The 57,671-nt window shown below is 38.5% G+C and carries 47 protein-coding genes and 4 pseudogenes (2 of these 51 cut by a window edge); 10 read left to right on the forward strand and 41 right to left on the reverse strand.

Annotated features, from left to right (window positions below; genetic code table 11):
* From xseA to gyrA, 9 genes are all read right to left on the reverse strand, one after another.
* Positions 1-92, reverse strand: the start of a protein-coding gene (gene xseA, locus HT720_RS01950) for an exodeoxyribonuclease VII large subunit (RefSeq protein ID WP_173274548.1). Its footprint begins 1,249 nt before the window's first position; 92 of the gene's 1,341 nt are visible here — the first part of the coding sequence; the start codon lies at positions 90-92; its stop codon lies off the left edge, out of view.
* A 240-nt stretch (positions 93-332) separates the two neighbouring features.
* Complete coding sequence (locus HT720_RS01955) at positions 333-2,753, reverse strand: GbpC/Spa domain-containing protein (RefSeq protein ID WP_173274549.1); 2,421 nt, start codon at positions 2,751-2,753, stop codon at positions 333-335.
* A 110-nt stretch (positions 2,754-2,863) separates the two neighbouring features.
* Positions 2,864-3,502, reverse strand: coding sequence for a uridine kinase (gene udk, locus HT720_RS01960; RefSeq protein WP_045591120.1), 639 nt, complete (start codon positions 3,500-3,502; stop codon positions 2,864-2,866).
* 111 nt (positions 3,503-3,613) lie between these two features.
* Positions 3,614-4,492 carry a tRNA pseudouridine(55) synthase TruB gene (truB, locus tag HT720_RS01965; RefSeq protein ID WP_173274550.1) on the reverse strand — a complete coding sequence of 293 codons (879 nt, stop codon included), beginning with the start codon at positions 4,490-4,492 and terminating at the stop codon, positions 3,614-3,616.
* A gap of 11 nt (positions 4,493-4,503) precedes the next feature.
* Positions 4,504-5,778, reverse strand: coding sequence for a DUF2130 domain-containing protein (locus tag HT720_RS01970; RefSeq protein WP_173274551.1), 1,275 nt, complete (start codon positions 5,776-5,778; stop codon positions 4,504-4,506).
* A 95-nt stretch (positions 5,779-5,873) separates the two neighbouring features.
* Positions 5,874-7,154, reverse strand: coding sequence for an O-acetylhomoserine aminocarboxypropyltransferase/cysteine synthase family protein (locus HT720_RS01975; RefSeq protein ID WP_173274578.1), 1,281 nt, complete (start codon positions 7,152-7,154; stop codon positions 5,874-5,876).
* 147 nt (positions 7,155-7,301) lie between these two features.
* Entirely contained in the window at positions 7,302-8,099 is a 798-nt protein-coding gene (locus tag HT720_RS01980; protein WP_173274552.1) for a formate/nitrite transporter family protein, read from the reverse strand.
* 137 nt (positions 8,100-8,236) lie between these two features.
* The gene (gene srtA, locus HT720_RS01985; protein ID WP_173274553.1) at positions 8,237-8,980 is read right to left on the reverse strand and encodes a sortase SrtA; all 744 of its coding nucleotides are present in this window, start codon (positions 8,978-8,980) and stop codon (positions 8,237-8,239) included.
* Positions 8,980-11,448, reverse strand: a complete 2,469-nt coding sequence (gyrA, locus tag HT720_RS01990) for a DNA gyrase subunit A (RefSeq protein ID WP_173274554.1) — start codon at positions 11,446-11,448, stop codon at positions 8,980-8,982. The genes srtA and gyrA overlap by 1 nt, the downstream gene beginning before the upstream one ends.
* A gap of 193 nt (positions 11,449-11,641) precedes the next feature.
* Here gyrA and HT720_RS01995 point away from each other — a divergent pair, with 193 nt between their 5' ends.
* Complete coding sequence (locus HT720_RS01995) at positions 11,642-12,628, forward strand: L-lactate dehydrogenase (RefSeq protein ID WP_084383403.1); 987 nt, start codon at positions 11,642-11,644, stop codon at positions 12,626-12,628.
* A 252-nt stretch (positions 12,629-12,880) separates the two neighbouring features.
* On the opposite strand, the gene HT720_RS02000 is transcribed toward HT720_RS01995, so the two are convergent.
* The 10 genes and pseudogenes from HT720_RS02000 to HT720_RS02045 all read right to left on the reverse strand — a co-directional run bounded on the left by HT720_RS02000 (position 12,881) and on the right by HT720_RS02045 (position 25,780).
* Entirely contained in the window at positions 12,881-16,135 is a 3,255-nt protein-coding gene (locus tag HT720_RS02000; RefSeq protein WP_173274555.1) for a DEAD/DEAH box helicase family protein, read from the reverse strand.
* 22 nt (positions 16,136-16,157) lie between these two features.
* A pseudogene (locus tag HT720_RS02005) lies at positions 16,158-17,107 on the reverse strand (Abi family protein).
* A gap of 109 nt (positions 17,108-17,216) precedes the next feature.
* Positions 17,217-19,088: an Eco57I restriction-modification methylase domain-containing protein gene (locus HT720_RS02010; RefSeq protein WP_173274556.1), complete on the reverse strand. Its 1,872-nt coding sequence runs from the start codon at positions 19,086-19,088 to the stop codon at positions 17,217-17,219.
* A 73-nt stretch (positions 19,089-19,161) separates the two neighbouring features.
* Positions 19,162-19,416, reverse strand: coding sequence for a type II toxin-antitoxin system RelE/ParE family toxin (locus HT720_RS02015; RefSeq protein WP_007284771.1), 255 nt, complete (start codon positions 19,414-19,416; stop codon positions 19,162-19,164).
* A 1-nt stretch (position 19,417) separates the two neighbouring features.
* Positions 19,418-19,660 carry a DUF6290 family protein gene (locus tag HT720_RS02020; RefSeq protein WP_050223090.1) on the reverse strand — a complete coding sequence of 81 codons (243 nt, stop codon included), beginning with the start codon at positions 19,658-19,660 and terminating at the stop codon, positions 19,418-19,420.
* A 90-nt stretch (positions 19,661-19,750) separates the two neighbouring features.
* A complete protein-coding gene (locus HT720_RS02025) occupies positions 19,751-20,560 on the reverse strand; it encodes an MBL fold metallo-hydrolase (RefSeq protein ID WP_054384038.1) in 810 nt (269 codons plus the stop codon).
* Position 20,561: 1 nt separating this feature from the next.
* A complete protein-coding gene (vicK, locus tag HT720_RS02030; protein ID WP_050090938.1) occupies positions 20,562-21,911 on the reverse strand; it encodes a cell wall metabolism sensor histidine kinase VicK in 1,350 nt (449 codons plus the stop codon).
* Positions 21,904-22,608, reverse strand: a complete 705-nt coding sequence (yycF, locus tag HT720_RS02035; protein WP_050223087.1) for a response regulator YycF — start codon at positions 22,606-22,608, stop codon at positions 21,904-21,906. Before yycF ends, vicK begins: the two co-directional genes overlap by 8 nt.
* A gap of 55 nt (positions 22,609-22,663) precedes the next feature.
* A complete protein-coding gene (gene mutY / locus HT720_RS02040) occupies positions 22,664-23,839 on the reverse strand; it encodes an A/G-specific adenine glycosylase (protein ID WP_173274557.1) in 1,176 nt (391 codons plus the stop codon).
* 270 nt (positions 23,840-24,109) lie between these two features.
* Entirely contained in the window at positions 24,110-25,780 is a 1,671-nt protein-coding gene (locus HT720_RS02045; RefSeq protein WP_050242748.1) for a formate--tetrahydrofolate ligase, read from the reverse strand.
* A gap of 232 nt (positions 25,781-26,012) precedes the next feature.
* Between HT720_RS02045 and coaB the strand changes: the two genes are divergently transcribed.
* The 5 genes from coaB to HT720_RS02070 all read left to right on the forward strand — a co-directional run bounded on the left by coaB (position 26,013) and on the right by HT720_RS02070 (position 29,262).
* A complete protein-coding gene (coaB, locus tag HT720_RS02050; RefSeq protein WP_173274558.1) occupies positions 26,013-26,702 on the forward strand; it encodes a phosphopantothenate--cysteine ligase in 690 nt (229 codons plus the stop codon).
* 11 nt (positions 26,703-26,713) lie between these two features.
* A complete protein-coding gene (gene coaC / locus HT720_RS02055) occupies positions 26,714-27,265 on the forward strand; it encodes a phosphopantothenoylcysteine decarboxylase (protein ID WP_173274559.1) in 552 nt (183 codons plus the stop codon).
* Positions 27,249-27,812 carry an ECF transporter S component gene (locus HT720_RS02060; RefSeq protein ID WP_050103755.1) on the forward strand — a complete coding sequence of 188 codons (564 nt, stop codon included), beginning with the start codon at positions 27,249-27,251 and terminating at the stop codon, positions 27,810-27,812. The genes coaC and HT720_RS02060 overlap by 17 nt, the downstream gene beginning before the upstream one ends.
* Before the next feature lie 395 nt (positions 27,813-28,207).
* Positions 28,208-28,735: an ECF transporter S component gene (locus HT720_RS02065; RefSeq protein ID WP_001097393.1), complete on the forward strand. Its 528-nt coding sequence runs from the start codon at positions 28,208-28,210 to the stop codon at positions 28,733-28,735.
* An 11-nt stretch (positions 28,736-28,746) separates the two neighbouring features.
* Complete coding sequence (locus tag HT720_RS02070) at positions 28,747-29,262, forward strand: transcription repressor NadR (RefSeq protein ID WP_000159189.1); 516 nt, start codon at positions 28,747-28,749, stop codon at positions 29,260-29,262.
* Here HT720_RS02070 and HT720_RS02075 read toward each other — a convergent pair.
* The 7 genes and pseudogenes from HT720_RS02075 to HT720_RS02105 all read right to left on the reverse strand — a co-directional run.
* Positions 29,259-29,399, reverse strand: a pseudogene (locus tag HT720_RS02075) (NUDIX hydrolase); the annotation flags it as partial. The gene HT720_RS02070 and the pseudogene HT720_RS02075 overlap by 4 nt on opposite strands.
* A 77-nt stretch (positions 29,400-29,476) precedes the next feature.
* Positions 29,477-30,442, reverse strand: coding sequence for a substrate-binding domain-containing protein (locus HT720_RS02080; protein ID WP_054392844.1), 966 nt, complete (start codon positions 30,440-30,442; stop codon positions 29,477-29,479).
* A 103-nt stretch (positions 30,443-30,545) separates the two neighbouring features.
* Positions 30,546-31,490 (reverse strand): ribose ABC transporter permease, encoded by a 945-nt coding sequence (gene rbsC, locus HT720_RS02085; RefSeq protein WP_119943467.1) that lies wholly within the window; start codon positions 31,488-31,490, stop codon positions 30,546-30,548.
* A gap of 1 nt (position 31,491) precedes the next feature.
* Positions 31,492-32,970 (reverse strand): sugar ABC transporter ATP-binding protein, encoded by a 1,479-nt coding sequence (locus HT720_RS02090; RefSeq protein ID WP_050971366.1) that lies wholly within the window; start codon positions 32,968-32,970, stop codon positions 31,492-31,494.
* A 13-nt stretch (positions 32,971-32,983) separates the two neighbouring features.
* Positions 32,984-33,382 carry a D-ribose pyranase gene (gene rbsD / locus HT720_RS02095; protein WP_050971367.1) on the reverse strand — a complete coding sequence of 133 codons (399 nt, stop codon included), beginning with the start codon at positions 33,380-33,382 and terminating at the stop codon, positions 32,984-32,986.
* Complete coding sequence (rbsK, locus tag HT720_RS02100; protein ID WP_050971368.1) at positions 33,357-34,268, reverse strand: ribokinase; 912 nt, start codon at positions 34,266-34,268, stop codon at positions 33,357-33,359. The genes rbsD and rbsK overlap by 26 nt, the downstream gene beginning before the upstream one ends.
* The gene (locus HT720_RS02105; RefSeq protein ID WP_000207600.1) at positions 34,268-35,242 is read right to left on the reverse strand and encodes a LacI family DNA-binding transcriptional regulator; all 975 of its coding nucleotides are present in this window, start codon (positions 35,240-35,242) and stop codon (positions 34,268-34,270) included. Before HT720_RS02105 ends, rbsK begins: the two co-directional genes overlap by 1 nt.
* Before the next feature lie 144 nt (positions 35,243-35,386).
* On the opposite strand from HT720_RS02105, the pseudogene HT720_RS02110 reads away from it, so the two are divergent.
* Positions 35,387-35,455: pseudogene (locus tag HT720_RS02110) on the forward strand (DNA-binding transcriptional regulator); the annotation flags it as partial.
* Here HT720_RS02110 and HT720_RS02115 read toward each other — a convergent pair.
* The 6 genes and pseudogenes from HT720_RS02115 to HT720_RS02140 form a co-directional block, all read right to left on the reverse strand.
* A pseudogene (locus tag HT720_RS02115) lies at positions 35,452-35,604 on the reverse strand (NUDIX hydrolase); the annotation flags it as partial. The pseudogenes HT720_RS02110 and HT720_RS02115 sit on opposite strands and share 4 nt — an antisense overlap.
* Before the next feature lie 117 nt (positions 35,605-35,721).
* On the reverse strand, positions 35,722-36,489 hold the full coding sequence (locus HT720_RS02120) for a class I SAM-dependent methyltransferase (RefSeq protein ID WP_050971369.1): 768 nt from the start codon (positions 36,487-36,489) through the stop codon (positions 35,722-35,724).
* Between the two features lie 206 nt (positions 36,490-36,695).
* Positions 36,696-37,163 (reverse strand): 8-oxo-dGTP diphosphatase, encoded by a 468-nt coding sequence (locus tag HT720_RS02125; RefSeq protein WP_173217830.1) that lies wholly within the window; start codon positions 37,161-37,163, stop codon positions 36,696-36,698.
* 145 nt (positions 37,164-37,308) lie between these two features.
* A complete protein-coding gene (locus HT720_RS02130; RefSeq protein WP_173229445.1) occupies positions 37,309-39,330 on the reverse strand; it encodes a hypothetical protein in 2,022 nt (673 codons plus the stop codon).
* Positions 39,331-39,363: 33 nt separating this feature from the next.
* Complete coding sequence (gene uvrB, locus HT720_RS02135) at positions 39,364-41,352, reverse strand: excinuclease ABC subunit UvrB (RefSeq protein WP_173212535.1); 1,989 nt, start codon at positions 41,350-41,352, stop codon at positions 39,364-39,366.
* Between the two features lie 76 nt (positions 41,353-41,428).
* Positions 41,429-42,382, reverse strand: a complete 954-nt coding sequence (locus HT720_RS02140) for a CPBP family intramembrane glutamic endopeptidase (RefSeq protein ID WP_173274560.1) — start codon at positions 42,380-42,382, stop codon at positions 41,429-41,431.
* A 172-nt stretch (positions 42,383-42,554) separates the two neighbouring features.
* On the opposite strand from HT720_RS02140, the gene HT720_RS02145 reads away from it, so the two are divergent.
* The 3 genes from HT720_RS02145 (at position 42,555) to zwf (ending at position 47,098) form a co-directional block, all read left to right on the forward strand.
* A complete protein-coding gene (locus tag HT720_RS02145; protein WP_173274561.1) occupies positions 42,555-44,720 on the forward strand; it encodes an ABC transporter substrate-binding protein/permease in 2,166 nt (721 codons plus the stop codon).
* Positions 44,720-45,460: an amino acid ABC transporter ATP-binding protein gene (locus HT720_RS02150; RefSeq protein ID WP_001096327.1), complete on the forward strand. Its 741-nt coding sequence runs from the start codon at positions 44,720-44,722 to the stop codon at positions 45,458-45,460. Before HT720_RS02145 ends, HT720_RS02150 begins: the two co-directional genes overlap by 1 nt.
* A gap of 150 nt (positions 45,461-45,610) precedes the next feature.
* Positions 45,611-47,098 carry a glucose-6-phosphate dehydrogenase gene (gene zwf, locus HT720_RS02155; protein WP_173274562.1) on the forward strand — a complete coding sequence of 496 codons (1,488 nt, stop codon included), beginning with the start codon at positions 45,611-45,613 and terminating at the stop codon, positions 47,096-47,098.
* A gap of 43 nt (positions 47,099-47,141) precedes the next feature.
* Here zwf and ftsY read toward each other — a convergent pair whose 3' ends face one another.
* The 9 genes from ftsY to HT720_RS02200 all read right to left on the reverse strand — a co-directional run.
* The gene (ftsY, locus tag HT720_RS02160; protein WP_173274563.1) at positions 47,142-48,431 is read right to left on the reverse strand and encodes a signal recognition particle-docking protein FtsY; all 1,290 of its coding nucleotides are present in this window, start codon (positions 48,429-48,431) and stop codon (positions 47,142-47,144) included.
* 3 nt (positions 48,432-48,434) lie between these two features.
* Positions 48,435-49,253 carry a Cof-type HAD-IIB family hydrolase gene (locus tag HT720_RS02165; RefSeq protein ID WP_173274564.1) on the reverse strand — a complete coding sequence of 273 codons (819 nt, stop codon included), beginning with the start codon at positions 49,251-49,253 and terminating at the stop codon, positions 48,435-48,437.
* On the reverse strand, positions 49,253-50,047 hold the full coding sequence (locus tag HT720_RS02170) for an HAD family hydrolase (RefSeq protein ID WP_173274565.1): 795 nt from the start codon (positions 50,045-50,047) through the stop codon (positions 49,253-49,255). Before HT720_RS02170 ends, HT720_RS02165 begins: the two co-directional genes overlap by 1 nt.
* On the reverse strand, positions 50,044-53,583 hold the full coding sequence (gene smc, locus HT720_RS02175) for a chromosome segregation protein SMC (protein WP_173274566.1): 3,540 nt from the start codon (positions 53,581-53,583) through the stop codon (positions 50,044-50,046). Before smc ends, HT720_RS02170 begins: the two co-directional genes overlap by 4 nt.
* Positions 53,574-54,272, reverse strand: a complete 699-nt coding sequence (rnc, locus tag HT720_RS02180; RefSeq protein WP_125452135.1) for a ribonuclease III — start codon at positions 54,270-54,272, stop codon at positions 53,574-53,576. Before rnc ends, smc begins: the two co-directional genes overlap by 10 nt.
* Positions 54,273-54,432: 160 nt before the next feature.
* Positions 54,433-55,311, reverse strand: a complete 879-nt coding sequence (locus tag HT720_RS02185; protein ID WP_112443762.1) for a glycosyltransferase family 52 — start codon at positions 55,309-55,311, stop codon at positions 54,433-54,435.
* Positions 55,308-56,012 carry an acylneuraminate cytidylyltransferase family protein gene (locus HT720_RS02190; RefSeq protein WP_173235086.1) on the reverse strand — a complete coding sequence of 235 codons (705 nt, stop codon included), beginning with the start codon at positions 56,010-56,012 and terminating at the stop codon, positions 55,308-55,310. The genes HT720_RS02185 and HT720_RS02190 overlap by 4 nt, the downstream gene beginning before the upstream one ends.
* Positions 55,996-57,351, reverse strand: coding sequence for a sodium:solute symporter (locus HT720_RS02195; protein ID WP_173235084.1), 1,356 nt, complete (start codon positions 57,349-57,351; stop codon positions 55,996-55,998). The genes HT720_RS02190 and HT720_RS02195 overlap by 17 nt, the downstream gene beginning before the upstream one ends.
* A 1-nt stretch (position 57,352) precedes the next feature.
* Positions 57,353-57,671, reverse strand: the end of a protein-coding gene (locus HT720_RS02200) for a glycosyltransferase (RefSeq protein WP_112443765.1). The gene runs 1,013 nt beyond the window's last position; only the last 319 of its 1,332 coding nucleotides appear in the window; its start codon lies beyond the right edge, outside the window; it ends in the stop codon at positions 57,353-57,355.

A 57,671-nucleotide genomic window follows, 5' to 3' on the forward strand; every position in this document is an offset into this window, starting at 1 on the left:
CCAGTTAAATAGACCCGTTCCAAATAAGGGTCTTTATCGAATTTCATTTTCAGATACTTGGTCAAAGTTGTTACCGATAAATACTTTTCCATCTCCACCTACTATTCATTTACTTGCTCTTTCATGGGTATTATTATACCAAAAATATGCCTAAAAATCTCCATTTATGTACCATTATGAGGGAAAAATAAATAATAGGTTTTCAACAAATATCTGACAGCTTATGGCATAAGAAAACGAGTATATCCAATTACGGATATACTCGTTTTTTTGATATTTTAAAAGTGAACTTTTTGCCTTCTGCTTAAATCTTTTCGACAAAACCTTGATAACTATTTGTTACTTTCATCTTTACGTTTAGTAAACACAAAGAATGATGCTAAAGTTGTTAATAACCCAACCACAGTCATACTCATGTCCGACGCACTCCCCGTACGTGGCAATGTTGGTTTTTCCTCTTTTGGTGGCTCAACTAGTTTCGTTGGTATCACCTCTTTTGGTGGCTCAACCGGTTCTGTTGGTTTCTCCACTTTTGGCGGTTCCACTGGTTTTACTGGTTTCTCCACTTTTGGTGGTTCAACTGGTTTTACTGGTTTCTCCACTTTTGGTGGCTCCACTGGTCTCGTTGGTGGCGTTGGTGGCGTTGGTTCTTTCAAGTCAGGCTTAACCGGTGGGGTTGGAGCTTTTGGTTCTTTCAAGTCAGGTTTCACTGGTTTTTCTTTATCGAACTTGTTTGGTTCTTTTGGAGCAACTCCTAATGGTGTTGGTTCTTTAAGTTCTGGTTGTTTTGGTTCAACTGGTTTCGTTGGTGGCGTTGGTTTTGGTGTTTCAACCAATTCTAGTTTCGGTTTCACATCAATATATTCGTCAACGATAGCCGTGTTGATTCCGAATAATTGAGTGAATGGGACGGTTGCACCAAATTCCAAATAGAAGCCATCTTCTGTCACTTTTATAACACCTGCACCTTTGTATTTGTAAGGTGATTCTTGGTTATCCCATACCGGGTTTCCACTGTTAATTTCATCTAATGTTTTATCGGCATAAAATCCATCATCATGTTTATAGACAAAAGATTCATTCAATTTGATAAATGAAGCATTATGAATAGCATACACAATTTCACGATAGGTACTAGGCCATGTATTCACATTGGATCCATATTTGTTAGTCATATAATCTTTGACTTTTTTGAAACCATCTTTTTTGTACTCTTCTTCATCTTTTACGTATGCTGTTTTCAATTCTGCTTTTTTTGTATTCCACTCTTGACGTTTGGAAGGGTCACTCAATAATCCGCCGGGTTTTGATGCTGTTTCGAGGTCTACGTTATACAGTTTCTTAAATTCGTCATTTAAGTATTCGTCATAAACTCCTGATTTCCCATAGAATTCCTTAAACATATCCTTATTGTCTGCGAAATAATACGAATTGTCACTATAACCATGCCATCCTGTATTCATAGAACTCACTGCAAACATAACTGGTTTTTCTTTTGTTGGAATCACTTTCGTTCCATCTTCAAGATATAGAGTTGGTTTCATACGAACTCTTGTACTATATCCATGTTTTCTGAAATCACCATAGATTGATACTGAAATAGTTGGATCGTAGGCAGGAGAAATTTGCATTGTATCAACAGAACTACCAGTCTCTAAGACAGTGTATTCATAATCAATACGTGTGACTTTTTTCTTATCGTATGTGGTGTTCTCTAAGTTTGTGTAAGTCACGGTAAACGGTCTATCTTTTTTGGCAATGACAGGATATGTGGTGATATGTGGGTCTTTGCCGTATTCTCGATAACCTGTTACTGTTTCATCCCATCGTTTGATGATCTTATCTGTCAAATTATTTTTTGCTAATGCTTCATCTGATAATTGGTCGCTACTCAACTTTTTATGATTTAGTTTCCAAAAACTTCCGTCTTTCTGAGTATATTTCAACATTGCTAAAGCACCAGTATCACCAGTATCTTTAACTTCTATGCTGATTTTAGCATTTGGTTCTTTAACGAAAATCAAATAGTTTTTTTCTTCGCTTGCAAAACGACCTGGTTTCTTCGATTCTTCTTCGAATTTTTTCAATTTTTCGTTATATTCTGCTCTACGTTTATCGTTTTCAATTTTATCAGCAGCTTCATTAGATTTAACTTGTTTATTGTATTCTGCAAGTTTTGTATTGTATGTTGCGAGTTTAACGTCATAATCAGCTTTGGCCATATTATAGTCAGTTTGAGCTTTATCATAGGCCGCTTTATCTTTTTCATATTGTGCTTTTTTAGCATCCCACTCAGCTTTAAGTTTTTCGTATTCAGCTTTTACCTTGTCCGCCTCAGCTTTTTGTTTATTGTATTCTGCAAGGTCACTTTCGTATTTTGTCACTGTTTCTTTGTTTGCAGCTAACGCTTTGTCATATTCAGCTTTTGCTTTTTCATAGGCTGCTTTATCAGCTTCATATTTGGTAGTAAGTTCTTTATTTGCTAAAACAGCTCTATCGTATTCAGCCTTATCTGCTTCATATTTAGCCACACTTTCATTGTAGGCTTTAAGTTCTGCTTCATATGCTTTCTTATCTAATTCATATTTTGTTGTTTCTGCCTTATACGTAGTTAAATCCTTGCCATAACTATCAGACTCGTTTTGTTGAATGTTTGAAGATTGGTCAGAGGCTTCAACTGTATGTACCCCAAATAAGATAGCAGAAGTTAAGCATGCGCTTGCTAATCCAAATTTTACTGAGTTTTTGTTCATATTACTCACTCTTTCTTAGAACGATTTAGAGAAAACTTAGTTTCTTTTGATTATTTATTTTCCAAACTTAATACATATACAATAAATTTACTTAAATCTAATTCATCTGTTTATTTGCTGTTTCGAGCTTCTTCCAAAATCTTGGAAATTTTGGTTGTCAAAAGATCGATAGCCACTGTATTGCTGACCCCTTCAGGAATGACAATATCAGCATAACGCTTGGTTGGCTCGATAAACTGGTGGTACATTGGTTTAACCACACCTAGATACTGGTCAATAACGCTATCAAGACTACGGCCACGTTCTTCCATATCGCGCTTGATACGACGAATAATGCGCACATCATCATCCGTATCCACAAAAATCTTTATATCCATCAAATCGCGTAGGCGCTTGTCTTCCAAGACCAAAATCCCCTCAACGATAAAGACATCTTGAGGCTCCTGACGATAGGTCTTGCTGCTTCGTGTATGCTCTGTATAGTCATAAGTCGGAATGTCCACCGGACGCCCTGCCAACAATTCCTTAATCTGCTCAATCATCAAGTCTGTATCAAAGGCAAAAGGATGGTCGTAGTTGGTTTTGACACGCTCTTCAAAGGTCAAATGAGACTGATCCTTATAGTATGAATCATGCTCAATCATGGAAATCTTTTCATCAGGAAAATGCGATAAAATGGCTCTTGAAACACTGGTCTTACCACCACCAGAACCACCTGTCACTCCGATAATGATTGGTCTATTTTGCATGCTATCCTCCGTTTTTTTATCCGTCGTCTATTCTATCACATTTTTTGCAAAATTTATAGTCTGATTTGGATAGATTATAGGTAACAATCCTAATACTTACACCAAACTAGACTAGCTAAAAACCTTCCTTGGCTTATAGAGATTGTCCCTTTTTTCTAAAATAGCTAGCAATTGATTGCCTTCAAAGGCAGCCAGTTCTTGTTTTGTTTGTTCGAGTTCGATAAAACGACCAAAGCGCACTTCTGTAGCCTCTTCTGGACTTAGGAAAACTTTGACGAGGTCCCCTGTCCCAATCTCTATAGGATGGAGAAAGTCCAATTGGTCAGCCTCCACTTTTGTAGCAATTTCTTCCAAGGTAAGAGCATCTTCTAGTTGCAAACCAGCTGCACTAGTACGTGTTAGGTGTGACATATGAGCCGCATAACCAAGATTTTCACCCAAATCAACTGACAAGGTACGGATGTAAGTCCCTTTACTGCATTTCACACGAAAAGTGAATCGTGCGAGGTGATCCTCATAAGAAATCGGACTTGTTCGCTCAAATTGATAAATGGTCACCTGACGTTCTGGACGCTCTACTTCCTGACCAGCACGCGCATACTCATAGAGCTTGCGACCATTGACCTTAACCGCAGAGTACATAGGCGGAATCTGTTTAATAGGCCCAAGCAAGCTAGCAATTACTTCATCAACAAGCTTTTCATCCAATTGCGATAAAACAGGTGTCTCTGCGACCACTTCCCCACTGGCATCCTCAGTCGTCGTTGAATAACCAAGAGTGATTTCACCCTCATAGACCTTGCCCTCATCCTGCATAAACTCGACCATGCGTGTCGCCTTGCCAACCGCAATGGGCAAAACACCCACCACATCCGGATCCAAGGTCCCACCATGACCAATTTTCTTGGTTCCCAAAATCTTGCGCAGTTTAAAAACCGCATCATGCGAGGTCATCCCCGCTTCTTTTTTTAAGTTGATAATACCGTTCATATATTTCTTTCTCACTCCCCTTTCAGAGATTCAAACTTAGCTTTCATAGTTGGATTTTTACGGGTCAATTTTTTGACGGAAACATCTTCCAATTTGTTGTTTGCAAGGCGAAGTTGGTTTTCAGATGTGGTTAGGAATTTCTTGACCTCTTCCATGCGTTTGATGGCCTTGTCAATTTCATCGATAGCTTTGCCAAAGTTAGTCGAAGCTGAGTTATAGTTCTTAGCAAAGGCTAGTTTAAAGGCATCTAAGTCTTCTTCAAAATGCGTAATGTCAATATTTTGCTCACGCACCAAGGCCAGCTCCTGCTTGTATTTTAGGGAATTTAGCGCCGCATTACGTAAGAGCCCAATCAACTGGATAAAGAATTGAGGACGAACCACATACATCTTTTCATACTCGTGGCTGACGTCAACAATCCCTGTGTTAAAGTAATCATTATCGGCTTCAAGCATGGTTACCAAAACCGCATATTCACAGTTCTTCTCCCGACGGTCCTTGTCCAATTCCTTGTAAAAATCTGCATTCTTGTGCTTCTTCTCTGTTCCGTCAGCTTCATTTTTCATTTCAAACATGATGGAAATGATTTCAACACCATTTTCATCACTCTCGCGGAAGATAAAGTCCCCCTTAGACCCACGCGCTGAAACCTTGTTATCCTTCTCAAAGTAGGCATTTGGAAAGGCAAAACTGCGGACCTTATTAAACTCACTTTCCGCATACTGTTCCAGACTTTCCCCAATCGCTTTTGTGGATTGTTGAGCCTTGAAATTCTTGTAAAATTCGACTTGTTCACTAGCTGCCTTGAGCTGGGCTTCGTAGTTTTGCTTAACAGAAGCAAGAGAAAGCTCGTTTTCCTTTTCTTGCAGTAGGAGCTGATTTTTAACCTGGTCTCGTTCTTTTTCTAGGTCAGAGAGGGTCTTCTGTAGTTGATTTTCATGTTCCAAACGCAAGGTGGCCAATTGGTTTTCCAAGGCCTGTACTTCCTTGTCCTTAGCCAAGAGAGCCTGATTGCTTGTCTGTTCAACCTCTTTCTTGGCCAATTCTTTTTCTGTATCAAAGTTTTGGATTTGATTCTGCAATTGAGCAATTTCTTTGTCTTTTTGATCCAGTTTAGACTGTTGTTCATTCATGGCCTTTTGCTCAGCCAAGGCCAGTTCCTGCTTCATGCGATCGTGCAATTCCTTATTAAACTCTGCTGTTCTCACTTGGGACAAAAGTTCAGCATACTGACTTTCATTTACTGTAAAGACTTCCCCACAGTTGGGACATTTGATTTCGTTCATATCGTTCCTCTTTCTAGACTTCTGTAACCATTATATCATGCCTGAGGGAAAATCAAAAACAGTGAGTCGAAACCCACTGTTTATCTTCTTTTTCTTTAAATTTCTTCCAAGGCCAAGCGCAAATCTTCGATCAAATCCTCTACATTTTCAAGTCCGATCGACAAGCGGATTTGGTTTGGTGTGACTCCTGCTGCTTCGAGGTCTTTTTCTGACAATTGACCGTGAGTGGTTGTTGCTGGATGGACAACAAGTGATTTGGCATCTGCCACATTTGCTAGGTCAGAAAAGATTTCTAAATGATCAATTACCTTGCGTGCTTCTGCCTCCCCACCTTTGACATGGAAGGTAAAGATGGAGCCCACACCTTTTGGCAAGTATTTCTCAGCCAAGGCATGATAAGGACTATCTGCAAGTTTTGGATAATTTACCTTTTCTACCTTAGGATGGTTGACAAGAAAATCAACAATTTTCTCAGCATTTTGAACATGGCGTTCCACACGAAGTGAAAGGGTTTCAAGTCCTTGTAGCAAGAGGAAAGCATTGAACGGTGACAAGGCTGCACCTGTATCACGAAGCAATTGAACACGAACAGCGATAATAAAGGCTGCTGCACCGACATCACGAGTATAGCTCAAGTTATGATAGCTTGGGTCTTCCTCAACAAATTGAGGAAATTTACCTGAAGCCGCCCAGTCAAAACGACCACTATCAACGATCACTCCTCCAATAGTCGTACCATGCCCACCGATAAACTTAGTCGCAGAGTGAATGGCAATATCTACACCGTGAGAAAAAACGTTAATCAAATAAGGTGTAGCAAAAGTATTGTCAGAAACAAGTGGAATCTGATACTTATGAGCAATCTCAGCCAATTTTTCCAAGTCAGGAATATTAATCAAGGGATTACCCAAGGTTTCAATCAAGATAAGCTTAGTATTGTCTTTGATAGCTGCTTCTACTTCCTCCAAGTTATCCACATCTACAAATGTTGTTGTGATCCCATAACGAGGAAGGGTTTCTTTCAAGAGATTGAAGGTTCCACCATAAATGGTTGAAGCTGCTACTACATGATCACCAGCATGTGCAAGAGCCAAAATCGTATAAGTAACCGCGGCCATACCTGATGCTGTTGCAAGAGCTCCGACACCACCTTCAAGAGCAGCAATTCTTTCTTCAAAGGCAGCTGTTGTAGGGTTGGTGATGCGAGTATAAATGTTCCCTGGTTTTCTCAAGGCAAACAAATCGGCACCTTCCTGCGTGTCATCAAAAACAAAGGATGTTGTTTGATAAATCGGCACTGCACGAGACTTAGTAGCTGGATCCACAACTTGACCAGCATGTAGTTGTAGAGTTTCAAATTTAAAATCACGAGTCATAAAACGACCTCCAAATAGTTTGATTAAGGACATTGTAGCACCTTAAGTTATAGTTTACAAATATCAGTTTTCTATATTTTGATATAAGAAATAGCTATTACCTTATTTTGAAAATGAAAAAAGCACGAATCAATCGTGCTCATTTTCTTAATCTACATAAGTATCTTCGTTTTTATTGAGGAAGGCATATGGAAGACCCATCAAGAGGCCTCCTCCGATAAAGTTTCCGATGAAGGTTACTCCCCAGTGACGAAGCATATTTCCAACACCGAAGTTGGTAATTGAATCAGCAGCAACACTGAATTTCACAATCGCGAAAGAAGCAAAGTTCGCCGCAATGTGCTCGTTTGTTAAGAATACAAACATGTAAATAGCTGACAACACAAGCCAAAGTTTGGCACCACCATCTTTGACCAAAACAAATGAAAGAATCGCAATATTTACGAAAATATTTGCCAAAATCGCCTCAAGCAAGATTAATTCATTTGAACGGCCTAACTTCATCTCAACAACCCCTGAGATGAAACTATCGTGTGTCAGATGTGCATAAGCTGCTGAGTGGGCAAAGCCCCAACCTGCTATCAAAGCCCCGATAAGGTTGAACAAGGTACAGTAAAGTAAAATCTCAGCTGTTTTTCTCCAAGAGATTTTTTTCAAGAAACTACCTGCAGTCAAGAACATCATGTTTGATGTTACCAACTCGGCATTCAAGAAAACAATGTAGGCCAATCCCCAAGCAAAGACAAATGGAAAGAGGAAGCGTCCACTACCTGGTGCAATTTTATTAATCAAGTCAGCCCCAACTGCACCAGCAGCTGTACTGAAGGTTAAAAATGCACCTGCGAACATAGAACGAATCGCATACTTAAATTTGCTTTGACTATAAAGACTTTCCTTCTTCTTGCAAGCAAATTCAATCTTTGAGATAAATTCTGAAGAAACCATAATAAACTCCTAAATCTTTTTTATTGATAATTATATCACAAACTTTAGATTTTAGGAAGCGTTTTCTGTATTTCATAAAAGTTTTTTTTATGAAAATCTTAAAAAATCAGTGAAATCCATGATTTCACTGATTTGTATTAATAAAATTGTTTATACGGTTGATTGAAAGCTGTTAGGATTTCATCAGATGTTTGTGAATAATCTTTTGTTTCTTTCAAATCACCTTTTACAATAATACGTTCTGTAGCAGCAAGGTCTTCACAGGTTACTAATGTAATCTCATCGACCCCATCTCTGTCATCAACTTCATCAACACGATCCGGTGTAACACGTTTGACTTCACGTATTTCATAAGTATAAACTTTATTTTTATCGGTTAGATAAATCTTCATACCATTTTTAGCGTTATCCAAAGGAGAAAATAACATTTTATTAGCATTATTGACACCAAAAATATGATGACTAGCTAGACTATAATTTCCTTTCCCCATCACTTGATCGCGTTTCATCGTACCAGCACCATAGAAGAGATTGACATTATCAAGCCCTTTAAAAATTGGTAGATTCATTTCTAATTCAGGGACTGCAATTCCGCCGATAACTGGTAATTTTTGAGCATCCCATTGAGAAGCTAGAACCGCTTCAGAAGAGATAGCATTGACAGAATCAAAATCAAAATTTCCTTCTGTATCCTGATTTTCTTCTATTTTTTCTTTTGATACCTGACTAACTTGGTACTTATTGGTATTCCAAACTATGAAAATATCACGAATTTTAGCATTAAAAATCAAAGCAATTGATAGTAGTATCAGAAATCCTGCTAGAATATTTGTCAGTAGATTTTTTCGTTTGTTTTTCTTCTTATTATTTTTTTGAGACATTATGCTTCACCTTCTGTTTCATTTTCTGTCCCAACTTCTTCTTTTTCTGCCGCTGCAACCGTAGTAAAGGTTACAATTTTAGCATCTTGATCCAGACGCATTACTTTAACTCCCATAGTTGAACGCCCTGTTTGTGAAATATTGGCAACGTTGGTTCGAATCATGACACCTGTATCAGTGATAATCATCAAGTCTTCATCACCTTTCACAGTCAAGAGACCTGATAGAGGACCATTTTTCTCAGCCACATTAGCCGTCTTCATTCCTTTAACACCACGACCTTTTGTTGGATATTCAGTCGCGACTGTACGCTTACCATATCCTTTTTCAGTAATGATAAGAACCTCATCTTGATCAGTAATTACGCTAGCACCAACTACTGTGTCTCCCTCACGGAGATTAACACCTTTCACACCTGTGGCGATACGACTCATGCCGCGAACGGCTGATTGATTAAAGCGAACTGCATAACCAAACTTGGTACCAATGATAATATCCGTATCTTCTTCCGTCAACAAGACATTAATCAACTCATCTTCATCCTTGAGGTTCAAAGCCTTGAGACCATTCTGGCGAATGTTAGCAAATTCCTTAACACTCGTTCTCTTCACAATACCATGACGGGTTGTGAAGAAGAGGTAAGCATCATCACTGCGTTCAGACTTAACATTGATAATAGTCTGAATACTTTCACCTTCATCCAATTTCAAGAGATTAACTACTGGTAGACCTTTGGCCGTCCGACCATACTCAGGAATTTCATAACCTTTCAAACGATAAACTCGCCCTTTATTTGTGAAGAAGAGCAGGTGATCATGGGTGCTAGTTGACACTAACTCACGAACAAAATCGTCATCCTTAACGCCTGTTCCTTGAACACCACGACCCCCACGTTTTTGAGCAGTAAACTCAGCTTGATCCAGACGTTTAATGTATCCCTTGTTAGAAAGTGTAATCAAGACATCCGTTTCTTCAATCAAGTCCTCATCTTCAAGACTCAAGACTTCACCGACCATCAACTCTGTACGACGTTGGTCACCAAACTTACGCTTAACTTCATCTAATTCGTCTTTGATGATTTGAGAAACACGTTCTGGCTTAGCAAGAATATCCGCCAAATCCGCAATCAGAGCCAAGAGGTCATCATACTCAGACTGGATCTTATCACGTTCCAAACCTGTCAAACGACGAAGACGCATATCAAGGATGGCCTGACTTTGACGTTCAGAAAGCTTAAATTTACTCATCAACTCAGCTTGTGCTTCCGCATCCGTTTCACTAGCACGGATGATACGAATCACTTCGTCGATATGGTCTAGCGCAATCAAGAGACCTTCTAAGATATGAGCGCGCGCTTCCGCTTTTTCCTTATCAAAACGTGTCCGACGAACAACTACTTCTTTTTGGTGCTCGATATAAGCATCCAAAATCTGACGAAGGGATAAAATCTTCGGTACACCATTTTGGATAGCCAGCATATTAAAACCAAAGTTGGTTTGCATCTGGGTCATCTTGAAGAGATTGTTGAGGATAACATTAGCAGACGCATCACGCTTAACTTCGATAACAAATCGAACACCTTCACGGTTTGACTCATCACGTACTGCTGTGATGCCCTCAATCCGTTTTTCCTGAACCAAACGAACAATATGCTCATGTACCTTTGTTTTGTTGACCATATAAGGAAATTCTGTTACAACAATGCGCTCACGGCCAGTCTTAGTTTCTTCGATTTCAGTACGAGAACGAAGAACAATAGAACCTTTACCTGTTTCATAAGCCTTATGAATGCCTGATTTCCCCATGACAAGGGCACCTGTTGGAAAATCTGGACCAGGCAAGACTTCCATCAAGTCCTTGGTAGTCACTTCAGGATTGTCCATGACCAACTTCACTGCATCAATGGTCTCACCCAGGTTATGAGGTGGAATATTGGTTGCCATACCAACAGCGATACCAGTTGCTCCATTGACCAAAAGGTTTGGAAAACGAGCTGGCAAAACCAAGGGTTCCCGTTCATTGGCATCATAGTTATCGACGAAATCAACCGTATTCTTATTGATATCTCGAAGCATTTCTAGAGCAATCTTGCTCATACGTGCCTCAGTATAACGCTGGGCGGCAGCACCATCACCATCCATGGAACCAAAGTTTCCATGCCCATCTACAAGCATGTAACGGTAGCTCCACCATTGAGCCATACGGACCATTGCTTCATAGATAGAGGAATCCCCGTGTGGGTGGTATTTACCCATGACATCCCCTGTAATACGAGCAGATTTTTTATGAGGTTTGTCTGGAGTAACACCCAATTCATTCATTCCGTAGAGAATGCGACGGTGAACAGGTTTCAAGCCATCTCGAACATCAGGAAGAGCCCGGGCTACGATAACACTCATGGCGTAATCGATAAAGCTCGTCTTCATCTCCTTTGTCAGATTGACATTCACTAAATTTTTATCCTGCATTAATAAATGCCTCATTTCACAATTAGTAAGTAACAACATTATACCATAAATTCCCATCTATTTCAGCCTCTAAATCACTAAAACGTTTACATTGAGAACTATAAGGCATATTCGTGACAAAGTTTTTTAAAAGTGATAGAATGAAGTTGTCTGGGGAAAATCCCCTAATAAAATTAAGGAGATGTTTAGAACAATGACTTCAACTAAACAACACAAAAAAGTTATCCTTGTCGGAGATGGTGCTGTAGGTTCATCTTACGCTTTTGCACTGGTTAACCAAGGAATTGCACAAGAGCTTGGAATTATCGAAATTCCACAATTGCATGAAAAAGCTGTTGGTGACGCGCTTGACCTTAGCCACGCCCTTGCCTTCACTTCACCTAAAAAAATCTATGCAGCTCAATACTCTGACTGTGCAGACGCTGACCTTGTTGTGATCACTGCAGGTGCGCCTCAAAAACCAGGTGAAACTCGTCTTGACCTTGTAGGTAAAAACCTTGCTATCAACAAATCAATCGTAACTCAAGTTGTTGAATCAGGTTTCAAAGGTATCTTCCTTGTTGCTGCTAACCCAGTTGACGTCTTGACTTACTCAACTTGGAAATTCTCTGGTTTCCCTAAAGAACGCGTTATCGGCTCAGGTACTTCACTTGACTCAGCTCGTTTCCGTCAAGCACTTGCTGAGAAACTTGATGTTGATGCTCGTTCAGTGCACGCCTACATCATGGGTGAACACGGTGACTCTGAGTTCGCTGTTTGGTCACACGCTAACATCGCTGGTGTAAACCTTGAAGAATTCCTTAAAGACACTCAAAATGTTCAAGAAGCTGAATTGATTGAATTGTTCGAAGGTGTTCGTGATGCAGCCTACACAATCATCAACAAAAAAGGTGCAACATACTACGGTATCGCAGTAGCCCTTGCTCGTATCACTAAAGCAATCCTTGACGATGAAAACGCAGTACTTCCACTTTCAGTATTCCAAGAAGGTCAATACGGAGTTGAGAACGTCTTTATCGGTCAACCAGCTGTTGTTGGTGCACATGGTATCGTTCGTCCAGTAAATATTCCATTGAACGACGCAGAAACTCAAAAAATGCAAGCATCTGCTAAAGAATTGCAAGCTATCATTGACGAAGCATGGAAAAAACCAGAATTCCAAGAAGCTTCTAAAAACTAATTTAACCATAGACAACTCCTTGAATCATCAGGGAGTTGTTTTTTTCTGTATTATAGTAGGTTGAAGTTGAAATAGCACCCCATTACTCTAAAACGTTGTTATAAAATGCTTTAAATCCCTAATCAATTTGTTCATATCTTATTTCAATTCATTATACATCTTCCCACAATAAAACGCATAATACCAAGGATTGTCAATACCTTATCTTATGCGTTTTTTCTGATTTCAAAGAATTTTGACTCGGCCTTCTTTTTAATTATCTTCAAAATAGGAATCAACCAACTCCTGAACTCTTCCTTCTTTAGCCGCTGGAATAGTATCTTCTAAAACAAAATTCTTCCTACTAATATCTTTAGAAAGATTTCCAAAAATAAAATTAGTCGAGATATTATAGATAATCTCAGACGGAGCAAATCCATAAACCTGATTCTCTAAAATATGCTTCAAACGTTTTTCAGAATCTGGAAATAATTGTTTCAAACCATCACTATTATAGAGGCGTTTAACCAATTCTGCAATATAGAGACCTGACTTCATATATAAATCAATAAAAGTTTTAGATGAATCTTCAAATATCCCTGGATTTTCCTTTCCTAAATCATCTACCATCCTTTTTACCACACGTTTAGGCGTGAAAATCTGGTTGGTCTTCTGCGGTGGAATATAATCAAAAATATCTTCTTTTTGATCTTTAAAATAATCTGCCAACTCCTTTTTCTTGCGGAGAAATTCTTGAATAGCTTCGTCAAATGTTGCTTTATCAAAGAGATGCCCTGCAAAATCTTGTCCACCATCTCTCAAATAACGAAATTGGTCAATCGTAATACCAGTCACCTCAAAGAAGACTTGCTCAGGAACAAAGGTATCAAAATTATCAAGTATTAGAGATTGATTACCATAGGCCATAATAAAACTTGGAATGGTTCTTGCAAATCCACGAAGATGGTCACGAATCTCATCTTGAGCTGATTGTTTTAACTGTTCAACCCGTTTTATCTCAACCTGTTCGATAAACTTCTCAGGCATTTTTTCCACTTCTTTTTTGAGTGTTTGCTCTAGTTTTTCTTTGTGAATGAGATTATTTTCTTCTAAACGTTTATCCAAATCTTCTTGAATCTTATCTTTTTGCTCCTTATCATTTGCTTCCTTGAGTTGTTCTTTCAACTCTTCCTTGATATGAGCCTCAGAAATTTTACGTTCTATCTCATTTTTTCGAATTTCATTCTCAAATGTTTTGGAAATTTCTTTCTTGATTTGTTCTTTTTCCCTCGTTTTAAGGTCATAGCCTGCTTCCAATTCTTCTACAATCACTGGAGAAACTGTCTTACTCAAATCATTAACCAGCTGTTTTTGAGTTCTGTCCTCATCCTTAGTGAACAAATCTGTCACAGATTGACTAAGTCCATAGACTTTTTCTCCAAAAAGTCGCATTTGCTGATTAACTACGATTTCATGGTCTACTACTGCATTCCCCTCATCATCTACTGTAACATCTGAAAAGTCTAATAGTTCAGATGATGTTTGTAACTTCCCTTCCTTTTCAACTGGGAGTTCATTTAAAATGTCTAGAACTGTTTGACTAGCTTGGAAAATACCGCTGATATTATCAAATAAGAGATTGGATATAAAGCCACGTTTAAGAACTTCTCTAGCTTTTATCTGGCGAGGAATGGTTAGAACCGCCTTAGCATCAATTTCAACCATCTTACCAGCACTATCTTCAGCTATGACAGGGAAGAAATTTAGTAATTCTCTGATATTTTCTTCACGAGTTGTCGAAGTCCCGCCGCCTCCTGCAGTTGCAAGCGATAAGTTGTTGGCAAACTCATCAAAGAGAATCAAGGTTCTTTCCGGCGCAAAGTCAAATACATAGGCTCTTTCTTTGCGAAAGTGATTTCCTTTGTTATCGGTCCATGAGTAAGGATTTTGAGCACGGAAGGCGGCCTGCATATAAAGTGCAGGTGATTTCAAATTTGATAACATCAATACGCCCGTCCATTCAGGGATAGTGACACCTGTCGTCAATTGACCGACGGATAGGGTGATGGTTTTGTCATTCTCTGCTATCGCTTTTCTAACCAAATCTAAGGATTTGAGTTTGACTTTATCGTCATCCTCAGACATACGCCCGTCGCCAGCAGCTAACACAATCTCATAATTTTCATAGATGGGATGTTCTTCTAGTAGAGCTTTTAAAGCTTTAGCTGAGGCTACACGTTCTAACAGCCAAAAAGTATGCTTGAGTTCATTTCGAAGTTCTTTAGTTGAAAATGGATATTTTTCATTGCTCGATAGAGTATCTAACCAATTTCTGACATCTTGCTCATGGATAAATTTCCCTTTATCATCTGTGGCGAAAAATTCACTCAAGTCAAAAGCATAGTCGATATTTTCGCCATCCAGTTGAGCACCTTTTTCTAACTCCTCACCAATCATCTGAGACATTTGATAGGTAAAGAGATTTAACTGAGGTAAGGTTTCATATGGATTTTCCTCTTCTTGCTCAGAAGACCAAGTCGATTTAGCAGACTGTTCATCCGCATAAGACCAGTTGTAGATTTGATCCTCTGTAAAATCTCCTTTGGCCAATGCTTTAAATGGTGTACCTGACAAATGCAGAGTAAAATTCCGTCGAATCTTATTAAAGGCTTGATCAGTCTTGAAGGTATCAACTCCTTCATGAGCCTCGTCAATAACCAACAAATCCCAATGCAGATCAGTCACCCATTTGAGTTTATCGTGCTCGCCACCTAAATAAACAGAACCTTTCAAGTCTTGAAGACTGATAAAAGCAAGTTGTCTTACATCGTCATCTAAAATACCAACAAATTCTTTACGTGATAAGGTTGGACGACTCTTAAGGCTATCTGATTCAGAAACAAACTTATAAGTTGTTTGACCTGCTATGAATGTTTCAAAATCATCATACCATGAATTAGCAATGGCAGGCCTGTTGGTTACAATTAGGACATTAACAGCTTCCATTCGACGAGCTAGGTCATAGGTAGACAAGGTTTTACCAAATCGTGGCTTGGCATTCCAGAGAAATTTGCCTCCAGCATGTTCTTGGAAATAAGCTAATGTATTAGCAACTGCTTCTTCCTGCTCTTGTCGCAAGGTATAGTCCTGTCCTTGTCCAGGCTGATAACCTGATAAATCATGCTTAACAAACTTATCGAAGAGATTTTTTGATTTTTCAGGAGTTCCATTAAAATAGAACCATTCCGTCTTAGGACGACGCTCCACATCATGAAAAGAAAGGAAATGGTGGAAATCATGATCCTTAAAGGTCTTTCCTTTATCAGGTTCTTCCGTATAAGTCGCATCTCCAGTCCATAAGACATCTGTATCAATATGAGCTGTATGCGTTTGTTCTTTAATCCGTTGTGTGACATCACGTTCTGTATAACCAATCTTAATCCAGCCTTCATTACTGGTTACCGTAGGAGTTGTGTAGGCATAGATTTTAGGATGAATCTCTTTAGTGGTTTTAATTTCTACTGGCATAAGTTTTCCTTTTTTTAAAAAACTAAGATAATTTTTCTAACTCTGTTAAATCGATTCCCATCGTGTTTAAAATGTCATCAAACACTACAGTTTTAAATTCATCAGCATACTGATTGAATAGATTCATTAAAGCTTTATATAATCTTTGAAAATCTTTCTTATCAAGTACAATTTTTAAAAATAGAATAACCACTATAAAACGTTTATTATCATATCTCCTTATCCCAAAATGATTTGCTATTTGAGATATTCTGACATTTCTTAAATTAACATTATACAGTCGTTCATCATGTGCACAGATATTTCTAACTAGATTAGCCACTTTCAAACATGCACTTAAATCTGCACTAGATAGTCTAAATGTATTGTCTTTATTTTGTGTTCTATATTTATCTGTATAAAATTTTGCAATGATATTCTTTGTACTATCCGTTAAAATATTGTAAAAATTAGCAATGTTTCCCATTGTAAGAAAATTAACTAAAACCCAAAGTGGTACTTCCCATGTTCCTCAATGTAATGTTTAATAGCGCCAGTTCTATCTACCTTATCATGAATCGTCTTGGTTAAGATAGAGATTTGTTGAAGAACTTTTTTAGGATCATTGTCTACAAAATTTGCAATATCTAAATAAGCATTCTTACGAGGGTGTTTTTTAGAGAATTCATATGCAACTGTGGTCTTTATTGAATTTTCGAATATCAATAAATATTTCAATAATAATATCCTTAGCTCTCTATCAAATAAAAACAAGGCCTTTAGTTCGTTAAAGTGGGTTCCTTTTTGATAAATTTCAGGTTCAACAGGTCGATTATTGCTGTCCTTTACTAAAAATAAATCTTTATAACCGTTTATAACATTGTAATAGTTTTCTTGTTCTAAAAATCTCTTTGGCTTTCCATTCGTTGGGACTACAACACCCCTATTTCTTAAGATTGTTAACTGTTGATTAAATGTTTTATGTTCCTTCAAACTTATCTCCTATAAAATAAAAAGAGTCAGGGCATCGTATGCTTCCTGACCTAATCCTATGTGTCTATTATAGATCACTGAGCGCTATTTGTCAAATAAAAATACTTCTCTAATCCATCTCCCTTACATGTGTCTCAATAAAGGCAATTTCCTCAGGAGAAAGGTCATATTTTTGATAGAGCTGACGGTCAATATCAGCCACTGATTGTGTCCAATCAATGTCCGAATTGACCGTAAAGTCTTGGAGAGGGACGTAATACCAAGTTTTGCGTGAATTATGCTGAGTAACTTTCAAAACACCTAATAATACTCTAGCGAATTTAGTTTTAATAAATTTAATACAAGCATCGGCTTCAAATTTTGTTTTAAAATTACCAATAGATAAAAAAGTATCTGTATGCCCGATTAGGGGTTCCCCGATTAGGGGTGTTGATAAGACTTCACCTAAGGCACCACTTCCATTAGCTTCTGGTACAAAAACATTATAATTTTCGAATGTTTCTGGTAAATCTAAATATTTTTTATTGATATATCGATAAACACGTTCGGAGCCAATTCTTCCAAGTAGAGCAACATGGTCTTTTTCTTCTTTGTTTTTGAAAACAAAATCTAACTGAGTTAGTGATTTCGAAACAATTTTATTTTTTGTCCCTTTTCCTTGCAGCTTTTCAGCATTTGGATAATCAGAAAAAAGTTGATTTGAAAATCTATAAATACCTTGAGGATAAACTAAATCAGAAAAAGTTTCAAAGTCTGGATGTTTTTCTATTTTTTTTACAATACTATTCAAAGATTCAAAAATAGTAAATACTCCGATTGGTCCCAAATCTTTATCGGCATCACGATAAGTTATTGCTACTCCACCCTTAATATCTGTTCCTGTAAATACTTTACCGCTTTTAAGTTCATAGAATTGAACTTTTAAATGCTTATCTTCAAGCATCTTTTCCATCCAATTTTTAGGAGTTTGACCAGCTTTAAATAAAAATCTTGCTGGGGTGATTAGTATCGATTTATCTGCGATTTTAATAGCTTCATCAATAAAAAGGTGATAAATTGGTTCATCTCTAGCTTCCCCTGTTTCCTGATATGGCGGATTTCCTATCACGACATCAAATTTCATTTCACTTTCCTCGCTAGATAGGCGCTCAAAACCTATCATTCTATTCTTTTTCCAGTCTTTGATTTGGGTTTTAGATTCTTCTACTTCTTGGACTTCTAGCTCATCCGCAAACAAACTCAATTGTTGAGATTGCTTTTGTTTAGCTAAACAAGGACTGCTTTTTTTCAATCCATCCATCTGAAAGACATTGTAAGAGATAATAGTCGCAATTTCTTTCTTTTGCTCTAATGTTGGTTGATTTCCAGTCTTAGCTAGATAATAGTCCTCAAAAGTTGCCAAAAGATTTTCACGCGCCAAAAGGAGAGAATCTCCTTGATACTCATAACCATAAGAAGCTCGATAAGCTTTTTTTACAAGTTCATAGAAGGTAGCTTCGTCCGAAACCTCACGACTAATGCACTGCAATTTTCTATCTACAAAACCAACTCGTTCAGATAATGGAATTTCCTCACCAGTTACGGTATCATAGCGCGTTACCATATAAGGTGCTTCACCACAGGTAATTTCTAGCCAGCGCACTTGGATATAATCTTCAAGATTCAGAGTTTCAAGTTCAGCTTCAACGTAACCATTTTGCTTTTCAACTAACCAAGTTGGCGTAAAAACTTCGGCTCTAATCTTAGTTCGGTCTTTTTGCTCATACTTAGACTTTTCTGATCGGGGTTGAATCAAGTTTGCATAGGCTCCTGTCACCCTACTCGGAGTGATACGATTACTTGGAGCAAATCCCTTTCCCAACAATTCATAAGAATGTGTCGCCCAAACAATATTTTTCTTGGTCGTTCGATCTTTTAAAAGAATTTTTAATAAATCAGCCGATTCTTTAGCTAAACTTTCTTCACTAATATCTATTGTCATAAGCAACCTTTCTTATATTGTAAGCCCTATTATATCATATTTTAAAGAATAAAAATTTACTTGGAAAAGTAATTCAATAAATATCTCTCCGATGACCAACTTCTAAAGTAGCAATGACTAATTCATCATCTACAATTTGTACGATAACTCGATAATTACCAATTCTATAGCGCCATTGACCAACGCGATTACCAACCAAAGCCTTTCCGTGTCGTCTTGGATCCTCCAAAACATTGGTTTGTAAATAGTTTGTAATTAGCTTCTGCGTATAACGATCCAATTTTTTCAATTGCTTGATGAAACGTCTTGTTGGAACTAATTTATACAAATTATTCATCCTCCAAGCCTAAATCATGCATCATTTCTTCCCAAGTAATGGGTTCAACTCCTTTTTCCAAGTCTTCTAAATACTCTTGATAGGCTAAATCTGCCACACGAGCATCGTATTCGTCTTCTAGAGCTTCGAGAGTTTTGGTGCGGATCAGTTCCGACAGGGAAACTCCTTCAAACTTAGCCATTGCTTTCATAAATGTTTTATCAGCTTCAGAAACTTTTAATGTAATAGTAGCCATCTTTTGTACTCCCTTTTTTAACGGTAACACTATTGTATTACTTTTTAGGTGTTCAGTCAATATAAAAAGAACACCTTCTCAGCGTTCTTTCTATATATCTGTCAATGGTGTTGCGGTATCTGGTGAGGTATCATAAACCTTAAAGTCTACTCCAACTCCCAGATCAGCTTGTGCTAGCTGGTTGACCATGGTCATGTGAGCCAGCTCCTTGATATTGTTCTCTTTAGACAAATGTCCTAGGTAGATTTTCTTAGTGCGATTTCCTAAGGTGCGAATCATAGCTTCAGCACCGTCCTCATTAGAAAGATGACCGAGATCCGATAGGATTCGTTGTTTGAGTCGCCAAGCATAAGATCCTGCTCGCAAAATCTCTACATCATGGTTGGACTCGATAAGATAGCCGTCCGCATTTTCGACAATTCCTGCCATACGGTCACTGACATAACCTGTATCTGTCAAAAGGACAAAACTTTTATCATCTTTCATAAAGCGATAGAACTGCGGTGCGACTGCATCATGGCTTACACCGAAACTCTCGATGTCAATATCTCCAAAGGTTTTGGTTTTGCCCATCTCAAAGATATGCTTTTGCGAAGAATCCACCTTGCCAAGATATTTACTATTTTCCATAGCTTGCCAGGTCTTTTCATTGGCATAAAGATCCATACCATACTTGCGAGCCAAAACACCCACTCCATGGATATGGTCTGAATGCTCATGTGTAATCAAGATGGCATCCAAGTCTTCTGGCTTGCGATTTATTTCAGCAAGTAGGCTGGTAATTTTCTTACCAGACAAGCCTGCATCCACTAAAAGCTTCTTTTTTGGGGTTTCCAGATAAAAGGAATTTCCACTGGAACCCGACGCTAAAATACTGTATTTAAAGCCTATTTCACTCATTCTAGTCTTCTACTTCATCCTCCCATACTTCTTCTTTCACTGCATCCTTATCATAAGGGAGCACAATGGTAAAGGTTGATCCCTTACCGTATTCACTCTTGGCCCAAATAAAGCCCTTATGTTGTTTGATAATTTCTTTGGCAATAGACAGTCCTAGACCTGTACCACCTTGTGCACGACTTCTAGCACGATCCACACGATAGAAACGGTCAAAAATACGTGGCAAATCCTGCTTAGGAATCCCCAAACCGTGGTCAGAAATGGATAAAATCATCTGGTCTTCAGTTGTCTTCATTCTGACAGTGATTTTACCCCCATCTGGCGAATACTTAATGGCATTATTTAAAATATTGTCGACAACCTGCGTCATCTTATCTGTATCAATTTCCATCCAGATAGAATTGATAGGATAATCTCTCACCAACTCATATTTTTTCTCCTTTTCCTGTCCTTTCATCTTGTCAAAACGATTGAGGATAAAGGTAATAAAAGCAGTAAAGTTAATCAGTTCCACATCTAGGTGACTGGTAGCATTATCAATCCGAGAGAGATGAAGGAGGTCCGTTACCATGCGCATCATACGGTTGGTTTCGTCCAGAGACACCTTGATGAAGTCTGGTGCTACAGTTTCACACAAAGCTCCCTCATCCAAGGCTTCAAGATAAGATTTCACGCTGGTTAAAGGAGTCCGTAACTCATGACTAACGTTGGAAACAAAGAGTCTCCGTTCGCGCTCTTCCTTCTCCTGCTCCGTCGTATCATGCAAAACAGCCACCAAACCTGAAATAAAGCCAGACTCTCGACGAATCAAGGCAAAGCGAACTCGAAGGCTCAGATATTCGCCATTGATATCTTGGGAATCTAGCAACAATTCTGGACTTTGGGTAATCAAATCACGCAATTCATAGTCTTCTTCTATCTTGAGCAATTCCAAAATGCTTCTATTCAGAACATCTTCTTTAACCAGCCCCAGTTGCTTCTTGGCTGTATCGTTAATCATGATAATCTGCCCCCGACGATTGGTCGCAAGAACCCCATCTGTCATATAAAACAGAATACTATTTAGTCTCTTACTCTCTTGTTCTAGATTTTCCTGAGTGAGACGAATAACCTCCGACAAGTCATTCAAATTATTGGTAATATTGGTGATTTCAGACCCACCTTGCATATCAAGAACCTTGGAATAATCTCCTGCAATCAAATCTTTAACCTTTTGATTGATTTGCTTCAATCGAATATTATCACGTCTATTCTCCAGTAATAAGAGGGTCACAACAAGGATGAAACCTAACAAAATCAGGATAAAGATAAAATCTCTGGTAAAAATGGTTTGTTTCAGTAAATCAAGCATTATTTCTCATGTAATACCCTACACCACGGCGCGTCAAGATATACTCTGGTCGGCTAGGCGTATCTTCAATCTTCTCACGCAGACGTCGGACAGTCACATCAACTGTGCGGACATCACCAAAATAGTCATAACCCCAGACAGTCTCAAGCAAGTGTTCGCGCGTAATGACTTGACCTGTATGCGATGCCAAATGATACAAAAGCTCAAACTCACGGTGGGTTAAGTCTAGTTCTTCGCCATATTTTTTAGCCACGTAGGCGTCTGGAACAATTTCTAAATCCCCAATTTGGATAGGTTGAGGTTTACTTTCTGCTTCCTGCCCATCTACTGGCATAGGTTGAGAACGACGCAGTAAAGCTTTAACACGCGCCTGCAACTCACGATTTGAGAAGGGTTTTGTCACATAGTCATCCGCACCAAGCTCTAAACCGATAACCTTATCAAATTCGCTGTCTTTAGCCGACAGCATGATAATAGGTACACTACTGGTCTTGCGAATGGTCTTAGCAACTTCTAAACCATCAATTTCCGGAAGCATCAAGTCCAGAATAATAATATCTGGTTGCTCTGCTTCAAATTGCTCTAGCGCTTCACGACCGTTAAAAGCAGTTACAACTTCGTAACCTTCCTTGGTCATATTAAACTTGATAATATCCGAGATTGGTTTCTCATCATCTACAATTAGTATTTTTTTCATATGTTCACCTTTTTCTCTACTATTATACCAAAAAAATAGCAAGAAGACACGATAGCTAGTCTTGGCTACTGTCTAAGTTGGCTTTTGCATAAGCCTGCCAGATTTTTTGTTGGGGTTTGGCAAGTGGGTAATTCTTAAACTCTTCTGGTGAAAGCCAGCGAACTTCCCTATCTGAAAAATCATGGTAGTCACTCACCTGACCTGTTACAATTTGAACATGCCATTTACGATGACTAAAGATATGCTTGACAGTCTCAAAATAAACATCAAACCAAGCAACATCTAGGTCATAGTCCTGCTGGAAACTCTCCTCTGGACTGGGGCCAAAGTTTACACTTTCTTCCGCAACCTGATGAAAGAGGTCAAACTGCTCTTCTTGCGAAAAATCATCAACTTCTACCAGTGGGAAATGCCAAAAACCTGCCAATAGCTTTTCGCTTTCATTTTTTTCAAGTAAAAATTGTCCCTGAGAATTTTTGACCACCAAGGCTTTAAGATAAATGGGAACTGGCTTTTTCTTTGGTGCCTTAATTGGATAACGGTCCATTGTACCATTCTGATATGCCGCACTAAAGTCCTTAACTGGGCTTTCTTCTGGTCTGGGATTTACAGGAGCCTCAATATCAGACCCTAAATCCATCAAAGCTTGATTAAAGTCGCCTGGACGATCTTGATCAATCAAGATTTCCATCATTGCCTGAAAAATTTTGCGATTACTTGGAATCCCAATATCGTGATTGACTTCAAACAGACGCGCCAAGACCCGCATAACATTACCATCTACAGCTGGCTCAGGCAAGTTAAAAGCAATACTGGAAATGGCTCCTGCTGTGTAAGGACCAATTCCTTTTAAACTGGAAATTCCTTCATAGGTGTTTGGAAATTGACCACCAAAGTCAGCCATAATCTGCTGGGCCGCAGCCTGCATATTACGAACTCTAGAATAATAACCCAAACCTTCCCAAGCCTTCAACAAACGCTCTTCAGGCGCAGTTGCCAAACTTTCCACTGTCGGAAACCAGTCCAAGAATCGTTCGTAATAAGGAATAACCGTATCCACCCTAGTCTGCTGGAGCATAATTTCAGACACCCAAATATGATAAGGATTCTTACTCCTACGCCATGGTAAATCTCTTTTGTTTTCATCATACCAGTTGAGAAGTTTCTTACGAAAAGAAATGATCTTTTCCTCCGGCCACATGGCGATACCGTATTCTTTCAAATCTAACATATCTCTAGTATAACACAGAAGACTCTAACTGTCCTTTTCCTAGTATTAATACTCTTCGAAAATCAAATTCAAACCACGTCAACGTCGCCTTGCCGTACTCAAGTACAGCCTGCGGCTAGTTTCCTAGTTTGCCCTTTGATTTTCATTGAGTATAAAAAGCCTCTTCCCAAAGGAAAGAAGACTAAATTTTATTGATGAACTGCTTGCAGTCTGAGAAAAAATGAGCTTGGATTAAAATCTCCAAACTCATTTAAAGTCAATTGCAATATACTAGAACAAGCCTAATACTGTTCCATCGCTTTCAACATCCATGTTGAGGGCTGCTGGTCGTTTTGGAAGTCCTGGCATGGTCATGACATCACCAGTTAAGGCAACGATAAAGCCTGCACCTAATTTTGGTACCAATTCACGAATGGTAATTTCAAAGTTTTCAGGTGCTCCAAGTGCATTCGGATTGTCTGAGAAGCTATATTGAGTTTTAGCCATACAGATTGGCAATTTGTCCCAACCGTTTTGAACGATTTGGGCGATTTGTGTTTGAGCTTTCTTCTCAAAGTTTACTTTGCTACCACGGTAGATTTCAGTAACAATCTTTTCAATCTTTTCTTGGACAGAAAGGTCATTGTCATACAAACGTTTATAGTTAGCTGGGGTTTCAGCGATAGTTTTGACAACTGTTTCGGCAAGTGCTACTCCACCTTCTGCGCCATCAGCCCAGACACTTGCCAACTCAACTGGCACATCGATTGAGGCACAAAGTTCTTTCAAGGCTGCAATTTCAGCTTCTGTATCAGATACAAATTCGTTGATAGCTACTACTGCTGGAATACCGAACTTACGGATATTTTCAACGTGGCGTTTCAAGTTAGCAAAACCGGCACGAACAGCTTCTACGTTTTCTTCTGTCAGAGCATCTTTAGCCACACCACCATTCATCTTAAGGGCACGAAGGGTTGCAACAATGACAACTGCATCTGGAGATGTTGGCAAGTTTGGTGTCTTAATATCAAGGAATTTCTCGGCACCAAGGTCTGCACCAAAACCAGCTTCAGTAACTGTGTAATCAGCCAAGTGAAGGGCTGTAGTCGTTGCCAAAACAGAGTTACATCCGTGAGCAATATTGGCAAATGGACCACCGTGCACAAAGGCAGGTGTTCCGTAAATTGTCTGAACCAAGTTTGGCTTAATAGCATCCTTCAAAATCAAAGCCAAGGCACCTTCTACCTGTAAATCACCTACAGAAACAGGTGTACGGTCATAGCGATAACCGATAACGATATTAGCCAAACGGCGTTTCAAGTCCTCGATGTCTGTTGCCAAGCAAAGAATTGCCATGATTTCGGAAGCAACTGTAATATCAAAGCCATCCTCACGTGGAATACCATTTAGAGGGCCACCAAGTCCAACGGTCACATGGCGAAGAGCACGGTCGTTCAAATCCACAACACGTTTCCAGAGGATACGACGTTGGTCAATTCCCAGCTCATTCCCTTGGTGCAAGTGGTTGTCAATCAAGGCAGAAAGCGCATTGTTGGCAGTTGTAATGGCATGCATATCCCCCGTAAAGTGGAGGTTGATGTCTTCCATTGGCAGAACTTGAGCATAACCACCACCAGCAGCACCACCCTTAATCCCCATGACTGGACCAAGAGATGGTTCGCGGATAGCGATCATCGTTTTCTTGCCAATCTTGTTCAAGGCATCTGCAAGACCAATGGTAATGGTTGATTTTCCTTCACCTGCAGGTGTTGGGTTGATGGCAGTAACCAAAATCAATTTGCCAACTGGATTGCTCTCAACTGCACGAATTTTATCAAAGCTAAGCTTAGCCTTGTACTTTCCATACAACTCCAAATCGTCGTAAGAAATTCCAAGCTTCTCTACAACATCAACAATGGGCTTCAACTCAATACTCTGTGCGATTTCAATATCTGTTTTCATTCAAAACTCCTCTAACCTCTTATATGATAATTCATTATAACACAAAACAAGATTTTTAACATCCTTAAACTCTCTAAACGTTCGTAAATATCCCTATTTTTGAGGTTTTTAGAGTCCTTTCTTAAATTTTATATTGCTTTATAGTTTGAAACTATAGTAGATTCTTTTTATTTTCTATATATATTCAAGCGCTTTCTTTTGCTTATTATTTTTTTTTTGGTACAATAGTGCTATGAAAATTTTAGTTACATCGGGCGGTACCAGTGAAGCTATTGATAGTGTCCGCTCTATCACTAACCATTCTACAGGTCACTTGGGAAAAATCATCACAGAAACCTTGCTTGCTGCAGGGCATAAAGTTTGTTTGATAACAACAAAACGAGCTCTAAAGCCAGAAGCCCATCCCAACCTAAGCATTCAAGAAATTAACAATACAAACGACCTTCTCCTTGAAATGCAAGAACGTGTCAAGGACTATCAAGTCTTGATCCACTCAATGGCTGTTTCTGACTACACTCCTGTCTATATGACAGGGTTTGAGGAAGTTCAGGCTAGCTCCAATCTGGAAGAATTTTTAAGCAAGCAAAATCATCAGGCTAAGATTTCTTCAACCGATGAGGTTCAGGTCTTATTCCTGAAAAAAACACCCAAGATCATCTCTCTAGTCAAGGAATGGAATCCTGCTATTCATCTGATTGGTTTTAAACTACTAGTTGATGTATCTGAAAATCATCTAATTGACATTGCTAGAAACAGTCTTATCAAGAACCAAGCAGACTTAATCATTGCAAATGACCAGACTCAAATTTCAACAGACAAGCATCGTGCTATCTTTGTTGAGAAAAATCAACTTCAATCAGTTAATACTAAGGAAGAAATTGCAGAACTCCTCCTTGAAAAAATTCAAGCCTACCATTCTTAGAAAGGAAAGATATGGCACATATTCTCTTGGCTGTAACAGGGTCAATCGCCTCTTACAAGTCGGCAGATTTAGTCAGTTCTCTAAAAAAACAAGGTCATCAAGTCACGGTTTTAATGACTCAGGCCGCTACAGAGTTTATCCAACCTTTGACACTACAGGTCTTATCACAGAATCCTGTCTACCTTGATGTCATGAAGGAACCCTATCCTAATCAGATTAATCATATCGAACTTGGAAAAAAGGCAGATTTATTTATCGTAGCCCCTGCAACAGCTAACACAATTGCAAAGCTAGCCCACGGCTATGCTGACAACATGGTAACCAGCATAGCTCTAGCCTTGCCCAAAAATATTCCTAAACTAATAGCTCCTGCTATGAATACAAAAATGTATGACCATCCGGCAACTCAGACTAATCTGAAAACACTAGAAACATACGGCTATCAGCTGATTGCTCCTAAAAAATCCCTACTAGCTTGTGGAGACCATGGACGAGGAGCTTTAGCTGACCTCACAATTATTTTAGAAAGAATAAAGGAAACTCTCGATGAAAAAACGCTCTAATATTGCACCTATTGCTATCTTTTTTGCAACCATGCTCGTGATACACTTTCTGAGCTCGCTTGCCTTTAACCTTTTTCCATTTCCAATCAAACCGACCATTGTTCATATTCCTGTCATTATTGCCAGCATTATCTACGGTCCACGAGTTGGGGTTACACTTGGATTTTTGATGGGACTTCTTAGCTTGACAGTTAATACGATTACGATTCTACCTACAAGCTATCTCTTCTCACCATTTGTACCAAACGGAAACATCTACTCAGCTATCATTGCCATCGTCCCACGTATTTTGATTGGTTTAACTCCTTATCTAGTTTATAAACTGATGAAAAATAAAACTGGTCTGATTCTAGCTGGTGCCCTTGGTTCACTTACCAACACAGTCTTTGTACTTGGTGGAATTTTCTACCTTTTTGGAAATGTCTTTGATGGGAATATCCAAAAACTCCTAGCAACCGTTATCTCAACAAACTCCATTGCCGAATTAGTCATTTCCGCAGTTCTAACCCTAGCCATTGTTCCAAGACTACAAACTTTGAAGAAATAAAAACAATCTCCGCTTTCATGCTTGAAGGTGGAGATTTTGTTCTGTATATTTTATTTTTTAGTGAAATTTTTACCAGTATAATAAATTGAAATAAGATACCAACAAATAGATTAGGGAATTCAAATTAATTTCTAGAAATATTTTAGCATTCATGATGTACTCTTCCAGTTTCAAACTACTATATTTATACTCAATGAAGATCAAAAAGTAAACTAGGAAAATAGCCGCAGGTTGATCAAAATACTGTTTTGAGATTGCAGATGGAAGCTGACGTGGTTTGAAGAAGTTTTCAAAGAGTATTAACTTAAAGCTCCTATAAACCTAAGTAAATCCTTGCTTTATTGTCTGGTTTATAGTACTATACTAGTGTATATACAGATAAAAAGGAGATTCTTATGAATACGCGGAAAAAGACACAATTTATGACCATGACTGCCCTCTTAACGGCTATTGCAATTTTGATTCCGATTGTGATGCCTTTTAAGATTGTCATTCCTCCTGCTTCTTACACTTTGGGGAGCCATATCGCTATTTTTATTGCCATGTTCTTGTCGCCCTTAATGGCTGTTTTTGTCATCCTAGCCTCTAGTTTTGGATTCTTGATGGCTGGCTACCCCATGGTTATCGTATTTCGAGCTTTTTCCCATATCTTTTTTGGGACTTTGGGGGCTCTTTACCTACAAAAATTCCCCGATACCCTAGATAAACCAAAAGCTTCCTGGATTTTCAACTTTGTTTTAGCGCTTGTCCATGCCCTTGCTGAAGTATTAGCCTGTGTCGTTTTTTACGCCACTTCCGGTACCAATGTAGAAAATATGTTTTATGTTCTATTTGTGCTGGTTGGATTTGGCACAATTATCCATAGTATGGTAGACTATACATTAGCACTAGCTGTCTATAAAGTGCTTCGAAAACGCCGTTAAAAGGAAGAACTATGACAAAAGATCGCAAACAAGCCCTGCTCCAACTCTTGAAAGAAGCTCCTAAAGCCCTTAATGGCCAAAGTTTGGCGGAACATTTTCATGTCACACGTCAGGTCATTGTACAGGACATTGCAATTTTAAGAGCCGATGGCGCTCCTATCCTATCCACTAATCGTGGCTACGTCTATAAGCAAGTTGATGTCAATCCATACGTCCACAAACTTTTCAAAGTGAAACATGAAGTTGAAGAAATCGGTCAAGAACTCCTTGCTATCGTAGATAATGGTGGACGTGTTCAAAATACCTTGATTGACCATCCCGTTTATGGAGAAATTGAAACCTTGCTAAAACTGTCTTGTCGCAGAGATGTGCAACATTTTCTAGAACAAGTCGAGCATTCTGACTTTAGACCCCTATCTGAATTGACAGATGGTATCCATTACCACCTAGTCGAAGCCGAAACACAACAAGACCTCCACTATATTGAGGAGGCCTTGGATCAGCTAGGTTATTTAGTAAAAGACTAGAAGATTTTCTTCTCCCAATCATCTTCTGTACGGCGAGGGTAGAAAAATTCAGATTTGTCCGGAGCTTCCATCATCTCCATCAAAGGTAGCATATCATAGGCCAGATCCAAGTTTGGAATCTGGTCTTTTTGCACCCAATAACTCAATTAGTAACAATGATATTTAAAAACTACATTGAATGAAAATTAACAACCACCTACTTACTAAAAATATATCACCAGTTATGTTGATCAACATTATCCTTAGTCACAAGATAAATTGGAGAAACTGTTTCTTTTTCCAGTTTTTTCCCTTGATAATGATCGATTGCTGATTGAATAGCAATTTCACCCATCTTAGCTGGTTGCTGAGCAATAGTGGCAGTAATATCACCTTTTGAAATAGCGTCATGTGCATCTGGTTGACCATCAATACCAACAATTAATACATTGCTAAGGCCAGCTGCTTTTACTGCTTGTGCAGCTCCTAACGCCATCTCATCATTCTGTGCAAAGATTGCTTGTACTTCTTTGTTTCCTTGAATCATATTTTGCGCTGTATTCAAAGCTTTTGCGCGATCAAAATTAGCGGATTGACTAGAAAGAACATCTAAATTTGTCTTTGAAATTTGTTCAAATCCTTTACCTCTATCTACAGTTGCAGAAGCGCCAGGGACTCCTGATAATTCAAAAGTTTTTGCTTTTTCTCCCAATTGCTTGGTAATAAATTCTGCAGCCATTTTACCTGCTTCTACGTTATCAGAAGCAACAGTTGTCAAGACTTCACCGCCATTACTACCGCGGTCAATTAAGATTACTGGAATATTTGCATTATTAGCAGCTTTAATAGATGTTACAATTGCATCAGAATCAACTGGATTAATTAGTAAAGCATCTACATTTTGACTAATAAAATTTTGAATATCATCTGCTTGTCTAGCAGCATCATCTTGTGCATCTGCTATCTTCAAAGTTACTTCTTTTTCTCTTGCGGCTTTTTCAAGACCATCTTTCATAGCTACAAAATAGGGATTGTTAGTAGTCGAAATAGAAACTCCTAATTTTAATTCTTTTGCCGACTTTTGAATCGTAGATTTATTATCATTTGATGAATTTCCTAAACCAGTTTTTCCACAAGCTACTAAAGCAAAAATAAATGTTACAAACAAAGCAAAAATGCTAATTTTTTTAATAATTTTCATGTTATTACTCCTCGTAATATATATCTATAGGGATAGTTTCCATCCCGACTATTGTTCGTCATCTAATAAATTATTACTATTTCCAAAAAAATTGAAAATGATTCTACTGTTTTACAACTTTAAAACGATCAATCAGAACAGCAATTAAAATTACAACTCCTTTTACTACTTGCTGCCAAAATGCTGAAACACCAATAATATTAAGTCCATTATTCAAAACTCCAATAATTAAAGCACCTATTAGAGTCCCCAGTATACGACCTTTACCTCCTGATAATGAGGTTCCCCCAAGAACAACAGCTGCAATAGCATCCATTTCATAACTAGCACCTGCTGTTGGTTGAGCAGAACTTAAGCGTGATGTTATAATTAATCCAGAAATTGAAGCCATCATACCTGATATTGAATAAATGATAATTTTCACTTTATTTAATTTCACACCTGATATATATGCTGCTTTTTCATTCCCCCCTATAGCATATACAGATTTACCAAATGCTGTTTTATGAAGTAAAACATATAAAACAATAAATACAATAAACATAATAATTACAGGAAATGGAATTCCGACTATGTAACCTTGCCCCAAAAATTGAAATAAGAATGTATCACTTAATCCTTTTGTAATAGGATTCCCATTTGTATAAACAAGTGTTGCGCCTCTAAAAATAGTCATAGTTGCTAAAGTAACGATAAATGGAGCTAATTTCCCGTAGGAAATCAATAAACCATTCATCATCCCCAGAATGCAACCCAAAATTAAAGAGATGAGAATTGCTAACGCAACAGGCATTCCAGATCCTAATAAACCAGCTGTTAGCGCACTGGATAAGGCTAAAATTGATCCTACTGATAAATCAATTCCACCTGTTAGAATAACAAAAGTCATTCCAAAAGCAATCAGTGCATTTGATGTTACTTGCAATAGTAAATTTAACAAATTATTTGCTGTTAAAAAATTTGAATTGATAATAGTGATGACAGCCATTAAAATTATCAATGCTATTACTGTTGTCAATTCTGACATATACTTCATAGTATTTTTCACACTATTGTCCTCCTGTAGCTAGTTGCATAACTTTTTCTTGTGTAGCTTCTCGACGTGTTAATTCCCCACTAATTCTACCTTCATGCATGACCATAATGCGATCACTGACTCCAATCACTTCTGGTAAATCTGAAGAGACCATAATAATCGGTACACCTCGTTCAGCCAATTCATTCATTAATTGGTAAATTTCACGCTTAGCTCCAACATCTACCCCACGAGTTGGCTCATCTAAAATCAGTACTTTTGGTGCAATACCTATCCATTTTGCTAAAACTACTTTCTGTTGGTTACCACCAGAAAGTGTTCCAACTTCCTTATCTGGATAACCTGATTTAATTCGTAGCCTATCAATTAAACGTTGTACAAATATATCACTTGTTTTATTATCAAAAATACCATTTTTAACAAAATCACGAGTACTAGGTAAAGTCATATTATCTTTAATAGAAAAATCTAAAATCAATCCCTCGTCTTTACGATCTTCTGTTAAGAAACCAATTCCATGCTTAATTGCTTCAAAAGGATTTTTAATTATCAGTTGTTCTTCGTTTATTATAATTTGACCAGATTTTAAAGAATCAATTCCAAAAATTGCTCGCATTATTTCAGTACGACCAGCACCCATCAAACCAGAAAAACCAAGAATTTCCCCTTGACGTACATAGAAAGAAATATCCGTAAAAGCATCACCAGAAAGATTCTTAGCTTGAAAAACAATATTCCCAATATCAGCCTTTTTTTCTGGATAATAATCTTCTAATTCACGACCTACCATCTTCTGAACTAATTCATCCGCATTAGTTAACTTCGTTTTCTTAGTATCAATTACAAACCCATCCCTCATAACAGTTATAAGATCTGTAATCTTAAAGATTTCTTCCATCCGATGCGAAATATACACAATACCTACACCATCAGATTTTAATCCTTCTATCACTTTAAAAAGTGTTTCAGTTTCACGATCAGTTAAAGCTGCTGTGGGTTCATCCATAATTAACAAGGAAACTTCTGATAATAAACATTTTGCTATTTCTATCATTTGTTGTTGTCCGACTGATAATTGACCAATGATTGCATCGAGAGGAATAGAGATATTAAGACGTTTAAATGCTTCTTTAGCTTTCCTTTCCATACTAGCCTTATCTAGAAACCCAATCGAATTTTTTATTTCTCTTCCTAAAAAAAGATTATCAAGTACAGTCATATCTGGCCAAGTATTCATTTCTTGATGAATAAAACTCAATCCAAACCGTTCTGCCTCTTGAGGATTAGAAAATGTTTTTTCTTTTCCATCAATAAAAATAGTTCCTGAAGTAGCTGGAAAAAGTCCAGTTAAAATATTCATTAAGGTTGATTTGCCTGCACCATTCTCCCCCATTAAAGCATGAACTTCTCCTGAATTAAGAACCAAATCAATACTTTCTAAAACACGATTATTCCCAAAAGATTTTGAAATGTTCTTCATTTCAATTTTCATAGGCAACCCCCTTCTAAATAATAACTCCTGATTGCAAGATTATATTCGAATATGGTGTATCTTCCCCAGTGCGAATAACTGCTTTAACTTTAGTATTCATAGCTTTCAATTCTTCATGACTAATATATTCAATAATTATATTCGATCCTAAAAGATCTAGAACTGCATGCCACTGTTCTTTGTTTTTTTCCTTAATTTCTTCTGCTAAGAAAATTTTTTCAATAAGTACATGATCTGAATATTCTTTTAAAACCTCTAAAAAACTTGGACTACCTTTTCTTAATGCTAAATCAATTTTATCAACACCTTTTGGAACTGGCAATCCTAAATCTCCGATACAAACCAAATCCATATGACCTAAATCATCAGCTAGTTTTGCTATATTACTATTTAAAATCCCATATTTCTTCATATCCTGAATGCTCCTTTATTTCTTTCAAACTCGGCATGCCTCCTTGCGCTCCAAATCTTTGAACAGAAAGATGTGAAGCAATCGTTGCAAAGGACAATGCAACATTCATCTCTTTTCCTTTTGAGATAGCATAAGCAAAAGCACCATTAAACGTATCTCCTGCTCCTGTAGTATCAACTACTTCTGCTTTTATAGCAGGAATCTTCTGAACTGCTGTCCCATCATAATAAATAGAACCTTCAACTCCTAATGTCACAATCATTTTATTAGGATAAATTTTAATAATTTCTTCTAATTTCTTATCTGGAAAAAGCTCTGAACATTCATGCTCATTAGGAGTAATAAAATCACAAAAAGGAATCATCTCTATGTCTGTTTCTCTAGCTGGTGCAGGATTGTAAAGCACCTTAACTTGATTTTCTTGACAAAATTTAGCTATAGATAGGTTGGCTTCATGTGGTATTTCATTCTGTAATACAACAATACTTGCATCACTAATCAATTCCCACTCATTTTTCCAATCATTTGTTTTAACTAAATTATTCGCTCCGGGATAATAAATAATCCTATTATCACCTCCATATAAAGTAATTTGTGCAGCTCCTGTAGATTGTGGTACCGTTCCCACATGTTCTGTAGAAATATTATTATTTTGCAAATTACTTAGTAAATCTTCTGAAAAAATATCTTCTCCGACGTTTCCAAATATGTAAATATTATCTTCTACACTGGATAATCTACCAATAGCTACAGCTTGATTTGCACCTTTTCCACCTGGAACTATATTAAATGAATCCCCAAAAATCGTTTCACCTCCTTCTGGAATCCTTTTTGTTCTCATAACTAAGTCCATTGAAATACTTCCAACAACAACAATTTTACTCATTACTTTCTCCTTAATGTATTTCTTTCTACGTATCTAACAGGTAGTTTAATTTTAGCTTCATCTATAGAGAACTTATTTGCCATATTATAGATTAGCTTTGCAGCCTGTTCTCCCATTTTATATGATGATTGGTGAATAGTTGATAAAGAAGGGTAAATAAATTGACTAAGTACAATATCGTCATAACCAATGATTTGAATATCATCTGGAATTTTTTTACCAATTGCTAAAATTTCATGAATATAAGCTATCGCATGAATATCTGAAGGTGCTATAATACTATCGATATTGGGATTTCTTTTTAGATTCTCTTTAGCTTCTTTTTGAATTTTTTCAAAGTCAAACGTTTCACTTTCTTCAATACAAATTTCTAAAGATTTATTCCTCAAATAGTTTAAACTTGCTTCAAACCGTTCCGCGATATTCTCGGCTTTATCATCTAAAACTTTAATAATCAGAACTTGTTTAGCACCTGCATTACAGATTGCTTCAGCAGCCAAACGACCACCTGACTGATTATCAGAAAAAACACCGTAACCTGTATCTTTACTAATTCGATCAACCACAACAACAGGTAATGATAAATCTGGATATTCTTTTGTGAAGTCATGTGTAGTAATAATTCCAGCAGCATTTGTTTTCAACAGTAAATTAACATATTCACTCAAAGATTCTTGGTCTGAAATCGTACCAACCATAATTCTATAACCTTTATCTTTCAAATATGATTCAGCTCCTCGAACCAATCTTGGGAAGAAGGGATTTGAAATATCTGGCAATAAGAGTCCCACCATTTGGTTTTTTTTGGTTTTCAAAGATTGTGCTAATACATTTGGTGTGTAATTTAATTTTTTAATCGCATTTTTTATTTTCTCTCTCGCATCATCTCCAACATAACCTTTTTTTGATATATATCTTGAAACCGTTGATTTTGATACTCCAGCTTCTTCAGCAACCTGTTTTATTGTAGTCATCATTCCTCCTTCTTACGTTGTGGAACCGTTCCCTTATTCTATAGTAAACGTTTTCTTTTGATTTGTCAATACTTTTCTAAAAATATTTTAAATTTATTTCAGAGTACATATATTTTTTCCAAATCCATTATTACTATTATACAGGAAATACAACAAGGCCTCCACTATATCGAGGAGGCCTTGGACCAACTTGGTTATTTAGTAAAAGACTAGAAAATTTTCTTTTCCCAATCGTCTTCTGTACGATGACGGTAGAAAAACTCTGATTTGTCAGGAGCTTCCATCATCTCCATCAAAGGTAACATATCATAGTCCAGATCCAAGTTTGGAATCTGGTCTTTTTGCACCCAAGAAACTTCTCCAAATCCAAAAGATTGAGATTTTTATATAGAATCAGCTATAGCATGCTCTAAAGACTATCCGCTTGATTTTATATCGAAAAGCTTCTCCATAATTTTTCACAATTCTTTCCCTTAACTTTATTTTCGAGCGATAAACATTCCATATTCTTTAGGAATAATCAACATACCATTATTAAACTCAGTTTCCAACCTTTTACGAATTATTTCCTCTTCTAGCGAACCTATTTCTGAAATTCCTTTAAAGGATTGGATGTATTTAACTAGGTCATCTATACTAGTTACCTGTAACTCATCATCATAGAGCAATGTATCGACAGAGTTAAAACACCTACTCAGGTACCTTTTACCATTTTGTAAAGTAAAAGTTTTATTTTCCAAATCTTGATTGACCTCATCTTTAAATAAGCTTGCCAAATAATCTACAACTCCATTTTCACCAAATGTAGCACAGTAAAAAATTCCGCCTGTTTTTAAGACTCTATTCACCTCAGAGAGCGCTTTAGGAATATCATTTACATGATGTAGAAGCATATTAGCAATAACAATATCAAACGTTTCATCCTCAAAAGAAATCTTTTGAATATCCATTATTTCATAGTTAACATTGTCTCTATTTCCAATCACTGATCTCGTTGTTTTCACCATATCTTTAGAAAAATCTGTAATAACCAACTGCTTCATTTTATCTATAGAATCACTGTTACTTTTCCACAGTTCTCCTGTACCACATCCCAATTCTAGAACCTTTACTTCATCAGTGATTTGGTAGTTGGAAAATATCCAATTGTTAAATCCTAATTTATTTTTTGAATACTTCTTATGTATTTTTACTCTAATATCAAGATTATCTTGTTTTGCATATTGTTCAATTACTTTATCATCCATTTTCTAGTCCTTCCTTTCATATTTTAAGATTATACCATAAAATAAAACAATCTCCGATTTCAAAATTGAAGGTGGAGATTGTTCAAAATATAGGTCGAAAAGAATAATAAGAAATTTAGAGATATTCAGTTGACTTACACCACCATACTTAGCCTATATTTCAGTACCTTACTTTAAAAGATAACACCTATAGACTAATCATAGAACTAAAAAGTTTCTTTCTCCCAGCCATCTTCTGTACGATGACGGTAGAAAAACTCTGACTTGTTCGGAGCTTCCATCATCTCCATCAAGGGTAACATATCATAGGCCAGATCCAAGTTTGTAATCTGGTCTTTTTGCACCCAAGAAACTTCTCCCTCTTCTGAGGATTGAAGGGTACCAGAGAACTCAGTCGCCTTATAACAAATGACAATGTAGCGCCCACCTGTATCCAGTGGCCAATTTTTAATGCCGACAAGTTGAGGATTTTGGATAGTCAACCCTGTTTCTTCATATATTTCACGAATGACAGACTCCGCAAAAGCCTCACCATTTTCAATATGACCTCCAGGAAATGCATAACCAGACCAGCGATTGGTTTCAGGAGAGCGATACTGCATCACCACGCGCTGGGTTTCGAGGTCTTCAATCAGACAAATATTTGTTAAAATCGTTAATTGGGAACGGGACATAAATTTACTCGCTTTCTAATGTTTAAAACATATATTTATAGTATTTTATTTTGGATTTCATGATAAAAGCAAGTCAGAATATTAATGTATTCATCATAATTTTAAATACAAATTTTCGCTTCTTCAATTCTTTAATCAGTAGCTATTAAATCTTTTTTAGTTCTTCTAACTCTTCTAAATTAATATTATATTCTTTATAAACTTTACTTTTTAAATATTCTTCTATTCTAGAAAGCATTTTATTAATCATATTAAGAGATTCAAATTTTTGACCAGTATACATTGTCATTGTAATTCCTATGAGAGGGAACACAGTTATTATATAAGTTAAAATATCAAAATTACACTTATTGCCTATATAAATAAATAATAGAACTATTAAAATCAAAACTATTGTTGTTAATCTTCTTATGAACTTAATACTTCCTGCGACCTTTTTATCAGCATTATCTTTTCTAGCCTCTATATCATTAATTCTTTTTTGAACCTGTATTTTTTTCTCATTAGAAATTCTAATAATTTCTTTCTTACTGTTCTCCACCTCTTTCTCGGCACGCTTTTTCTCTTCAACTACCTTTTGTCTATCTAATTCTCTAACCTTATTATCATATTCCAATTTTTTTACTTTCTTTTCTAATCTCTCCTTTCCGGACTTATATATTTCTAATCCATTTGGATTAATAATATCATCAATGTTATTTAATTGATCCCGATCTATATCCTCCGGTTTCATCATTTTTTTACGCAGTTCAATAATATTCTCATTTAAGTCGTCTTCTGACAACTCTCCTTTTTTATAACTTTCTTTTACTTTATCATATTGTTTAGCAACTGTTTGAGTTAAAATATTAGATAATACCAATCTAGACTTTTCTAATATATTAAACGTCGAAGGCAAATACTCCGAACCAAATCCTTTATTCAAATCAAACCATAAGCGATTAGTTAATGATGACATACTGATTGCGAGAGGAGCATTAAAATCTTCATTCTCTTTATTAAAATCATTAGCCATTTGTAAAATTTTTCCAACTTCAGTGATGACTAGATGCTTTGATTCTTTCAAAGATAAATTTTCAGAATTAATATCATCCTTCTTTCTTAAAATATTTGTATAGTTTAAGTGTTTTAAGTATTTTTCCTTATTCTCAGTAGCTAAACCATACTTCTCTACAATTTTTTGACTCTCAATATTAAAATTATGATACTCTGGAGAATAATAGTTTAATGAATCGGCTTCTGAAATAGAATATCGCTTCAATATATTTGTAAATCTTGAACGTTTGTTTACCACATCAGCTGGAGTTGAACAATCTCTTACAATCTCATCCATTGCAACATTTCCAATATCAACAATTTTATTACCTTTTACTATTTCTTCTGCAGTTCCGAAGAAATGGTCTATATCTTCGCTAACTTCTTTATAATACCGTATTGAAATAATTCGTTTGTTATTTTTTTGATTCATTTCATTAATTAATTGAAACATATCATTAGCTAATTTCTGGAAGAAAATACCATTGTACCCAGCTAAATGAAATAATATTTCCGTTTCAACATATAAATTAATGTTATTTTTCCATGTTAATTTACTAATATCACTAGTATAATTAATTCCTGAGAACAGAACGGCTCCTTCTTTTATTTGATTAATATTTTTAAGAAAATTTACATCTGTATCATTTTCAATAATAAACTTACTAATAATACTTGAATAGTCTCCATTAAACGAATCATCTAACAAAAAAGAAGTGAATTCTCTTGTTAACTTTTCCTCACTTATTTCTTGATCCTTATCTTTCTCATTCTTAACATATTTTATAAGACTTGACATCAATGCACGACTTTTCAAATCATATTCTTCTAATTCTTCTTTAATTTCACTATCCAAAGAGATATTCTCTCTGCTAACTAAAAATTGTCCATCTTTTTTGGATACAAATTCTATTCTTTTGATAGACGATTGGATAACATAGCTAGGAATATTAAATCCGAAATTTTCGTTTAATAATGATGATATTTTTTCAACATTAAAACTATTCAATTCATTGCTCAATATAACGTGTTCGATGAACCTTGATATTACAAAATATGTATCTTTTTTTCCATCATTGTATAACTGACGATACGTAGCATAAGATGCTAGTTTATTAACTTGACTAATCATTTCTAATCTCCTATTTTATTAATATTTCAGACCTTAATCCAACGCCTTGACTTCCAGCATCATATCTCGAATCTGAGCTGCTAGTTCAAAGTCAAGCACTTCGACGGCTTCTTGCATTTGTTTTTCGAGTTTCTTAACTAGTTCTTTGCGCTCTTGTTTGTTGAGGCTGTTGATGTCGACTTCCTTGTCCTCTTCCTTGGCAACTGCCTTAGTCACGGCAATCAAGTCACGAATTTCTTTCTTAATGGTTTGTGGCACGATACCATGTTCTTCATTATAGGCCATCTGGATTTTGCGACGGCGGGCCGTTTCATCGATGGCACGTTGCATAGACTGAGTCATCGTGTCCGCATACATGATGACATGGCCTTCACTGTTACGGGCAGCACGTCCAATGGTCTGGATAAGGCCACGTTCATTACGAAGGAAACCTTCCTTGTCAGCATCGAGAATCGCTACGAGGCTCACTTCAGGAACGTCAATTCCTTCACGGAGCAGGTTGATTCCGACCAAGACATCAAAGACACCCAAGCGTAGGTCACGAATTATCTCCGTCCGTTCCAAGGTCTTAATATCCGAGTGCATGTACTTGACCTTGATGCCCATTTCCTTAAAGTAGTCGGTCAAATCTTCTGCCATTTTCTTGGTCAAGGTTGTAATAAAGGTACGTTCGTTCTTTTCAACACGGGCATTGATTTCACCTAAGAGGTCATCAATCTGTCCCATTGTCGGACGTACTTCCACCTCAGGATCCAATAGCCCTGTCGGACGAATGATTTGCTCAATCACTGTCTCAGTCTGTTCATTTTCATAGTCACCAGGTGTCGCTGATACGTAAACAATCTGATGGACATGACTCTCAAACTCCTCCCGACGGAGAGGACGATTGTCCAGAGCAGACGGCAAGCGGAAACCATAATTCACCAGCATTTCCTTACGAGAACGGTCTCCATTGTACATGCCTTTGATTTGTCCCATGGTCATGTGGCTCTCATCAATCATGATTAAGAAATCATCTGGGAAGAAATCTAAGAGCGTATAAGGAGGCTCACCCTCACTACGTCCATCCATGTGGCGTGAATAGTTTTCAACCCCGTTGGTGTAGCCCATCTCACGCAGCATTTCGATATCGTACTCTGTCCGTTGTTTCAAGCGCTGGGCTTCAAGCAATTTGCCTTCCTTTTCAAAGACAGCTAGTTGCTCTTCTAATTCTGCTTGAATCTTGGCAATGGCAACTTCCATGTGGTCGTCATTGGTCACAAAGTGAGTCGCAGGGAAAATCGCTAAATGATCCACTTCTCCCAAGACCTGACCAGTCAGGGCCTCAACTTCACGAATACGGTCAATTTCGTCTCCAAAGAATTCTACTCGAAAAGCGTGTTCATCACGGGAAGCTGGGAAAATCTCTACCACATCCCCACGAACTCGAAATCTTCCCCGTTGGAAATCAATATCATTGCGTTCAAACTGGATATCAACCAAGTCATTTAAGAGTTTATCACGAGAAATTTCAAGACCTGGACGGAGACTAACGACACTATCAGCGTATTCCTTGGGCGAACCCAAACCATAGATACAAGAGACTGAGGCCACTACAATAACATCATTACGCTCCAGAAGAGCTGAGGTAGCTGAGTGGCGTAGCTTATCAATCTCATCGTTGACAGAACTGTCCTTCTCAATGTAAGTATCGCTAGAAGGTACATAGGCCTCAGGTTGGTAATAATCATAGTAAGACACAAAGTACTCAACTGCATTTTCAGGGAAAAATTCCTTAAACTCCCCATAGAGCTGGCCTGCTAGAGTTTTATTGTGGGCAATAACCAGAGTTGGTTTATTGACTTTGGAAATGACCTGACTCATGGTATAGGTCTTCCCTGTTCCGGTCGCCCCCATCAGAATCTGAGCTTTTTCTCCACCCTCAATGTTATCAACCAACTGTTCGATAGCTTGTGGTTGATCTCCTGATGGTTGATATTTTGATACTAGTTTAAATTGATTATCTGTAATGCGATTGATCATAAGAATCCTCTCTCGATGTGCTATTCCTATTTTAGCATACTTGTAGCATTTTCACGAAGAAAAGGACGGACCGAAGTCACATCCTTTCATTTTCTTTCTTTAATTGATAAGCGAGATAAAGAATCAGCAGAAACAAAATAATACTGGACACGATGGAACCCTCAATACCAAAAGACCCACCAGATAGCCAGTCTTGATTGCCTTGTGGAGTAAATTTCATGATTGATGTTCCTGAAGACTGACCACTAACTAATACTCCAAAGAGGTTTCCCTGTGCGAAATTCCAAGCTCCATGAATACCACCTATACCCCATATAGTATCTGTTTTAAGAAGATATAGAGACATGGCAACCCCAAATAAAAAGAGATCAATTGCAGATAAGAAGGTTATGCCTGAATTTCCTAAATGAAGTAAGGTAAAGAGACTACTAGATATGATAATAGCGACTTTAAGATTGGTTCTCTTAGCCAATTGTGGAATCAACCAAGCACGAGTAACCAATTCTTCTGCCGTTCCCTGTAAAATCCAAAAAGGTATTGTAAATAAAGTAAAAGCTAGCGAATAAGTATCCAAGTGAATGGAGTCAAATTGATACTGCCCCAACACTACTAGTCCAGCCAAAGCAAGTATAAAGAGGGATAGACCAAGACCGTATCCTTTAAATAAGGCACTTAAAAAATTTTCTTTATAAAATCCCAAGGTTCGAATCGGTCTTTTCTCAACTTTTCTAGTCCATCTAAACACAGTTAAGATGATAAAAGCAAAGGACAGTAATTCAAATATCAAATGGATGTCACTTGATTTATCAGATAAATTCTGAAATAACATTTGAAGGAAATCTGCAATTCTTTGACCACCCATACCAAGATTGCTAAATAGCCCGATCAATGCTAAAAAACTAAGGCCAAAAAATAGAGAAGATATGAACTCAGATATATAGACGAAAAATAGAGCTAACAAGGGGCTTGTGTAAATGTTTAAACTCATTTTAGAAGTTTCAAAGTCTTTTAAGATTCTTTTGTCTTTCATAACTTTATCCTCTTTTACTATATGATATACCTTTATTATAGCACTTCTGTTGTGTGATTCAAGACAAAACAAGAATTATGGATGTTATATTTTCTAACACAGAAATATAAAAATTTGCCTTTTTTTACTTTTTCTGATATAATGGGAAAATATTCGGAAAAGGAGACTAAAAATGAAGAAAAAATTTCTAGCATTTTTGCTAATTTTATTCCCAATTTTCTCATTAGGTATTGCAAAAGCTGAAACGATTAAGATTGTTTCTGATACCGCCTATGCACCTTTTGAGTTTAAAGATTCAGATCAAACTTATAAAGGAATTGATGTTGACATTATTAACAAAGTCGCAGAGATTAAAGGATGGAATATTCAGATGTCCTATCCTGGATTTGATGCAGCGGTCAATGCGGTTCAAGCTGGGCAAGCTGATGCCATCATGGCAGGGATGACAAAGACGAAAGAACGTGAAAAAGTCTTCACCATGTCTGATACTTACTATGATACAAAAGTTGTCATTGCTACTACAAAATCACACAAGATTAGTAAATATGACCAATTAACTGGCAAAACCGTTGGTGTTAAAAACGGAACTGCTGCTCAACGTTTTCTTGAAACAATCAAAGATAAATACGGCTTTACTATTAAAACATTTGACACTAGTGATTTGATGAACAACAGCTTGAGTGCTGGTGCCATTGATGCTATGATGGATGACAAACCTGTTATCGAATATGCCATTAACCAAGGTCAAGACCTCCATATTGAAATGGATGGTGAAGCTGTAGGTAGCTTTGCTTTCGGTGTTAAAAAAGGTAGCAAATACGAGCACTTAGTCACTGAATTTAACCAAGCCTTAGCTGAAATGAAAAAAGATGGTAGTCTTGATAAAATCATCAAGAAATGGACTGCTTCATCGTCTTCAGCAGTGCCAACTACAACTACTCTTGCAGGCTTAAAAGCTATTCCTGTTAAAGCTAAATACATCATTGCCAGCGATTCTTCTTTTGCACCTTTTGTTTTCCAAAATTCAAGCAACCAATACACTGGTATTGATATGGAATTGATTAAGGCAATCGCTAAAGACCAAGGTTTTGAAATTGAAATCATCAACCCTGGTTTTGATGCTGCTATCAGTGCTGTCCAAGCTGGTCAAGCAGATGGTATCATTGCTGGTATGTCTGTCACAGATGCTCGTAAGGCAACTTTTGACTTCTCAGAATCATACTACACAGCCAATACTATCCTTGGTGTCAAAGAATCAAGTACCATTGCTTCTTATGAAGATTTGAAAGGGAAGACAGTTGGTGTTAAAAACGGAACTGCTTCTCAAACCTTCCTAACAGAAAATCAAAGCAAATACGGCTACAAAATCAAAACCTTCGCTGATGGTTCGTCAATGTATGACAGTTTAAACACTGGTGCCATTGATGCCGTTATGGATGATGAACCTGTTCTCAAATATTCTATCAGCCAAGGACAAAAATTGAAAACTCCAATCGCTGGAACTCCAATCGGTGAAACAGCCTTTGCCGTTAAAAAAGGCACAAATCCAGAATTGATTGAAATGTTCAACAACGGACTCGCAAACCTTAAAGCAAACGGAGAATTCCAAAAGATTCTTGATAAATACCTAGCTAGTGAGTCTTCAACTGCTTCAACAAGCACTGTTGATGAGACAACTATCTGGGGCTTGCTTCAAAATAACTATAAACAACTCCTTAGTGGGCTTGGTATCACTCTTGCTCTAGCTCTTATCTCATTTGCTATTGCCATTGTCATCGGGATTATCTTCGGTATGTTCAGCGTTAGCCCCTACAAATCTCTTCGTGTGATCTCTGAGATTTTCGTTGACGTTATCCGTGGTATTCCATTGATGATTCTTGCAGCCTTCATCTTCTGGGGAATTCCAAACTTCATCGAGTCTATCACAGGCCAACAAAGTCCAATTAACGACTTCGTAGCCGGTACCATTGCCCTCTCACTCAATGCAGCGGCTTATATCGCTGAAATCGTTCGTGGTGGTATTCAGGCCGTTCCTGTTGGACAAATGGAAGCCAGCCGAAGCTTGGGTATCTCTTATGGAAAAACCATGCGTAAGATTATCTTGCCACAAGCAACTAAATTGATGTTGCCAAACTTTGTTAACCAATTCGTTATCGCTCTTAAAGATACAACCATCGTATCTGCTATCGGTTTGGTGGAACTCTTCCAAACTGGTAAGATTATCATCGCCCGTAACTACCAAAGTTTCAAGATGTATGCAATCCTTGCTATCTTCTATCTTGTAATTATCACGCTTTTGACTAAACTAGCGAAACGCTTAGAAAAGAGGATTCGTTAATGGCAAAATTAAAAATTGATGTAAATGATTTACACAAAAGCTACGGAAAAAATGAAGTCCTAAAAGGAATTACGACTAAGTTCTATGAAGGAGATGTTGTCTGTATCATCGGTCCTTCAGGTTCTGGTAAGTCAACTTTCCTCCGTAGCCTCAATCTTTTAGAAGAAGTCACTAGCGGTCACATCACTGTGAACGGTTATGACTTAACTGAAAAAACAACCAATGTTGACCATGTCCGTGAAAATATCGGAATGGTTTTCCAACACTTCAACCTTTTCCCACACATGTCTGTATTAGACAACATCACCTTTGCTCCTATTGAGCACAAGTTGATGACTAAGGAAGAAGCTGAAAAATTGGGAATGGAGTTGCTTGACAAGGTTGGACTAGCAGATAAGGCTAAGGCCTGTCCAGATAGCCTGTCAGGTGGTCAAAAACAACGTGTGGCCATCGCTCGTGGACTTGCAATGAATCCAGACATCATGCTCTTTGATGAACCAACTTCTGCCCTTGACCCTGAGATGGTCGGAGACGTACTAAACGTTATGAAGGAATTGGCTAAGCAAGGCATGACCATGATCATTGTAACCCACGAGATGGGATTTGCCCGTCAGGTTGCCAACCGTGTTATCTTTACTGCGGACGGTGAATTCCTTGAAGATGGGACACCTGATCAAATCTTTGACAACCCACAACACCCACGTCTGAAAGATTTCTTGGACAAGGTCTTAAACGTTTAAACGCAAACTGTAAGGATTTCCTTGCAGTTTTTTTCTACCTCGTATTGGAATTTTTGATTTTTCGGAAAATTATGTTAGAATTAAGTTTATGAAATGAGGTTTCCTCATACCTAGCAAGACTAGGAATAAAAATAGAAATTAGGTAGCTAGATGTCATCTAAGGTTATTGTTACAATTTTCGGTGCGAGTGGAGACCTGGCTAAACGCAAGCTCTACCCTTCCCTATTTAGACTATATAAATCCGGCAATCTTTCCAAGCACTTTGCAGTTATTGGAACTGCCCGTCGTCCTTGGAGCAAGGAATATTTTGAATCTGTTGTAGTCGAATCCATCCTTGATTTGGCAGATAGTACCGAACAGGCTCAAGAGTTCGCTAGCCACTTCTACTATCAAAGTCATGATGTCAATGATACGGAACACTACATTGCTTTACGTCAATTGCAGGCTGAACTAAATGACAAGTACCAAGCTGAACACAACAAGCTCTTCTTCTTGTCTATGGCACCTCAGTTCTTTGGAACCATTGCCAAACACCTCAAGTCTGAAAATATCGTAGATGGAAAAGGTTTTGAGCGCTTAATCGTTGAAAAACCATTTGGTACAGATTACGCAACTGCAAGCAAGTTGAATGATGAACTCCTGGCAACATTTGACGAAGAGCAAATTTTCCGTATCGACCATTATCTTGGTAAGGAAATGATCCAAAGCATCTTTGCAGTTCGCTTTGCAAACTTGATTTTTGAAAACGTTTGGAACAAGGACTTTATCGATAATGTTCAAATTACCTTTGCAGAGCGCTTGGGTGTAGAAGAACGTGGTGGCTACTATGACCAATCTGGTGCCCTCCGTGACATGGTACAAAACCACACTTTGCAACTGCTTTCTCTCCTTGCCATGGACAAGCCAGCAAGCTTCACAAAAGATGAGATCCGTGCTGAAAAGATTAAGGTCTTTAAAAACCTCTATCATCCAACTGATGAAGAACTTAAAGAATACTTTATCCGTGGTCAATACCGTTCTGGTAAGATTGATGGCATGAAATACATCTCTTATCGTAGCGAGCCAAATGTAAATCCAGAATCTACAACTGAAACCTTTGCATCTGGTGCTTTCTTTGTAGACAGCGATCGATTCCGTGGTGTTCCTTTCTTCTTCCGTACTGGTAAACGTCTGACTGAAAAAGGAACTCATGTCAACATCGTCTTTAAACAAATGGACTCTATCTTTGGAGAACCACTTGCTCCAAACATTTTGACCATCTATATCCAACCAACAGAAGGCTTCTCTCTTAGCCTAAATGGGAAGCAGGTAGGAGAAGAATTTAACTTGGCTCCTAACTCACTTGATTACCGTACAGATGCGACCGCAACTGGTGCCTCTCCAGAACCATACGAAAAATTGATTTATGATGTCCTAAACAACAACTCAACTAACTTTAGCCACTGGGATGAAGTTGGGGCGTCATGGAAGTTGATTGACCGTATCGAAGAGCTCTGGGCCGAAAATGGTGCCCCACTTCATGACTATAAAGCTGGAAGCATGGGACCTCAAGCAAGCTTTGATTTACTTGAAAAATTCGATGCCAAATGGACTTGGCAACCAGATATCGCCTATCGTCAAGATGGTCGTTTAGAATAAAAAATTTCCTGCAAGTTTGTGCCTTGCAGGATTTTTCTTCTAATTAGATTAAGCCTTCCAAGAGACCCTTCATAAAGTTTTCTGAGTTAAATTCTCCAATATCATCGATTTTTTCACCAAAACCAATCAATTTTACAGGAATATTGAGTTCTTCACGGATGGCTAGAACCACCCCACCTCGAGCAGTTCCATCAATCTTAGTCAAGACAATTCCAGTTAATGGCGTTATTTTTGAAAATTCTTTGGCCTGTACAAGAGCGTTTTGACCTGTTGAAGCATCTAATGCTAGGAAGGTTTCATGGGGTGCTTCTGGCACAACACGTTTGATGATACGACCAATCTTTTCCAACTCAGCCATAAGGTTATCCTTGTTTTGCAGACGACCAGCAGTATCAATCATAAGAATATCGATACCTTCAGCCACAGCACGTTCCATACCATCAAAGACCACACTGGCTGGATCAGCTTTTTCAGGTCCAGTCACAACTGGAACGTCCACACGACGGCCCCATTCAGCAAGCTGGGCTACTGCTCCTGCACGGAAGGTATCTGCCGCGACCAGCATGACTTTCTTGCCAGCTTGTTTGTAGCGGTGGGCTAGTTTCCCGATAGAAGTTGTTTTCCCAACACCATTCACACCGACGAAGAGCATGACAGTCAAGCCATCTTGGAAGTGGATACTTTCATCATAGTTGCCATCCTTTTCATAAAGCTCAACCAACTTCTCAATAATGACACGGCGAAGTACATCTGGTTTCTTGGCGTTTTCAAGCTTGGCTTCGTAGCGTAACTCCTCTGTTAAGTTAGAAGCGACCTGTACACCAACGTCACTCATGATCAGTAATTCTTCCAGTTCCTCGAAGAATTCTTCATCAACAGAGCGGAAGTTAGCAAAGAAGGCATTCAAGCGAGCACCGAAACCTGTGCGAGTTTTCTTAAGACTACGGTCATATTTTTCCTGAACAGTTTCTTCTTCTTGAGGAGTTTCTGCTTCAAGAACTTCAGAATTATTTTCTTCTACAGTCTCTAGGTGCTCAGGATTCTCTTCCACTGAGACTTTTTCTGAGTTTGGCAATTCTTCGACTTCTTCTTGAGAAACTACTACAGTTGGCTCTGAATCCTGACTTTCTTCAACTGTGTCTTGGATTTCCTCTTCTTCAAACACAGCTTGTTCAGAACTTTCAACCTCTGCTTCTTCCTGAGAAACTTCCTCAGCTTCTGTTAAGGCTGGCTCAGTATCTTCAGACAAATCAAGATTTTCCAGAGCTTCTTTTACCACTTCTTCGATTTTAGGTTCTTCTTTTTTTCCGAATAGACGGTCAAATAATCCCATATCTTAGTTCTCCTTTAGCACATATTCTTCGATAGCCCAGGCGACAGCTTCCTCATCGTTGGTCATCGGCGTCACTACATTTGCGGCTGCCTTTACTTCAGGAACAGCGTTTTGCATGGCAACACCAAGACCTGCCCATTCAATCATAGAGAGGTCATTGGCCTCATCACCACAGGCCATCACTTGGCTTTGGTCGATTCCTAGATGGCTGATTAGTTTTGCCAAACCTGTTGCTTTATGAACATTCTTTGGTGACCACTCTAACAACATTTCACGTGATTTAAAGATTTCATATTGGTCAAACAATTCTGGAGAAATCTTCTGAATAGCTGCATCCAAGGGTTCTTGAGCAAAGGCAGTCACGCATTTATTATAAGTCATTTGACTAGATAAGTCTTCAAAGTCAACTGGAACAAAGGTCAATGCTGGATTAAATTTGGCATAAAGACTTTCTTGGTCCGATTGGATTTGATAAACAGTTCCTTCTGAGATGGCATCAAGAGGCAGTGATAATTTCTCTGTTTCTTCATACAAGCGTGCTACATCATCATATGAAAAGACTGTCTTATCAAGGATTTCACCTGTATTTTTCTGAACTAAACCTCCATTAAAGGTAATCGTATACTCATCCTCGTGGCCGTCAGTCCCTAGCTCATGGAGAAAGAAATTCATAGCTTTTAGGGGACGACCAGTTGTCAATACGACCTTGATACCACGCTCACGCGCAGCTTTCAAGGTTGCCTTGGTACGATCCGTCAGCTTTTTATCAGTAGTCAGCAAGGTCCCGTCCAAGTCCAATGCGATCAATTTTATATCTGCCATTATAAGCCCTCCATATAAGCTATAACCGACTGGTCCTTATGGTGACCAATCACAGTCTCTGCTAATTCTAAAATTTCAGGTCGTGCATTTTCAGGAGCTACAGGATGTCCCACAACCTGCATCATATGCAAGTCATTTAGATTGTCTCCAAAAGCCATAACCTGATCCATTGTGATGCCAAGTTTTTTAGCCAATTCAACAATGGCCACTCCCTTATCGACATAGTCCAGCACGATATCAATGGATTCAAAGCCAGTTGTCATGGCCTTAACACCAGGCACGTTTTCGTTTACCCAAGCCTCCCCAGCTTCAAGAGTTTCTTCTGTAAAGTTGGTTGTAAATTTGAAAATATCATCTGTGATATCTTCCAAACTCGCTACTTTTTGGATATTTTCATTATAGTGCTGACTCACTTTCAAATAGGTCTCATCAACCGTATCTAGAACATAAGCTCCCTTTTTACCCGTCAAGAGCAGTTTATTGATATCTACATAAGGTGAAGTTTTCAGCCTTTCAAAAGTTGATAGATAAAACTCACGAGACATGGTCGCTTCATACAAGTCCTGACCTTGATATTCTACCAGACTGCCATTTTCCGCGATGAAAATAATGTCATCACGAACATCAGCAAATAATTTTTCTAGAGACAGAAATCCGCGCCCTGAAGCTACCGCAAAGTAAATCCCTTTTTCCTTGTAGGAAACCAAGAGAGACTTGAGGCGGTCCATATCAAAGCGCCCGTTTCCATCTAGAAAAGTTCCGTCCATATCCGTTGCTACTAGTTTAATTGTCATCCTTCAATACTTTCTAAATCTTTTAACTTAACCGAAACAATTTTTGAGACACCTGATTCTTGCATAGTCACTCCATAGATGGAATCAGCCGCTGCCATGGTTCCCTTACGGTGGGTTACGACGATAAACTGGCTATCCTTATCAAATCGATTGAGGTAATCCCCAAAACGTTTTACATTGGCTTCATCCAGCGCAGCTTCCACCTCATCCAAAATAACAAATGGAATGGTCTTGACACGGATAATGGAGAAGAGCAAGGCAAGAGCCGACAGGGCTTTTTCCCCACCACTCATGAGGTTAAGCGACTGGATTTTCTTACCTGGAGGTTGAACAGAAATCTCCACACCAGCTGTTAAAAGGTCGCCCTCAGTCAATATCAAGTCTGCCTGACCTCCGCCAAACATCTGTTTGAAGGTCACTTTAAAGGACTCACGAATAGCTTCAAAAGTTGATTTAAAGCGTTCCTTGACCTCATCATTCATCTCTGTAATGGTCTCAAGGAGCAGGTTTTTCGCTGACAAAATATCATCTCGTTGGCTATTTAGGAAATCCAGACGGCTGTGAACTTCTTCGTACTGTTCAATAGCTTCTATATTGACAGGACCCAGTGAACGAATAGCCTTCTCTAAATCCTGCACTTCTTGCTCTGCCAGATTGAGATTTTCCAACTCATGTGCTTTTTCTAGAGCCTCAGTATAGCTAATCTGATACTGGTCTGTTAATTGACTTTGTAAATAGCGCAAGCGCTCGCTGACCTTTTCTTTCTTAGCTTCAGCACGTGTTTGCTTGCGAATCCACTCCTCATTCTGCTGGCGAGCCTGATCCAAATGACTAGCAATATCATCTAGTTGACCTTCAATATCATCCAACTCAAACTGCTTGCGAATCAAACCTTGTTGGAGGTTTGTTTTCTGAGTTTTGGCTTCTTCGGCCTGTTGACTGAGCAATTCTGTATCAACTTTCTCCAGATTATCAACCTTCTCTTGAAGAAGGCGCTGGATTTCCTCTTGTTCGATATCTAAATTATCCAATTCTTTGCCTAAACGCTCAATATCAGCTACTTCATAGCGTTTTTGTCCTTGCAGTTCTGTCTTAAGCAAGCGAGCTTGCGCTACCTCTTCCTGCAAGTTTTGATAACGTTCTTGGATGGCGTTTTTGTTAGACTTAATCTCTTCAATCTCAGCTTCCAGATTTTGCTTGTCACTGGCTATAGTAGTAAGACGCTCTTGGCATTTTTCCTTATCTGCTTGCCAATCTCCCTCAGAAAGACGATCTAATTCCTCTTCTTGGAGTTTCCAAAGAGTTTCTAGCTCTTCAACTTGTTGACAGGTCTGCTGATAAGCGAGGGACAAGCCTTGCTCCTGGATACGAGCCTGTTCTCCCTGAGATTTGATGGCTTCTAATGATTCAGTCAATCTAGCCATCTCCTCTTGCAAGGTCTTCAAAGCCACTTCTTCTGAACGAAGGCTTGCTTCCTCTTCAGCAATTTCTTTTTGCAATTGCTCCAGTTCTGGCTTGATAAAAATGCTGTTATTCTGGCGATTAGCACCACCCGCATAGGAACCACCCGTGCGCAATTCTGTCCCATCCAGTGTTACCATACGAACCTGATAACGAACCTGGCGAGCAGCTGCACGAGCATGTTCTACGGTATCAAAGATAGCCGTCGTAGCTAGCAAGTTCTTGAAAATAGCTTCCAGTCTAGTATCAAAAATAACCAGCTCATCTGCCATCCCAAGGAAACCTGGGCTTGCAGCGATAACATCTTGGTTCTGACTAGAAATCGTACGAGCCTTGATCGTTGTCAAAGGAAGGAAGGTTGCACGACCAGATCTGTTTCGTTTAAGAAAATCAATTGCCCTAGTTGCTGCATGTTCATCTTCCACAATAATATGCTGACTACTCGCTCCAAGCGCAATCTCTAGGGCAGTTTGATAATGAACATCAAAGGTCAGGTGCTCACTAACTGCCCCAATAATTCCACCAAGGCAGTCTTTTTCTTGGAGAACACTCTTGACACCTGCATAAAAGTTACTATGATTTCTCAGGATATTTTCCAAACTTTGAGCTCTGGCCTGCTTGTTTTTAAGACTGTCCAGACGGTCAAAGAGTTGACTTTGTTGAACTTGATAGGAAGTTTTCTGCTCTTCTTGCTCCTTGGCACAGACTTGGTAGTCGGCCAATAATTTCTGAACTTGCTCCTTGGCAGTTTCAAGCTCAGCCTTTTGCTGACTTGCCTTCTCTTTAGCTGTAGCCAATTGCTCTTTCAGCTTTTCTAATTGATCTGCTTGTTTTTGAGAAAGCTGACGACTATTTTCCAACTCGTTTTCGATACGGGTCAACTGGTTTGAGACATCCGCTTCTTCTTGTAAAAGCGCCACAAAGCGTTCACGTAAAAGCTCAATCATCTGATCAGGATCATCTGAAAAAGCTAGCAATTCAGCCTCTAAACGATTGAGTTTTTGATTATTTTGGACTAGATTTTCTTCTAAGAGAGCTAAAGAGCTTTCTTTTTCAGCCTTTTCCTGACTTAGAGCATTTCTCTTATCCTCCAAAGCAGCCAAACGGGCTTGTGCCTCCTGTTGATTCAGGGCTACTTGCTCAGATTCTAATTTCGATAGGGCTAATTTTCTCTCTAAATCACTAATCAGACTGGTCAAATCCATCAAACTGCCTTGGTCTTTGGCCATTTCAGCCTGTAAATCTTGGCGTTGCTTCTTGAGATTCTGATTTTCTTCTTCTAATTTTTCACGCTTTTGGTAATAACTCGTCAAGAGTTCCTGAACCTGAGCCAACTCTTCTTCTGTAGACTCTAGTTCAGCCTTATTTTCCTTGATTTGAGCAACCAGAACGTCTAAATAAATAGCCTTGCGTTGACCTTCCAAGTCTAAAAACTTACGGGCATTCTCAGCTTGCTTCTCAAGAGGTTTGATTTGATTATCCAACTCGTAGATAATGTCCTCTAAGCGGTCTAAATTATCCTGAGTTTGTTGCAGTTTACTCTCAGTTTCTTTTCTGCGAGTCTTGTATTTCAAAACACCTGCAGCTTCTTCAAAAATAGCTCGGCGTTCTTCAGGCTTGGAATTAAAAATCTCCTCAACCTTCCCTTGGGAAATAATGGAGAAGGAGTCTCGTCCCAAACCTGTATCCAAAAAGAGGTCATGAATATCACGCAGACGGACTTTCTTGCCGTCAATCTTGTATTCGCTATCTCCGCTACGGTAGATATGGCGTTCTACCCTGATTTCTTGACCTGCATCCTTGATAAATCCGTCATGATTATCCAGAGTCACAACTACAGAAGCATAATTGAGCGGTTTGCGACTTTCTGTTCCAGCAAAGATGACATCCGGCATCTTGCCCCCACGGAGGCTCTTAACACTTGACTCCCCCAAGGCCCAACGCAGACTTTCTGTAATATTGGACTTTCCAGATCCATTGGGTCCAACGACTGCCGTCACACCTTGGTCAAAAACGACCTTGGTCTTGTCAGCAAAAGACTTAAATCCCTGAATTTCGATTTCCTTTAAATACATGAATCCAGCCCTTTCTCAACTGCATTTTTGGCAGCTTCCTGCTCTGCTAGTTTCTTAGAACGACCTTGACCTTGACCAATGCTCTTACCTTCGACAAGAACTTCTACATCAAAGACCTTATCGTGTGCAGGACCCGTTTCAGAAATCACCTGATAACGAATAGCCACATCGCCATTGACCTGAAGTAACTCTTGGAGATGGGTTTTGTAGTCTGTAATCATCTCAAATTCGCCTGCTTCAACCTTAGGAATCATGACTTGATAGATAAATTCCTTGACCTTGGCCACATCCTTGTCCAAAAGGAGAGCACCAAGAAAGGCTTCGAAGGCATCACCAAGAATGGTGTCACGATTGCGACCACCAGATTTTTCTTCTCCTTTACCAAGTTTTATAAATTGGTCAAACTGGCAATCACGCGCAAAACCAGCCAAACTCTCCTCTCGAACAATCATGGCACGGAGTTTAGACAAATCACCCTCAGGCTTTTTAGGATATTTTTTATACAGATATTCTGAAATCAATAACTGTAGAACAGCGTCTCCTAAAAATTCCAAGCGCTCATTGTGTGAAATTTTTAAGAGGCGGTGCTCATTGGCATAACTCGTATGAGTAAAGGCAGTCTCCAGTAAGTTTTTGTCTACAAATTCGATTGCAAAATGGTTCTTTAGTACAGTTTGTAATTCTTTCATACCAACCTCTTTCTAACTGATAACAGTCCTTTTTATTATATCAAAAAAAGCCTCCTGAGTCACTCTAAAACGGGAGAAAACAAGTGACCCAAGGGAACTTATCGACTACTATTAAAATGGGAAAATATTAGAATAAGGGGTGCAAGTTATTTACTTTAAGTTACCAGCCAAGTGGAATCGTTTCAAACTGACAACCCAATCGGCGTAATTCATTTTGACGGGCCTCATAGTAGGGGAGGGAAATGCCTATGATAGTCACATGAGGCAGGTCTTGTAAGTGGAGACTGACTGATGAAGTAAAATGGTAGACCTGAACAAACTCGTATTCTTGAAAAAGATGGGCTAGGACATCTTCAAAGATTAAATCTGTAGCCAAGTAAGTTACATCTGGAATATGGAAGGTTTCCTTGGGATGGGGGAGATAGAGGTCAATTGCCAAAGCCTTAGCATAGGTACTGATAAAACGGATGGAGATTTGGTCATCCTCCTCAGAGAACTTTTGTCCCAGCAGGACCTTGACCGTCTTACCATTTGAGACGGGTGCTTGTGGCAGGTCAAAAAAATGCTCCAGATAAACAAGCTTTTCTCTAGCTACGATATGGTAGTCACTGCGATAGAGGGTATAGTGCTTTTCCGTCCGCTCAATCAAGTCATCTCTGGTCAAGCCCAAAGAGCCTACCTGACTAGGATGGAGAGGGCAAGCATACATGCCCAAGGGGTAAATATCCGCATAGCCATCATCAAAACTCATGAGATGCTGGTAGGAGGAACTAGCAACCAAGTCCAGAATCAAGCTATTGTCAAAACTAGCATAAAAGATAGTGTCATAGTCTCCCGCCAGTTCCTGACAAATCTGAGTCAAGTCCTCTACGTTCTGAGGATAGTAAACATGGTCAAAATCCTTAGCATAATGCTCCTGACGGGCATTTTTGACAGAACTGACATAAAGACTGACAAAGTCCTGATCAGGATAAAATCCCTTGATATGATGGGCAATTTTAGCCTGTAAGGGCGTTGTAGCAATGATGAGGTGTTTCATCTCTTTGATTCTCCTAGGTGGTGATGTTGTAGCAAGGTCTCAACGACTTCAAAATCCAAGGCATCGTCGATATCATAAGAATAGAGTTTAGGCATTTCATAGGCTACTGTCTTATCTGTGTAAAAGGTCTCATCTCGTAGGTAACGATCCTTGCGAGAAATCCAGATACTACCGTTGGGATAGTAATAGACAGGCTCTTTCTGCCGAGCATAGTGCTTGGACACCTGAGGCGGACGGATAAAAGGTGACTCCTCTAACTGCAAGAAAAGACTACGACTCTTGTCCGCCTTAACACAGGAAATCAAATGGTCGGCGCCAGACTGACAGTAGAGGTGATAGGACTCGACGAGGTGCTCCACCTCTCTCAAGGGTGAGGTCACCTGTAGATTCACAAAGATCTGCTCTTCCTCAAAGGGCTGTAAAAAGTCTCGCAAGCTTTCTAAGCTAGAGGTTGTTGCCAAAGCCAATTCTTTTGGTCTGTGGACACAACGAATCTCTGGATAGGCTTGACGACAAAGTTCCAGATAGGCTAGTGAGTCTGAAGAAACCCAGATATCACTAAATAGCTTGGAGGCTAGAGCGACTTCTATGGTGTAGAAAACCAAAGGTTTTCCTACAAGTGGTTTGATATTTTTATCCACTAAGCCGCGTGAACCCGAACGGATCAAAATGACGGCTATGGGTTTAGATTGTGCTTTCATATAGTCTTCCTAGAATTGAGATAAACAGGGCAGATAGGGTAGTGATGATGCTATTTAACCAAGGATTGGGGTTGGCAAATAAACCACTGTAATAATAGAGAAACAAGGCTCCTAAACTAAAGAACAGATAGATTTTGGCTAGTTGTAAACTCGGTCTTTTGAGGAGTAAAACCAAGAGATACAAACCACCTATCACGCCTAGTGTCAGCCCCATAAAGCCGTTAATCCATTCGTAGATGGAGTAGATTTCTGCATTCATGAGTAAGAGGCAGAGGAACCAAGACAAACCTGCTAAGGCAAAGGATAGGATACTTGGCGACCAGCGAATCTTTGACCAAGCAAAATCCAACTTCAAGCAGGTCACAATTGCATTCATACTGGATGAAACTGTGGATTGGCCTGCTGTCAAGAGAGCTAGCATGATGAAACTGCCAAACCAAGGTGATAGACATTCCTGAACATAGGCAATGAGAACAGGATTGGGCGATGTGGTGGCAAAATTTTCCTGACGAATCAAGCGACCAATCAGATACAGTAAACTGGCAATCCCAAAGGACAAGAGTCCCTGTAGCCATAAGATTTTTCCAATCTTTTGGCGCCCCATTTTGCTATTAAAACGTTGGACAATATCCTGTGAGGAAACGTAGGAAAACAAGCTACTAAAACCTGCTCCTACAACTAAGATCAAGACCGTCTTCCCATCCAGCGTCTCTGCAAAGTGAAATATCTGTTGACTGCTATTCATGACTAAACCAGATTGGGCAATTCTTGGTAGAAAGAGAGCTAATATAGCCAGCAGGACCAAGCCCTGAAAGAAGTCCGTCCACAGCACAACCAAGAGACCACCCCTTGCCAGATAATAGACCGTCAAAAGAAGGAGTAGACCTGACAAGACCAGCTGATTGAGAGGGATAAAGGGCGCTAAGGCCTGAGACAACAAGTAGGTCACCACTGCTATTCGCCCCAACTGATAGAGGATGAAGAGTCCTGAAGCCAGTGAACGAATGCTAGGAGATTGAAACTTGTCCTCTAAAAGATGATAAGCTGTCTCGTAGTTTCCCTTTTGATAGAGGGGCAGAAAATAGCGATGAGCTAGTGGAATGGCTAGAAAAATCCCGCACTGGGCAAACCAGAGATAGAATCTACCTGTATAGGCATTCCCCACCAGAGTCAGAAAGGAAATGGGGCTGAGCAAGGTGGCAAAGACTGAGAAGCCCAAAACTGTCACTGGAACAGCTTTCTTAACCTGATAATAGTCCCCCTCACTCCCTTTTTGCCGATAGGCAATCCAGGAAATCAAGCAGAAATAGAGCAATAGGATAGCTAGAATTCCCAACATCCTAGAAATTCCTATCTAGTAATTTTCGGTATATTTGAGCTACTGTCTCTAGTGAATAGTGAGATGCTAGGGCGATATTTTCTGCATTTGATTTACAAAAATCCACTTGTTCCATTTCTTCTATCTTTTCTATTAACTCTTCCTTTGTTCTAAATAAGGTGATTGCACTGGATTGTTCTGCATAGAAACGATGAGCAATGTCCACATCTGATAACAAAGCTAGCAAGCCATGACTCAAAGCTTCTACACAGGCATTTGCAAACAATTCAGTGTAACTGGCTGATAGATAGCATTGATGTAGATTATAAGGAACATTATCT

This window comes from Streptococcus sp. 68 (assembly GCF_013277415.1).
Classification (GTDB): Bacteria; Bacillota; Bacilli; order Lactobacillales; family Streptococcaceae; genus Streptococcus.

Bases quoted from the DNA above. Each gene is read 5' to 3' on its own strand.
- HT720_RS01975 (WP_173274578.1), bottom strand. From the start codon at position 7,154: ATGACTCGTGATTTTAAATTTGAAACTCTACAACTACATGCTGGTCAA.
- HT720_RS02120 (WP_050971369.1), bottom strand. From the start codon at position 36,489: ATGGATGATAAAGTAATTGAACAATATGCAAAACAAGATAATCTTGAT.
- HT720_RS02010 (WP_173274556.1), bottom strand. From the start codon at position 19,088: ATGACAATAGATATTAGTGAAGAAAGTTTAGCTAAAGAATCGGCTGAT.
- udk (WP_045591120.1), bottom strand. From the start codon at position 3,502: ATGCAAAATAGACCAATCATTATCGGAGTGACAGGTGGTTCTGGTGGT.
- HT720_RS02065 (WP_001097393.1), top strand. From the start codon at position 28,208: ATGAATACGCGGAAAAAGACACAATTTATGACCATGACTGCCCTCTTA.
- HT720_RS02130 (WP_173229445.1), bottom strand. From the start codon at position 39,330: ATGATTAGTCAAGTTAATAAACTAGCATCTTATGCTACGTATCGTCAG.
- rbsD (WP_050971367.1), bottom strand. From the start codon at position 33,382: ATGAAGAAATATGGGATTTTAAATAGTAATATAGCAAAACTAGCTGAT.
- HT720_RS02020 (WP_050223090.1), bottom strand. From the start codon at position 19,660: ATGGCTACTATTACATTAAAAGTTTCTGAAGCTGATAAAACATTTATG.
- HT720_RS02145 (WP_173274561.1), top strand. From the start codon at position 42,555: ATGAAGAAAAAATTTCTAGCATTTTTGCTAATTTTATTCCCAATTTTC.
- HT720_RS01980 (WP_173274552.1), bottom strand. From the start codon at position 8,099: ATGGTTTCTTCAGAATTTATCTCAAAGATTGAATTTGCTTGCAAGAAG.
- vicK (WP_050090938.1), bottom strand. From the start codon at position 21,911: ATGCTTGATTTACTGAAACAAACCATTTTTACCAGAGATTTTATCTTT.
- HT720_RS02105 (WP_000207600.1), bottom strand. From the start codon at position 35,242: ATGACTACAATAAAACAGGTTGCTGAAGAAGCTGGAGTATCAAAATCA.
- HT720_RS02080 (WP_054392844.1), bottom strand. From the start codon at position 30,442: ATGAAAATTATTAAAAAAATTAGCATTTTTGCTTTGTTTGTAACATTT.
- uvrB (WP_173212535.1), bottom strand. From the start codon at position 41,352: ATGATCAATCGCATTACAGATAATCAATTTAAACTAGTATCAAAATAT.
- HT720_RS02170 (WP_173274565.1), bottom strand. From the start codon at position 50,047: ATGACAATTAAACTAGTAGCAACGGATATGGACGGAACTTTTCTAGAT.
- yycF (WP_050223087.1), bottom strand. From the start codon at position 22,608: ATGAAAAAAATACTAATTGTAGATGATGAGAAACCAATCTCGGATATT.
- smc (WP_173274566.1), bottom strand. From the start codon at position 53,583: ATGTATTTAAAGGAAATCGAAATTCAGGGATTTAAGTCTTTTGCTGAC.
- coaB (WP_173274558.1), top strand. From the start codon at position 26,013: ATGAAAATTTTAGTTACATCGGGCGGTACCAGTGAAGCTATTGATAGT.
- srtA (WP_173274553.1), bottom strand. From the start codon at position 8,980: ATGTCTCAAAAAAATAATAAGAAGAAAAACAAACGAAAAAATCTACTG.
- HT720_RS02045 (WP_050242748.1), bottom strand. From the start codon at position 25,780: ATGAAAACAGATATTGAAATCGCACAGAGTATTGAGTTGAAGCCCATT.
- HT720_RS02185 (WP_112443762.1), bottom strand. From the start codon at position 55,311: ATGAAACACCTCATCATTGCTACAACGCCCTTACAGGCTAAAATTGCC.
- HT720_RS01995 (WP_084383403.1), top strand. From the start codon at position 11,642: ATGACTTCAACTAAACAACACAAAAAAGTTATCCTTGTCGGAGATGGT.
- HT720_RS02195 (WP_173235084.1), bottom strand. From the start codon at position 57,351: ATGTTGGGAATTCTAGCTATCCTATTGCTCTATTTCTGCTTGATTTCC.
- rbsK (WP_050971368.1), bottom strand. From the start codon at position 34,268: ATGAGTAAAATTGTTGTTGTTGGAAGTATTTCAATGGACTTAGTTATG.
- HT720_RS02025 (WP_054384038.1), bottom strand. From the start codon at position 20,560: ATGAGTGAAATAGGCTTTAAATACAGTATTTTAGCGTCGGGTTCCAGT.
- truB (WP_173274550.1), bottom strand. From the start codon at position 4,492: ATGAACGGTATTATCAACTTAAAAAAAGAAGCGGGGATGACCTCGCAT.
- HT720_RS02070 (WP_000159189.1), top strand. From the start codon at position 28,747: ATGACAAAAGATCGCAAACAAGCCCTGCTCCAACTCTTGAAAGAAGCT.
- HT720_RS02060 (WP_050103755.1), top strand. From the start codon at position 27,249: ATGAAAAAACGCTCTAATATTGCACCTATTGCTATCTTTTTTGCAACC.
- coaC (WP_173274559.1), top strand. From the start codon at position 26,714: ATGGCACATATTCTCTTGGCTGTAACAGGGTCAATCGCCTCTTACAAG.
- gyrA (WP_173274554.1), bottom strand. From the start codon at position 11,448: ATGCAGGATAAAAATTTAGTGAATGTCAATCTGACAAAGGAGATGAAG.
- HT720_RS02165 (WP_173274564.1), bottom strand. From the start codon at position 49,253: ATGGCAGATATAAAATTGATCGCATTGGACTTGGACGGGACCTTGCTG.
- HT720_RS02150 (WP_001096327.1), top strand. From the start codon at position 44,720: ATGGCAAAATTAAAAATTGATGTAAATGATTTACACAAAAGCTACGGA.
- HT720_RS02090 (WP_050971366.1), bottom strand. From the start codon at position 32,970: ATGAAAATTGAAATGAAGAACATTTCAAAATCTTTTGGGAATAATCGT.
- HT720_RS02000 (WP_173274555.1), bottom strand. From the start codon at position 16,135: ATGCCAGTAGAAATTAAAACCACTAAAGAGATTCATCCTAAAATCTAT.
- HT720_RS02125 (WP_173217830.1), bottom strand. From the start codon at position 37,163: ATGTCCCGTTCCCAATTAACGATTTTAACAAATATTTGTCTGATTGAA.
- HT720_RS01970 (WP_173274551.1), bottom strand. From the start codon at position 5,778: ATGAACGAAATCAAATGTCCCAACTGTGGGGAAGTCTTTACAGTAAAT.
- HT720_RS01955 (WP_173274549.1), bottom strand. From the start codon at position 2,753: ATGAACAAAAACTCAGTAAAATTTGGATTAGCAAGCGCATGCTTAACT.
- mutY (WP_173274557.1), bottom strand. From the start codon at position 23,839: ATGTTAGATTTGAAAGAATACGGTATCGCCATGTGGCCGGAGGAAAAG.
- ftsY (WP_173274563.1), bottom strand. From the start codon at position 48,431: ATGGGATTATTTGACCGTCTATTCGGAAAAAAAGAAGAACCTAAAATC.
- HT720_RS02140 (WP_173274560.1), bottom strand. From the start codon at position 42,382: ATGAAAGACAAAAGAATCTTAAAAGACTTTGAAACTTCTAAAATGAGT.
- HT720_RS02190 (WP_173235086.1), bottom strand. From the start codon at position 56,012: ATGAAAGCACAATCTAAACCCATAGCCGTCATTTTGATCCGTTCGGGT.
- zwf (WP_173274562.1), top strand. From the start codon at position 45,611: ATGTCATCTAAGGTTATTGTTACAATTTTCGGTGCGAGTGGAGACCTG.
- rnc (WP_125452135.1), bottom strand. From the start codon at position 54,272: ATGAAAGAATTACAAACTGTACTAAAGAACCATTTTGCAATCGAATTT.